Origin of the sequence: Bradyrhizobium sp. BWC-3-1, from assembly GCF_032917965.1 — a bacterium.
GTDB lineage: Bacteria > Pseudomonadota > Alphaproteobacteria > Rhizobiales > Xanthobacteraceae > Bradyrhizobium > Bradyrhizobium canariense_D.
The window spans coordinates 2679558-2734229 of record NZ_CP136625.1; the positions used below are offsets into that span (position 1 = coordinate 2679558).

Sequence of the window (54672 nt, forward strand, 5' to 3'; positions counted from 1 at the left end):
CGAGCTGCGCCTGAAGGGCGCGAGCTACGAAGAGATCGCGCGCGCCGGCGGCGGTATCGTCTCGACAGTGGCCGCGACGCGCAAGGCAAGCGAGGCCGAGCTCGTAGCACACGCGCTGCCGCGGCTCGATGCGCTGATTGCCGAGGGTGCCACCACGGTCGAGATCAAGTCCGGCTACGGCTTGGACACCGAGACCGAGATGCGGCAGCTGGCCGCCGCGCGAAGCCTGGGCCGTCAGCGGCCGGTCGCGATCCGCACGTCGTTTCTCGGCGCGCATGCGCTGCCGCCAGAGGCCGATGGCGACAAGGATCGCTACATCGATCTCGTCTGCAGGGAGATGTTGCCGGCGGTCGCGAAGGCGGGCCTCGCCGATGCCGTCGATGCCTTCATGGAGGGGATCGCATTTTCCGGCGAGCAGACGGGGCGGGTGTTCGAGACGGCGAGGCGGCTCGGACTTCCGGTTAAGCTGCATGCTGACCAGCTCTCGAATCTCGGCGGGGCTGCGCTCGCCGCAAAATTCTCGGCGCTCTCGGCCGATCACCTCGAGCACACCGACGAAGCCGGTGCAGCGGCGATAGCGAAGGCCGGAACGGTGGCCGTGCTTCTGCCCGGCGCCTTCTACTTCATCCGCGAGACGCAAAAACCGCCGGTCGAGGCGTTCCGCAAGCACGGCGTTGCCATGGCGCTCGCGACCGACTGCAATCCGGGCAGCTCGCCGCTGACCTCGCTGCTGCTCGCCATGAACATGGGCGCGACGCTGTTCCGGATGAATGTGGCCGAGTGCCTTGTGGGTGTCACCCGCGAAGGCGCGCGAGCGCTCGGCGTGCTCAATGATACCGGCACGTTAGAGGCCGGCAAATGGTGCGACCTTGCGATCTGGGACATCGATCGCCCCGCCGAGCTGGTGTACCGTATCGGCTTCAATCCGCTTCACCGCCGGGTGTGGAGGGGACAGTGATGGAGGAGAGCGCAGCGATCGTCGTCAAGCCGGGAACGGTTAGCCTCGACGATCTCGCGCGCGTGCTCGAAGGCGCATCTGTCGTTCTCGATCCCTCGTTCTGGCCGCGCGTCGACGCGGCCGCGGGGATCGTTGCAAGGGCTGCGCGAGCCGACGTCCCCGTGTACGGGATCAACACCGGCTTCGGGAAGCTGGCGTCGAAGCGGATTCCACCTGACCAGACCGCGCTGCTCCAGCGCAATCTCATCGTCTCGCATTGCTGCGGCGTCGGTGCGGCGACGCCCGAGCCGATTGTCCGGCTGATGATGGCGCTGAAGATCATCTCGCTCGGGCGCGGTGCTTCCGGCGTGCGCCGCGAGGTGATCGAGCAGCTGCAGGCCATGCTGGCGCGGCGCGTCTCACCGCTGGTGCCGCAGCAGGGTTCGGTCGGTGCTTCTGGCGATCTCGCGCCGCTCGCGCATATGACCGCTGTGATGATCGGCGAAGGACAGGCGTTCGTCGACGGCAAGAGCGTATCAGGCAGCGACGCGCTCGCCGCAGCCGGCCTACCGCCACTGACGCTCGGTCCCAAGGAAGGGCTCGCGCTGATCAACGGCACGCAATTCTCCACTGCCTACGCCGTCTCCGGCGTGCTGCGCGCATTTCGCCTGGCCCGCGCCGCGCTCGTCACCGGCGCGCTGTCGGTCGATGCCGCGATGGCTTCGACGGCGCCGTTCCGCCCCGAAATCCAGGCGCTGCGCGGCCATTCGGGACAGATCGCGGCCGCGGCAACCTTGATGGCGCTGCTCGACGGCAGCGACATCCGCCTGTCGCATCTCGAAGGCGACGAGCGCGTGCAGGATCCCTATTGCCTGCGCTGTCAGCCGCAGGTCGCAGGCGCGGCGCTCGACCTGATCGTGCAGGCGGCGCGGACGCTGATCATCGAGGCCAATGCCGTCACCGACAATCCGCTCGTCCTGGTCGAGACTGGCGAGATCGTCTCTGGCGGCAATTTCCATGCCGAACCGGTGGCCTTTGCCGCGGATACCATCGCGCTGGCGCTGTCGGAGATCGGCGCGATCAGCGAGCGGCGCATCGCGACGCTGGTCGATCCCGCGCTCAATTTCGGCCTGCCGCCGTTCCTCACTCCCGATCCCGGTATCAATTCCGGCTTCATGATCGCCGAGGTGACGGCGGCCGCACTCTATGCCGAGAACAAGCAGCGCGCGGCCGCGTGCTCGATCGATTCGACGCCGACCAGCGCCAATCAGGAAGACCATGTCTCGATGGCCGCGCATGCTGCACGGCGCCTGTCTGACATGGCGGACAATCTCGCCACCATCCTGGGCATTGAGCTGCTGGTCGCCGCCCAAGGCATCACGCTGCGCGCGCCGCATGCGACCAGCGCGCCGCTCGCCGCCGTCATCGCCGCACTGCGCGAGCAGGTGCCGCAGCTCGGCGCCGACCGCTACATGGCCGGCGATCTCGCCAGGGCTGCAGCGCTGGTCGAAGCCGACGCGCTGCCGGCTGCGGCGCTCGCCGAGCTTTCAACCGACCCGTTTCCGACACTTGCCTGACGAGGTGTTCCGCATGAACCGCCGACTGGACAATGAACGCACCATCCGCGCGCCCCGCGGCAGCGAAATCAGCGCCAAGAGCTGGTTGACGGAAGCTCCCTTGCGCATGCTCATGAACAATCTCGATCCCGACGTTGCAGAACGTCCGAGCGAGCTCGTCGTCTATGGCGGCATCGGCCGCGCCGCGCGCGACTGGGAGAGCTTTGACCGGATCGTTGCTTCGCTGCGCGAGCTCGAGGACGACCAGACGCTGCTGGTCCAGTCCGGCAAGCCGGTCGGCGTTTTCCGGACCCACGCCGATGCACCGCGTGTCCTGATCGCGAATTCGAACATCGTGCCGCACTGGGCGACGCTCGATCATTTCAACGAGCTCGATCGCAAGGGCCTGATGATGTACGGCCAGATGACGGCGGGTTCCTGGATCTATATCGGCAGCCAGGGCATCGTGCAGGGCACCTACGAAACCTTCGTTGAAGTTGGCCGCCGCCACTATGGCGGCAGCCTCGCCGGCAAATGGATTTTGACGGCCGGTCTCGGCGGCATGGGCGGCGCGCAGCCGCTGGCTGCGACCATGGCCGGGGCCTCGATGCTGGCGGTCGAATGCCAGCCGAGCCGCATCGAGATGCGTCTGCGCACCGGGTATCTCGATCGCCAGGCCGCAACGCTGGACGAGGCGCTTGCGATCATGGCCGACGCAGCGAAGACGAAGAAGGCGGTCTCGGTCGGCCTGCTCGGCAATGCCGCGGAGATTTTTCCCGAGCTGGTCCGCTGTGGCGTCAGGCCCGACATCGTCACCGATCAGACCAGCGCGCACGATCCGATCAACGGCTATTTGCCGAAGGGCTGGACGCTCGCCGAGTGGGAAGCCAAGCGCGCTGCCGACCCCAAGGCCGTGGAGCGCGCCTCGAAGACCTCGATGGTTGAGCACGTCCAGGCCATGCTGGATTTCCATGCACTGGGCATTCCGACCCTCGACTATGGCAACAATATTCGCCAGATGGCGCAGGACATGGGCCTGAAGAATGCCTTCGATTTTCCCGGCTTCGTTCCCGCCTATATCCGTCCCTTGTTCTGCCGCGGCGTCGGGCCGTTCCGCTGGGCCGCGCTGTCGGGCGATCCCGAGGACATCTTCAAGACCGACGCCAAGGTCAAGGAGCTGATGCCTGACGACAAGCATCTGCACAATTGGCTCGACATGGCCAGGGAGCGCATCAAGTTCCAGGGCCTGCCGGCGCGGATCTGCTGGGTCGGGCTCGGCGATCGCGATCGCCTGGGCCTTGCCTTCAATGAGATGGTGGCGCGCGGCGAATTGAAGGCACCCATCGTGATTGGCCGCGATCATCTCGACAGCGGTTCAGTGGCGAGCCCCAACCGCGAAACCGAAGCGATGAAGGACGGGTCGGACGCTGTGTCCGACTGGCCCTTGCTCAACGCCCTGCTCAATTGCGCCAGCGGCGCGACCTGGGTGTCGCTGCATCACGGTGGCGGCGTCGGCATCGGCTATTCCCAGCATGCCGGCATGGTGATCGTCGCCGACGGTACGCCGGAAGCGGCGAAGCGGATCGCGCGCGTGCTCTGGAACGACCCTGCCAGCGGCGTCATGCGCCACGCCGACGCGGGCTACGACACCGCGATCGGCTGCGCCCGCGACAAAGGGCTCGACCTGCCGAGCCTGCGCTAGGCGCGACTTAGGCCACGACCCTGGCTTCGGCGCTGCCGAGGCGCTGGCGTTCCTTTGCGAGATACTCGTCGATCGCGTCGCCGTGCATGGGCTTTGCGAAGTAGTAGCCCTGGATGAAGTCGCATCCCAGCCGGCCTGGAGTAACCGTGCCTGCCCGTTTTGAGCATGGCGGCCATAGCCGCAACGCGGCCGGCTGAGGTTTGACCGCGCACAGTCGGCTCGTCATACTTTGCGCCAAGGCGAGCCAGAAAGACTCGTCGGTATCGGGAGCTGAAATGACCAAATCATTCTCCGTCCTTGCGGGGACGCTGATTTCCGTCGTCTCCTTCACTTCGATTGCCTTCTCGCAGCCGGCCTGCGTCACCCAGAACATGGCCGTGCCGCCTGGGGCCAACACCACCGACAAGGCGGGCCCGTTCTTCATTGATACGACGGGTCTTGACTTCAAGACGGCGCCTCCGACGCGCGATCCATCCAATCCCAATTATCCACGCGCCACAGAGCTTCCTGACGGAACGCTGCCGCCACCGGGTGCCGAGGGCAATTTCATCATCGGTCCCACCCACAATCCTGCGCCGGAGACGATCGCGAAGGAGGGCGTGCCGCGTGGGACGACAAAGTCCTTCACGCTGTCGTCGAAGGAGAGCACCATCTACAATCCTGGCCTGATCCGCGATGACGCCGCCGGCTGCACCAATTCCTCGATCATGACGACCGTCACGGCGCCGGACGACAAGTCGCACATGATCGTCACCACCAGCCATCCCGGCGTCTGGTCGCGCACCATCGACGTCTATGTGCCGGCGCAATATGTGCGCGGCAGCGAGGCGCCGTTCATCGTGGTCGGCGACGGCGGCTCCAACGCCTACAAGGACCTCGCCGTCACGCTCGACAATCTGATTGCGCAGCGCCGCGTGCCGCCGATGATCGCGATTCAGATCGGCAATGGCGGGCAGGACGCACAGGGCAGTCAGCGTGGCCGCGAATATGACGCGGTGTCAGGTGCCTACGCGCAGTTCGTCGAGCGTGAAGTGCTGCCGCTGGTCGAAAAGAACGCCGATGTCAAGCTGACCAGAAATCCCGACGGGCGTGCGACCATGGGGCTGAGTTCGAGCGGTGTGGCAGCCTTCACCATGGCGTGGTTCTATCCGGATCTCTATCACCGCGTGCTGGCGTTCTCGCCGACCATGGTCAACCAGCAATGGCCGCATGACCCGTCGCTGCGCGGCGGTGCCTGGGAGTATCACAGCGCATGGACGGGGCCGGCCACACCCAATCTCATCTCCAAGGCGGGCGTGCTCACGCCGGCCGAGCCGCCCGGCCTGCCGCTGATCGTCGCTGCGCCGACCAAGCCGATCCGGTTCTGGTTCTTCGGCGGCGACCAGGACCTGTTCTATCCGAACCCCACTATTCCCGACGGCATGCACGACTGGACCCTCTCCAACGCGCTGATGGCCAAGGTGCTGGCGGAGAAGGGCTACCACTATCAGTTTCTGTTCGTACGCAACGCCAAGCACGTCGACCGTCCCACGATCGCGCAGACGCTGCCGTCGGCGCTGGAGTGGGTCTGGAAGGGCTATCCTATCCCCTGAGCGAAAGTGGCCTAGCGCCCGATTGTCACGCCGGCGGTCGAGCGCATGGCGTCCTTGAGGCTCGTGGCGTTCTTGTCGTCGAGGACCTCTCGCGTCAGCACGGTGGTCTGGCCGGGCGTGTTGAGGATCGTCTCTCCGCGCGAAGAGGAGAGGCGGTCGGCCTTGTAGGATGAGGCCTGATCGGTCGTGGGCGCATGGCGTTTACTGGATGCGGCGAAGGCTCCTTGCGAGACGCAGAGGGCGGCAATCACGACCAGTCGCAAAGATTTTGCGCGCATGCGATCTCCCAAATTCAGGGCGTTAGCCTAGCATGGGCTGGTCGTCGCTGGAATAAAGGGTCAGGCGAGAGCGGCTTGGCGTTTCCGCGTTAATTCGCGGACCGGATCGAGTTTCCCCGGCTCGGCGAGCGGCGTAAAACTGCGCTGGCTTGCATGTGCGGGGGCTTCGACAATCACGCCTTCGCAGACGATCTGTCCGCCGAGCATCCGGAATTCCAGCTTGTCGTAGCGCGGCATCGTCTCGCCGGGCGCGGGCGGCAGCAGCCCGACGCTGCCCTGGATGTTCAGCGTGGCATCACCGACGCCGTGGAGGCGCGGATTCCACATCCTGATCCCGGTCTCCGCCCAGCGCTGCCGGATCAGCGCGCCGCGGTCGGCGGGCTCTGCGGCTCTCGCGCGAGCTTTCCGTGCATACGGGATCTCCGGAGCCGGAGACACGAGGGCCGGAGCCGGCTCGATAGTTGTGACGACGCCGAGGGTCTCGGTGGAGTCTTCGGCGGCGCCGGGGGAGGGATCGCTCTCGATGCTATCCTCAGGGACATGCTCCCGCGAGATATCGCGATCGGCGAACGCGACACACATGTCGTCCAGAGTCGAGAAAGTATCCACGTCGACGACCAGAGCGATAGCGTCAACCGGAGCGACCTCGACATCGACAGAAGAGGCCTTCTCCGCGACGACGGGCTCAACGTCGTCCGCGAGTTCGGAAGTTGGATCGCTGTTGATGATGGGTTCGGGGACGTCAACCGGCTCGCGCTCGACGTCGATGGTCGCAACCGAAGCTTCCACGACGATCGGCTCGACTTCCGTCGGCGTCTCTTGGGATGAATCGTCGCTGCCGCTGACATCGGCTAGCGTTTCCGACGGGCTCTCCGCGATGACAGGGCTGGAGGCGTCGTCTTCGACGGCTGAAGCCGCGACGGCGGCGTCGCAGTGCGACGGATCCGCGCTGATGCTGGTGTCGAGAGCCGGAGCCGTGTCTGCAATTTCGGCAACAATGCCGGGTGAGGCGTCTGCCGTCTCAGGCGCGACGTCGATGCTGCCGCCATGCGGCGCGGGCCGAAGCCGCGCGAACGCCCATTTCACCGCGGGAATGCGGCGCAGCAACGATATCAGTCTCGAAAGCACTGGGAGTTGTCCAAGAGGTACTCGGCTTGAGGCCATCGCTGATTCGCCAGCAATGTAAAAATCCCCGGCTGTCACACTGATGTCAATGTAGGTGGGACCAATTGCAGAACATTCACGCTTTTCAGAGCGCACGGCTGCAATTTAGTCGGCGTGACTGTAATGCCGACGTAAGTGTAATCGACGTGACCGTAATCAAGGTGCAGTACCGTCAATACGCTTCGTTCGACACCAAGACCTTCGCGTATGACGTCGACAAGCTTTGATGCAACGAAGACTTCTGGAGAGGGGACGATCGCCCCCTCTCCAGAATTTCCGATCGATGCCAGGCTACTTTCCGGAGCCAGCGCCGCCGCCGGCCTGGCTGCCCATGTTATTGGTGTTGCTGCCGCCGGCCGACGGAGTCTGCTTGCCCTTGCTGTCGGCGGCCTCGTTCTGCATGTTCGACGACGCGCCGGTCGTCATGCCCTTGGTCGCGGGGCCCCGCGACGAGGGGCCCACGTCGCCCTGGCCGGATGCGCCTGGGGCGGGTTGTGTCTGAGCGAAGGCGCCGCCGGTCGCCAGCGCCATGATGCATGCGGATGCCAAAATGATCTTCTTCATCTGGTTTCCTCCTGGGTTGACTCGAGGACAACTTGCCCGCGGAGCGGACGTTCCTCACAGGGGGGCGTCGCGAGGATGATGACCAAGCGCGCTGAGGCGCTTGTCGAGGTTCCCTGTGCGGCTCTATCGACGGCAGAGTTTGGAACATCGGGCATCTGGTGTAAGGACGAGGCATGAAAAGGATTATGACTCTCGGAGCGGTTCTGCTCTGGTCCACGATCGCAATCGCGCAGGAGCGCGCCATCACCGTGGCCTCGACGACATCAACGGAACAGTCGGGCCTGTTCGGCTATTTGCTGCCGCTATTCTCGAAGGCCACGGGCATCGACGTGAAGGTCGTGGCCGTCGGCACGGGCCAGGCGCTCGACATCGGACGGCGCGGCGATGCAGACGTCGTGTTCGTCCATGACAAGCCCGCCGAAGACAAGTTCATGTCCGAAGGCGAGGGCGTGAAGCGCTTCGACGTCATGTACAACGACTTCGTCATTGTCGGGCCGAAGAGCGATCCCGCCAAGATCGCCGGCGGCAAGGACGTGGCCGAGGCGCTGCGCAAGATCGCGGCCGTGAAGGCGCCGTTCATCTCGCGCGGCGACAAGTCCGGCACGCACGCGGCCGAACTGCGGCTGTGGAAGGAGGCAGGCATCGACCTCGGTGCCGCCAAGGACAGCTGGTATCGCGAGATCGGGCAGGGCATGGGCCCGGCACTCAACATGGCGTCGTCGTTGAACGCCTATCTCCTGTCGGACCGCGGCACCTGGTTGTCATTCAAGAATCGCGGCGAGCTCGCCGTCCTCACCGAAGGCGACAAGCGGCTGTTCAACCAGTACGGCGTCATGCTGGTCAATCCGGCCAAGCATATGAACGTGAAGGCGCGGGACGGGCAGGCCTTCATCGACTGGCTGATCTCTCCTGGGGGGCAGGAGACCATCGCCGGCTACAAGATCGGGGGCGAGCAGCTATTTTTCCCCGACGCGTCCCACTAGCAGGAAGGCGATGGTCGACACTGCGACGCTGAGTGCGAGCAGGATCAACCCGAGCCCGAGCGCCAGCGGCAGGTCGCCCTTGCTGGTCTCCAGCGCGATCGCCGTCGTCATCGTGCGCGTGAAACCGCGGATGTTGCCGCCGACGATGAGGATGGCGCCGACCTCGGCGATCGCGCGCCCGAAGGCTGCGAGAAAGGCCGTCAGCAGCGAGGTCCGGCCCAGCGCGAACAGCAAGCCGATGCTGCGTAGCGTTGACAGCCCGTCGATCCGCGCCAGGTCGCCATACTCCGCCCACAGCAGGCTCGCCGGCCGGTGCACCAGTGCGACCACGATGGGTGTGGCGAGCAGCGTCTGCGCGACCACCATGGCCGCTGGCGTGAACAACAGGCCGGCGGCCCCGAGCGGGCCGGAGCGCGACAGCAGAAGATAGAGCGCGAGCCCGACCACGACCGGCGGAAGGCCAAGCAAGGCATTGGTCAGGACGATGATGACCTGCCGCCCACGGAACCGGGTGATCGCAAGCAGCGCCCCGAACGGCGCCCCGATCAGAAGGGCGAGGATACTGGCGGTCAGGCTGACGCGCACCGACAGCCCGACGATGCCCAAAAGCTCTGCGTCGGCCTCGCCGATCAGTGTGAAGGCGGCGCCGATGGATCGCGCGAAGTCGTTCATCCGTGCCCGAGCTTCGGCGCCCGCCACGATGCCTCGGGTGCGCGGATTTCGGGACTGCGGAGGTGATTCACGTATATTTCCCTGAGGGCATCGTCATGCAAGGCAGCGGCGGAGCGGTTTGGTACCCCGAATTTGACCGGAGATCAAAGCCTTGCGCGGCATGGCCCGAAGTGGCGTTCGGCCTCATCGTTTGACGTTGCCCGATGCGGGGACCGTTGGTGCTCAAATCAAGCCGCGCAGCACTTCAACAAGCCGGGCACACTCGGCCTCCGTCCCGACCGTGATGCGCAGAAAGTCCTCGATGCGCGGCTTTCCGAAATGCCGCACCAGAACGCCACGCTGGCGAAGCGCTGCCGCGAGATCTGCTCCGCTCCGGCTTCGATGGCGCGCGAAAACGAAGTTGGCGAGCGACGGCAGCACATCGAAGCCGAGTTGTCTGAGATCGCGGGCCAAGGTTTCGCGGCTTGCGATGATACGGGCACGGGTGTCTCGGAACCAGCCGTCGTCCTCGATCGCGGCGACGGCGCCGGCGATCGCGAGGCAATCGAGCGGATAGGAGTTGAAGCTGTCCTTCACCCGTTCCAGCGCTTCGATCAGCGGTCGTTGGCCGATTGCAAAACCAACCCGCAGGCCAGCGAGCGAGCGCGACTTCGAGAAAGTCTGGATAACCAGCAGATTGTCGTGGCGTGCAACCAGCGGCACGGCGCTCTCGGCGCCGAAATCGACATAGGCCTCGTCCACCACCACCAGCCGGTCCTGCTGTTCGGCCAGCAGCGATGCGATTGCGTCGCGCTGAAGGGCGATGCCGGTAGGAGCGTTCGGATTGCAGAGGAGGATGGCACTCGATGGTCGCCTGTAGTTGGAGATATCGATCCTCATCGCAGCATCGAGCGGCACCTCGTCATGCGTTATTCCATAGAGGCCGCAATAGACAGGGTAGAAGCTGTAGGTGACGTCGGGGAATAGAAGCGGTGGTTCGTGCTTCAGAAGTGCCTGGAAGGTGTGGGCCAGCACCTCGTCGGAGCCGTTGCCGACGAACACTTGCTCGGGCGCCACATCGCAATGGGCCGCGATGGCCTCGCGCAGGCGCGTTGCGCGCGGATCGGGATAAAGGCGCAGCCGCTCTGCGGCCGATGCGATCCCCGCCAGCACGCGCGGCGAGGGCGGGTAGGGATTCTCGTTGGTATTGAGCTTGACGATGCCGTCCTGCTTGGGCTGCTCGCCGGGGACATAGGGCGAAAGCGTGTGGACGACTGGACTCCAGAAACGGCTCATGAGCTCCAATCCGAATTTGATCGGGGCACAGTAGGGTATGCGGGAGCCCGGTGGAAGTGCGCCTGCGTTCAGCATTGCAGGCAAATCCGCACGAGGCTTACTGCCGGAGACGTTCCCGCAAGCGCAACCCCTATGCTAGGGTCATTGCACCACCGCCCAGAATGAAAAAGAACGAAGGCCGGCGCGCCCCAAGGCGCGCAACGGCCGAAAAGAGAGGAACACATGCCGGGTGCAGCCCTTCCCACCGCCCCCTCGATTCCGAGCGCGCCGGTGACGTCAGCCGTTCTCGACCGCTTGCGGGCCATCGTCGGCGACAAAGGCCTGATCGTGGACGAGCAGGACAAGCTGCCCTTCGTGACCGACTGGCGCGGCACGCTGGCGGGGCAGGCCGCGGCGATCGTGCGTCCGGCCATCACCGCGGAAGTCTCCGCTGTCGTCAAGCTCTGCTACGACAACGGCATTGCCATCGTTCCGCAAGGTGGCAACACCGGCCTGATGGGCGGTGCCAGGCCGTGGCCCATGCACCGCGGCATCGTGCTGTCGCTTGGTCGCATGAACCAGGTGCTGAATATCGATCCCGTCGGCTATGCCATGACTGTGGAGGCGGGCTGCATCCTCGAGACGCTTCAGGACACAGCCGCGCGCCACGGCCGCCTCTTTCCGCTCAGCCTCGGTGCTCAGGGCTCGTGCATGATCGGAGGCAATCTGTCCACCAATGCTGGCGGCGTGCAGGTGCTGCGTTATGGCAATGCGCGAAATCTGGTGTTGGGTCTCGAGGTCGTGCTGGCTAACGGCGATATCTGGGACGGCCTGCGCGCACTCAAGAAGGACAACACCGGCTATGACCTCAAGCATCTGTTCATGGGCGCCGAAGGGACGCTCGGCATCATCACCAAGGCGGTGCTGAAACTCTGGCCGGCGCCGAAAGACGTGTGCACGGCATGGCTCGCAATTCGCGATCCCAAGGCAGCCATCGACCTTCTGTCGGAGGCGCATGCCGCTTCCGATGACAATGTCGGCTCCTGTGAGCTCATCAGCCGCGCGTGCACCGACATGGTGCTGCGCCACATTCCCGGCACCCAGGATCCCCTCAAGGCCGAGACCGAATGGTATCTCCTTCTCGAATGGTCATCGGCCCGGCCACGACAGGACGGAGGCACGGGCATGTCGGACAGGATGGAGCAGTTCCTGGCCGACCAACTCGAGGCGGGCCGGGTGCTGGATGCGGTGATCGCGCAAACCGAAGCGCAGTCGCGCAACATGTGGCGGATTCGCGAGAGCGTGGCCGAGGCATCGCGCACCGAAGGTCCGGGCTTGAGCTACGACGTGTCGGTGGCGGTCTCCAGGATTCCCGAGTTTATCGCCAGCGGTTTCGAGGCCGTACTCGCAATCCTGCCGGCGATCCGCCCCTATCCGCTCGGCCACATCGGAGACGGCAATGTGCACTTCTCCTTCATGGGTCCGAAGGGCATGGATCTCGGTACACTGTCCCAATATTCCGCGGCCATCACACGGGCCGTCAACGACCTCGTCACCTCCATGGGCGGCTCGATCTCGGCGGAACATGGCATCGGCATTGAGAAGCTCGACGAGCTCCAGCACTATCGCTCTCGGACCGAGCTCGACATCATGCGCACGATCAAGCGGGCGCTCGATCCCAAGAACATCATGAATCCGGGCAAGGTGCTTCGTCTCGGTTGAGCTGTGCCCACCTCAAGTCCGGTGCTCCCGAACGCTCGGCGCTCACGGAGACGGATGCCGCGGATAGGCCGGGCCAAACAGCCGGGGGCGTCAAATCATGCCGTGTGGCGGCCGAAAGGCGGCTTTATTCCCGCCTTGGATGCTTTAAGGAAGGAACAGGATCAGGTCGCACCCGCCCGGGGGCGGTGCTAGACCCTGATGCAGGAACAAAGGGGCGGGCCGGCATGGCACGTCCGCAAGGATGAAGGATTTGAGGCAATGATCCAAAGCGTTGGCATCATCGGGGCAGGCACCATGGGGAACGGCATCGCGCAGATCTGTGCCGCGGCCGGGCTTTCGGTCGTGATGGTCGATATTTCCGATGCGGCAGTGAACCGCGGGATTTCGACGGTTGGCGGCAGCCTCGAGCGCCTGGTCAAGAAGGAGAAGATGTCGGCGGGCGATCGCGACGCCACGCTCAAGCGCATCACCGGCACCACCGACCGCGCCAAGCTCGTCGATTGCGATCTCGTCATCGAGGCCGCGACCGAGAACGAGGAACTCAAGGTCAAGATCCTGAAGGATCTCTGTGCGACGCTGTCGCCACGCACGCTGCTCGCCACGAACACCTCGTCGATCTCGATCACGAAGCTCGCCGCGGCGACCGACCGTCCCGACCGATTCATCGGCATGCACTTCTTCAATCCGGTTCCAGTCATGGCGCTGCTGGAACTCATCCGCGGCTTGCAGACCTCCGACGACACCCACGCCAAGGCGCTCGATTTTGCCAAGCGCGTCGGCAAGGTGGCGATCACGGCCAAGAACAGCCCGGGCTTTGCCGTCAACCGCATCCTTTGTCCGATGATCAACGAGGCGATCTTCGCGCTGCAGGAGGGGATTGCGACGGCGGAAGAGATCGATGCCGGCATGAAGCTCGGCTGCAACCATCCGATCGGCCCGTTGGCGCTCGCCGATCTCGTCGGGCTCGACACCATGTTGTCGGTGATGGAGGTCTTTTACAAAGGCTTCAACGACCCCAAATACCGTCCGGCCCCCTTGCTCAAGGAAATGGTCGATGCCGGCCATCTCGGCCGCAAGACGGGGCAGGGCTTTTATACCTACAGCGCCTGACAACGGCGCGGGCGGCGGGCGTTGAGTGTGCTCGCCGCCAGACACCGCGATTTGCGCTGCGACAAAGACGCCGCGCGCAATCGGCCCGACAATGTCGAACGGGCGGCCTGCGGGAACAACGGAACGGATAACAAGGGACATGTCGGATCGACTGAAGACCGAGCGCGAGGCTGCGACCGCGCGGCGGAATTTGCTGACCCAGGATGCAATCGAGCGCACGGGGATCACCGAAGAGATGATCGGGGAACTCGTCACCCGCTTCTACGGGCGCGTGCGCGAGGATGAGCTGCTGGGGCCGGTGTTCGCGATCGTGCAGAATTGGGACGAGCACCTGGCCAAGCTCCGGGATTTCTGGTCGTCGGTCGTGCTGATGAGCGGCCGCTACCATGGTTCACCGATGCGGGCGCATATTCCACTGAACCTGATCGGGGATCATTTCGACCGCTGGCTCGATTTGTTCGAACAGACGGCGCGCGAGGTCTGCCCGCCGCCGGCAGCCGCGCTCTTCATCGACAGGGCGCGCCGCATCGCCGACAGTTTTGAGATGGCGTCGGCAACGTTGGCCGGACGTATCGCTGCGCCGCGTCACGTGCTCCGCTCCTAGAACACAAAACGCCTGCCTGAGAAATGCGCAGCCGCGCTGATGGCGCTACGATGGCGCCGAGCGTCGGCGCATTGCACCAATACCGGCAGCATTGATCTGATCTGCAAAATCATCATGCCGGTCGCGTAGCGTGACGTTGCAATTAGAAAAATGCGCGTAAATGCGCGTGTTCGCGTTCAATCAGTGCGAGCATAACCATGTGATGCACTGCGGGAAAAAATCTTTGCCTTTTTTTCGGCAGAGTTCCAGCGCCTGCTTGCGGGCATGTCGCGTGCATCGTTCAACACATCCTCTTCATCCTCCGACAACACAGCGGAATCCGACGCTGACACCTGCACGGAGCAAACCCGGCGGGCGCTGTTGATGAATGCGCTGGCCACCACGGCGTGCCTCGCCTGTTCCACGCAGGTCCACGCGGGCGAGGATGCGCCCGGCTCCGACGAACGGCCTCAGAAGGGCGATCTGCTCGTGTTCTCCGAAGGCGATCAGGAGGGAAAGCCCGTCACCGCGGCCGCTCTGTCGGCCGGCGGACCGCCGGTGCATGCCTGGCCGAAAGATCCGAAGACATCGGTCGTGCGCAGCGCCTCGCGCCTCAATGAGATTCTGATCATCCGCCTTGACCCCACCGAGCTCGACGAGCAGACGAAAGCGCGCGCTGTCGACGGCATCCTCGCCTATTCGGCAATCTGCTCGCATGCCGGCTGTCCTGTCACGGCCTGGGTGAAGAGCGATGTCGGCGACAAGGAAGTGCTCAAATGCATGTGCCACAACTCCGAATACGATCCTCGCGCGGGCGCACAGGTCGTGTTCGGGCCGGCGCCGCGACGGCTCGCTGCGCTGCCGCTGGCGCTGGCTGACGGCTCGCTCAGCGTCGCCGGAAACTTCATCGGAAAGGTAGGTGGCGCGCAGCCGGGATGATGGGCGTGCGGGTTGTGCCCGCGTCACGAGAGGCCGCATCCGCCGATTGGCGGACGACGGGACGAACGACAAGAATTCAAAACAAGAATTCAAACGGATAAAAAAGGGGAACGTCCATGACCAGGAAGCAATGGTTACTGTCCGGCTTCGTCGCCTTCACGTGTCTTGCATCGACCGCCGCCATGTCAGGCCCGATCGAGAACTACGCGCCGGTTACCGCGCAGCGGTTGGAAAACCCGGAGCCCGCCAACTGGATGCTTTACCGGCGGACCTATGACGGGCAGGGCTACAGCCCGCTCGACCAGATCAACACCTCGAATGTGAAGAACCTCACCCCGGTCTGGACTTTCGCGACCGGTGTGGTCGAAGGTCACGAGGCGCCGCCGATCGTCAACAACGGCGTGATGTTCGTGGCGACCCCGATGGGCCAGGTGATCGCGCTGAACGCCAAGACCGGCGACGAATATTGGCGCTACAAGCGGCAGCTCCCCGACGACCTGTTCCAGTTGCATCCGACCAGTCGCGGCGTCGGCCTCTGGGAGGACAAGCTCTATCTGGCCACCACCGACGACCATGTCGTCGCGCTCGACGCCAAGACCGGCAAGGTGGTGTGGGACACCAAGGTTCAGGATTACAAGAAGGGCCAGTACATGACCCTGATGCCGCTGATCGTCGACGGCAAGGTCATCGTGGGCGGCTCCGGCGGCGAGTTCGGCGTGCGCGGCTATGTCGCCGCCTATGACGCCAAGGACGGCAAGGAGCTCTGGCGGACCTATACGATTCCGGGCGAAGGCGAACCCGGCCACGACACCTGGCAGGGCGAGGACTGGAAGAACGGCGGCGGCTCGGCCTGGATGACCGGCAATTACGACAAGGACACCAAGACGATCTATTGGGGCGTAGGCAACGCCGCGCCCTGGCCCGGCGAGATGCATCCGGGCGACAATCTCTATACCTCGTCGGTGCTCGCGCTCGATCCGAACACCGGCAAGATCAAGACCTATCATCAGTATCACCAGAACGATTCCTGGGATTGGGATGAGGTCGAAGCGCCGATGTTGATCGACCTGCAACGCGACGGTCGCAACATCAAGAGCCTGGTCCATCCGGGACGCGATGCGATCTTCTGGATACTCGAGCGCACGCCGACCAAGATCAACTACGTCGCCGGTTGGCCGTTCGTCTCCACCGACGTCTGGAAGGGCATCGACGCCGAGAGTGGCAGGCCGATCGTCGATCCCGCGCACAAGCCGATGGTCGGCAAGCGCGTGGAGTTCTGTCCGTCGCTGTGGGGCGGCAAGGATTGGCCCTCGGCGGCCTACAGCCAGAAGACCGGCCTCGTCTACGTGCCCGCCAACGAGAATTTCTGCGGCGGGTTCACCGGCGAGAAGGTTCCGCTCAAGCCCGGCGAACTCTGGCTCGGCACCAAGCCGGAGGACATCGGGCTGAAGACGAAGCCCGGGGCGGATCATTTCGGCGAGCTCCAGGCCTGGGACCCCGTTACGGGCAAGAAGATGTGGCAACACAACTTCCCGAAATCGCAGCTGTTCGGATCGGTGACGGCGACCGCGGGCGATCTCGTCTTCGTGGGCGGCACCAACGACCGCAACTTCCGCGCCTTCAACGCCAAGAGTGGCGAGCTGCTGTGGGAGCAGAAGACCAACTCCGGTATCATGGGCATGCCGGTGTCCTATGAGATCGACGGTACGCAATACATCGCGATCCAGTCGGGATGGGGCGTGGATGCGCAGCGCATCCAGGATGCCCTCGTGACCAACAATATCGGCATCGAAGCCAACGTGCCGCAGGGCGGCGTGATCTGGGTGTTCGCGCTGAAGAAATAGGCTCCGCTGGCGGATCGAAAGAAGCGGAGTGTCAGGGGGCAAATGCGGCGGACGGCAACGTCCGCCGCATTTTGCGTGGGCGTTGTCCCTTCTTCCCCTGCGGGAGAAGGTGGCGCGAAGCGCCGGATGAGGGGTTCTATCCGCGCGTCTCAATGTGCGGACCCGCGCAGGCATACCCCCCACCCACGCGTGATCGTGGCAACTGGCGTCGCTGCCCTCTCCCGCAAGGAAAGAGGGCACATCGATGCGCTTCGGCGAAGAAGTAGAGCCGATAATCGCGATGTCAAAACGCCGATGCTCAGATCGCTACTTCCCCTCGCGCTCGACCTTGTCCTTTTCCTTCTGGTTCATCTCGCGAACCTTGGGATCGGGATTGTGCTGCCCGGTAGTCTGGGTGGTCGAGGGCGGCGTGGCATTGGCGTTGGGCAGCGAGTTCTGGTCCGGCGTGCTGGGGCGCGTCGCCGTTGTCGGCGGCGTGGTGTTGCTCTGGGCGTATGCGCCAGTGGCCGTCAAAAGAAAGGCGCTCGACAGCAACGAGACTGCGAGCGCCTTTGGGATATGGGTCATCGATCTGCTCCTGTCAGATCGATGCAAACGGCGCGAGGCCGCCTTGTGTTCCCGCCTTTACGCTTCCAATTGCTTGCCGAGCGGAAGGCTGCGGATGCGCTTTCCGGTCGCGGCGAAGATGGCGTTCATCAGCGCCGGCGCGAATGGCGGGACGCCAGGCTCGCCCACGCCGCTCGGCGGCGTGTCGGGTCCTGGCGGCACGATGTAGACGTTGGTCACGGCAGGGGATTCGTCGATCCTGAGGACCTGGAAGTCGTCGAAGTTCTTCTGCTGCACCTTGCCGTCCTTGAAGGTGATCTCGCCGTATTTGGCGAGACTGAGCCCCATGATCGCCGCGCCCTCGATCTGGGAGGCGATGCGCTCGGGGTTGACATAGGTGCCGCAGTCGATGGCGGTGTCCACCCGCGGCACCGCCAGCTTGCCCTTGTCGTCGACGGCCACCTCGACGATGGTCGCGATATAGCTGACGAAGCTGCGGTGCACGGCGATGCCGAGGCCATGGCCCTTCGGCACTTGACGGCCCCATTCGCCCTTCTCGGCGACCAGCTCGACCACCTTGCGCAGGCGCGCGGTGTCGATCGGATAGCTGTCCAAGGGCTCGCCGTAGTTCCACATGTCCTTCACGGCGGGCTTGACGATGCGCGGGCTCCCGATCAGCGCGAGCAGCGTCTCCTTCTGGTCGCGGCCGGTCGCATGGGCGATCTCGCCCACCATCGACTGGACCGCGAAGGCGCGCGGGATGTTCGAGACCGAGCGGAACCAGCCGATGCGGGTGAACGCCGCGGCTTCCGGGTTCTCGCAGGAGATGTTAGCGATCTCGAACGGCATGTCGACGAGGCCCATGCCGAGCTCGAAGGGCGCCTCATGCTTTGCACCCGCCGCGAACGTCGAGGCGATGCTCGGGGCCACGCTGCGATGGCGCCAGGCGATCACCTTGCCGCTCTTGTCGAGCCCCGCCTCGATCCGTTCCACGGAGACCGTGTGCAGGAAATCGTGGCGGACGTCGTCCTCGCGCGTCCACTGCACCTTGACGGGTACGCCGAGCTCCTTCGACAGCAACGCGGCCTCGAGCGCAAAGTCGCATTTCGACTTGCGGCCGAAACCGCCGCCGAGCAGCGTGACGTTGACCGTGACATTGCCCTCGGGAATGCCGAGCGTCTTCGCGACGTCCTCGCGCGTACCGCCCGGGCTTTGCACCGGCGCCCAGATCTCCGCCTTGTCACCCTTGACGTCGGCGACCGCCACCGGCGGCTCCATGCTGACATGAGCAAGATGCGGCAGATAATATTCGCCGACGACGACCTTGTCGGCGCCCTTCAGAGCAGCCTCGGCATCGCCTTCCTGGCGCACCACAAGGCCCGGCTTGCGCGAGGCCTCCTCGAGCTCCTTGCGGTAGGCGACGGAATCGTATTTGCCGTTGGCGCCATCGTCCCAGGTCAGCTTCAGCGCGTCGCGACCCTTGATCGCCGCGCCGGTATTGCGCGCGATCACGGCAACGCCGCCGAGCGGCTGGAATTTCGACGGCCACGGCCAGCCGCGCACCTCCATCACCTTCTCCACGCCCGGGACCTTCAACGCCGCGTCCGGATCGAACGAGACCAACTTGCCGCCGGTCACCGGCGGGCGCGCGATCACGGCATACTTCATGCCAGGCAGCCGCACGTCGGCGCCGTAACGCGCTTTGCCGGTGGTGATGTCATGGAGATCGACGATGCCGATCTGGCCCTTGCCGAGATAGCGGAAGTCCTTGGGGTCCTTCAGCTTGAGCCCTTCGATGCTCGGGACCGACTCCTTGGCAGCGTCGGCTGCGAGCTCGCCGAACCCGAGCTTGCGGCTCGTCGCGCTGTGGACGACTTCGTGATTGACGGCCTTGACCTCGGTTGCCGGCACACCCCAGCGTTTCGCGGCGGCCTGCTCAAGCATGGTACGGGCGGAGGCACCGATCTGGCGCATCGGCATCAGATAATGCCGCGTGCTGCGCGAGCCGTCGGTGTCCTGGTTGCCGAACTTGACCTCGTCGCCATGGGCCTGTTCCACCTTGACCCGTGACCAGTCGGCTTCCATCTCCTCGGCCACGATCAGCGGCAGGCTGGTGCGCACGCCCGTTCCCATCTCGGCGCGGTGGGCGAGGATGGTGACGGTGCCGTCGGGCGCGACCGCGACGAATACGCGCGGATCGACCACGACGCCGTGCGGCATCTTGCCGGCGCCGGTCTCGTAGGCGAACGCCTGGCGCGACATCACGGGCGCCGCGAGCACAAAGCCGCCGGTGATGCCGAGCCCCTTCAGGATGCTGCGGCGCGAAACCTTCTCGACCTTGATGTTCTTCTCGAAGCCACGAAGCTTCTTCGGGTTGTCGATGAAATTCATGTCACACTCCCGTCGATGCGAGATGGACCGCATTCTCGATGCGCTGGTAGCAGCCGCAGCGGCAGATGTTGCCGGACATCGCCTCGCGGATCTGGTCGTGCGACGGCTTCGGGTTGTCCATCAGCAGCGCAGCCGCCTGCATGATCTGGCCCGCCTGGCAGAAGCCGCACTGGGGTACGTTGACCTGACGCCAGGCCTTCTGCACCGGGTGATCGCCGTTCGGATGCAGTCCCTCGATCGTCGTGATCTCGCGGCCGGCGACGTCGTTGATCGACGTGATGCAGGCGCGCACGGCTTCCTTGTCGACGATAACGGTGCAGGCGCCGCACAGGGCCTGGCCACAGCCGAACTTGGTGCCGGTCAGCCCGGCCTCGTCGCGCAGGAACCAGAGTAGCGGGAGATCCGGGTCGCCGTCCCAGCTCTGTTCCTGGCCATTGATCTTCACCTTGATCATGATCGTCCCTCGCTCTTCATAAGCTTGCCGATTTCAGATTTTCCAGATGCCGGTCGGTGCAATGCCCGCTGCGCGGCGTCGCGTTCCAGCCGTCCTCCCGCGCGGGCAGATCCCGGCAGGACTCAGAGGAATGCCAATGTCATGTCCGGATGTGCTCGATACCTCCCGTCGTGTTCTTGATTATTGAATTTCGCGCGGCATCGTCACGACGCGATCGTAGCAGGATCGCTTCGGTCTGGCGTTCACAGCCAAGTGTTTTCCAATCAGCTGTTCTCGACGGGAAAAGATTGCAACGAAGGTTTGTCAAAAGCAGGGCGCCCCATCGCGCCGCGCGCCTCTCGAGATGGGCGCAGTAAAAAAAGAGCTTCGTCCGCCAGAAGACCTGTGCGGACGAAGCAGGATGCCTCAGTCGAGGGAGGGAGAAACGCAGGCCGCGGACTTCAAGCCGGAAGCCGGCGGCCCTGCGCAGTCATTCAGAGACCAGGACTGAGGGAGCTGACGGTCCCCACACAAGTGCAATTGAGAAGCGGCGGCATCGCCGCGATTGTCCCGGGCCGGCTCCGTCCGCTCGCTGGGGGTGGTGGAACGCGAGCGGACGGGCGCGGCAAACGTCAGGCGACCTTTGCTCAGGCGGCCTTTGCTTAAGCGGCCTTGGCTTTCGCCACGTGGGTCGCGATCGCGTCCATCAGCGCCGGCGACAGGCAATCATAGGGCTCAAGTCCAAGCTCCTTGAACCGAGCCCGTATTCCGCCCATCTGCTCCGGCTTCACGCCCGATTCGATCACGGACGAGACGAAGGCGGCGAATTGCGGCGCCTGCGAACCCTGCTCCTGGAACAGTTCGGGGTGGATGAAGTCGAGGCCGTAGAACGGGTGATCCTTGTTCTCGATGCGGCCGTACATGTGCGTGCCGCAGGCCTTGCAGGCGTAGCGTTGGATCGTCGCCGATGGATCGACGATCTGGAGCTTGTCGCCGTTCTCGAGCACGGTGACGTTCTGGCGGGGTACCACGGCGACGACGGAGAAATTCGCCCCCTGCGGTTTCCAGCACTTGGTGCAGCCACAGGCGTGATTATGCGCGACGTCGCCCTTGACGGCGACCTTGACCTGATGGTCCTTGCATTTGCATGCGAGCGTGCCGCCGGCGAAGCTGCCGCTGCCCTGTTTGATGCCGTTATCGATCGAGGGATGGAGTGCAACAGTCATGGGTCGATCCTCCTTGGGGTGACGCTTTTCGAACTAGAACACGACGACTGAACGGATGGACTTGCCCTCATGCATCAGGTCGAAGCCTTTGTTGATGTCTTCGAGCTTGAGCGTGTGGGTAATCATCGGGTCGATCTGGATCTTTCCGTTCATGTACCAGTCGACAATCTTCGGCACGTCGGTGCGGCCCCGCGCGCCGCCGAAGGCGGTGCCGCGCCAGTTTCGCCCGGTGACGAGCTGGAACGGGCGGGTCGCGATCTCCTTGCCGGATTCGGCAACGCCGATGATGATCGAGGTGCCCCAGCCGCGATGGCAGGCTTCCAGCGCCTGGCGCATCACTGTGGTGTTGCCGGTGCAGTCGAAGGTATAGTCGGCGCCGCCGTCGGTCAGGGTCACGAGATGCGGGACGATGTCGCCGGTGATCTTCTTGGGATTGACGAAATCGGTCATGCCGAACCGGCGCCCCCATTCCTCCTTGGAGTCGTTGATGTCGACGCCGATGATCTTGTCCGCGCCAGCCATCTTGGCGCCCTGGATCACGTTCAGGCCGATGCCGCCGAGGCCGAACACGACCACGTTGGAGCCCGGCTCGACCTTGGCGGTGTTGACGACGGCGCCGACGCCCGTGGTGACGCCGCAGCCGATGTAGCAGCTCTTGTCGAACGGCGCGTCCTCGCGGATCTTGGCGACCGCGATCTCCGGCAGCACGGTGAAGTTCGAGAAGGTCGAGCAGCCCATGTAGTGGTAGATCGGCTTGCCTTTGTAGGAGAAGCGGCTGGTACCATCGGGCATGACGCCTTTGCCCTGCGTCGCGCGAATCGCGGTGCAGAGATTGGTCTTCTGGCTGAGGCAGCTTTTGCATTGCCGGCATTCCGGCGTGTAGAGCGGGATGACATGGTCGCCCGGCTTCACCGAGGTCACGCCAGCACCGATCTCGCGGATGATGCCCGCGCCCTCATGGCCCAGGATCGACGGGAAAATTCCCTCGCTGTCGAAGCCGTCGAGCGTGTAGGCGTCGGTATGGCAGATGCCCGTCGCCTTGATCTCGACCAGGACTTCGCCGACCTTTGGTCCTTCCAGATCGACTTCGACGATCTCGAGCGGCTTCTTGGCTTCGAAAGCGACGGCGGCACGTGTCTTCATCTTAAGCTCCTCAATTCCAGCAGGGCGCCCAGATCCAGGTCTGGTCGGGCTCCGCACGTTCATTTCTTGCCCATGCACGAATCTTCGTTCTTGGTATAGGCGTCGTTCTTGTCCTCGTGCTTGCCGGGTCTTGTGCGGCCCCAGGCCTCGTTGGAGCGGGCGCGCAGGTAGACGTAGAGATCGTCCATGTAGCAGGCGACGTTCGGGTTATCGCCGAAGGCCGGCATCACGTTCTCTGCGGCAGTCGAGATGTTCTTGCGGCCGGAGGCGACGACGCCGAGAAAATCGGCATAGCTCATCGTCTTCAGCGAATCCTTCAACGCCGGGGCGTAGGTCGAGCCCATGCCATCTGGGCCGTGACACACATGGCAGTCCGAGTGATAGCGGCGGTATCCGGAATAGGTGTACCAATCGACGGATCCGTCGGTGATCTTGTAGGTTGGGTTGCCTTCCTTGTCGGACCATTCGCCGGTTTCGTTCTGCTTGACGGCGGTCGGGTCACCTGAGCCGTCCGCGACGGCAATTCCCCCGGACGCGACCAAGAACATCGCAGCAATGGCAGAGCAGATTTTACGCAAGAGATTTTCCTCGGAAGGCATTCGGTGAGACGAGCCGGCGCGTGGAGTTGATCCACGCGCCGGAGCGATGCTGAGAGGCCTAGTTGGGCAGCGAGAACACGGTCAGCGTACCGCCGAGTGCCGTGTAGTTGCTGAGCGCCGCGTAGCCGCCGACTGCGCCGAGACCGGCGGTCGGATCGGTCAGGCCTGCCGCCAGACCGATGCCGGCCCAGCCGCCCACGCCGGAGAGCACTGCGACATACTGCTTGCCGCCGTTCTCATAGGTGGTGACGTTGCCGATGATGCCGGAGGGAGTCTTGAACTTGTAGAGCTCCTTGCCGGTCTTGGCGTCGACTGCCTTCAGGTAGCCTTCGAGCGTTCCGTAGAACACCACATTGCCCGCGGTTGCGAGCGCACCCGACCAGACCGAGAACTGCTCCTTGTTCGACCAGACGATCTTGCCGGTCTTGCCGTCCCAGGCGATGAAGTTGCCCATGTGGGTTTCACCCTGCGGCGGATACATCGAGAGCGTTGCGCCCACGTAGGGCTGACCCGCGGTGTAGCTCACCTTGAACGGTTCGTAGTCCATGCAGACGTGGTTGGTCGGAACGTAGAACAGCTGCGTGTCCGGCGAGTAGGCTGCCGGCTGCTCGTCCTTGGTGCCGAGCGCGGCCGGGCAGATGCCCTTCACGTTGTGGTCCTCGCCCGCCTTGTCGGTCGAAGCTGCATCGAGCACCTTCGGGCGGCCGTAGGTCGGCGAGTTCTTGTCCATGTCGACGCCGGAGGTCCAGTTCACCTTCGGATCGTACTTTTCGGCGACCAGGAGCTCACCGGTGGCGCGATCGAGCGTGTAGCCGAGGCCGTTACGATCGAAATGCGTCAGCAGCTTGCGCGGCTGGCCGTTGATGGCCTGGTCCGAGAGGATCATCTCGTTGACGCCGTCATAGTCCCACTCGTCGTGGGGCGTCATCTGATAAACCCACTTGGCCTGGCCGGTGTCAGGGTTGCGAGCCCAGATCGTCATCGACCATTTGTTGTCGCCGGGACGCTGCTTCGGATTCCAGGTCGAGGGATTGCCCGACCCGTAATAGACGAGGTTCAGCTCGGGGTCGTAGGAGATCCAGCCCCAGGTGGCGCCGCCGCCGATCTTCCACTGATCGCCTTGCCAGGTCTTCAGGCTCGAGTCCTTGCCGACCGGCTTGCCGAGTGCGGTGGTCTTCTCTGCGTCGACCAGGATCTGATCGTCCGGTCCTTCAGAGTAGCCGCGCCAAGCCAGCTTGCCCGTCTTGATGTCGTAGGCGGTCATATGGGCTTGAACACCGAACTCGCCGCCGGAGATGCCGATCAGCACCTTGTCCTTGACGACCATGGGGGCCGAAGTACCGGTCTCGCCCTTGCTGGCGTCGCCGTTCTTCGCGGTCCATGCCACCTGACCGCTCTTGGCATCGAGCGCGACAAGCGTGGTGTCGGCTTGATGCAGGAAGATCTTGCCGTCGCCATAGGCCAGGCCGCGGTTGACCGTGTCGCAGCACATCACTGGAATGACGTTCGGATCCTGCTTCGGCTCGTACTTCCAGACGATCTTGTTCTCGTTGGAAAGGTCAATAGCGTAGACCTTGTTCGGGAACGGCGTGTGGACGTACATCATGTTGCCGATGATCAGCGGGCCGCCTTCGTGGCCGCGCAGCACGCCGGTCGAGAAGGTCCAGGCGACCTGGAGCTTGCCTACGTTTTGTGCGTTGATCTGGTTCAGCTTGGAATAGCGGGTGTTGGCGTAGTCGCCGGTCGGCATCACCCAGTCTTTCGGGTTCTGCGACATCTTGAGCACTTCGTCGTTGGCCGACGCGCTGCCGACGGCGAGAGCCGCCGCGGAGCCAAGATAGGCCGCGAGTAGTACCTTGCGCATAGTCATTCCTCCATTGGTCTCGTTTATTGTTTCCGAAGCATTGCTTAATCGCCGGGCTTTTCGTCCGGCGTCTGCTCGTGCAGGGCGGTCACGATTGGGACCAGAAACGATGCTGTGGTGTTTCCTCCTCCTGATGAGAGCCACGGGTCCACGTGCGGAGCGGCCCGTTCTTGTTGTTCCTGATACAATCCCTAACGACTTCGTCATCGGGAAACTTGCCCAAGAGAGAAGCTGGTTTGCTTGACAGCGCACGGGTCGGAAGTTTTTGATTTTGCAGTAGCGAATTCAGCGGCTTCCGCAACGCTTTGGCAGCGCCTTCACCGCTCAGGTTCCCCTTGACGGCGCTGCAACTAAGGCGGAGGATTAACTTACAAGGGTGGCAATGGAACGATGGCGCTCGTTCTAGAAGATCGCTCAAAATCGAGGTAAACGTCACGCAATCACGGTTCAGGGCTCCGGCAGCGCGGCTCGCGATTCGCGTCAAATCTCCGGATCAAACCAGTGGCTGGATTAATGTCCGACACGATTCACACGCTCTCGACGACGGGCATGACGCCGAAACGTCAGATCCAAAGCTGGATCGACGGGCTGACCAGCCTGTGTGGGCATTTCGACGTCGATCCGCTGGAAGCGTCTTCGCTCGAAGGCCGCATCGACTACACCAGCGTCTCGCGTCTGAAGCTCTGCCAGATCGAGGTCAGCCAACATCGCATCGCGCACACGCTGGCGCGCGCCAAGGCCAATGAACACCCGTATATCAAGATCCACTTCCAGACTTACGGCGTGTCCTATTTCGAGCAGGAAGGCCGCCACATCGAGCTGAACCCGGGCGACATCATCGCCTATGACGTCTCCTGTCCGCATTCGATCATCAGTCCCGCTTTCACGCGCCATGACGTGGTGATCGTGCCGAAGGCGCTGCTGCGCGACCGTGGATTCCCGTCGCAGCGAATGCCCGCCTGCAAATTGACCTCACGCACGGGGACGGGGCGCATCGCCCATGATTTCGTCCATGCGACCTTCGACGAGGCGGCCAAGCTGTCGGCGAACAGTGCGGTCGGCGTCGCCGATTCGCTGATCGACCTCTTGCTGCTGCCGCTGCGCGAGGCCGACACGATGCTCGATCGCGTCGGACCCGAAGCGACCTATGTGCGCGCGCAATTCTTCATCCGCGAGCATTTGCGCGATCCGGATCTGTGCATCGACCAGATCTCCGGCGAACTGGGCTGCTCCAAGCGTTATCTGCACATGCTGTTCTCGGAGCGCGGCACCACGGTGAGCGACTACATCTGGCAGGCGCGTCTTCAGAATTGCCGCCAGGAGCTCGAGGCCCACGCCGGCAAGACCATTACCGACGTCGCGTTCTCCTGGGGCTTCTCCAGCTCATCGCATTTCAGCCGGGTGTTCCGGAAATATTTCGGCGTAGTGCCGTCCTCGATCCACAAGGCGCAACAGGGCGCGGTTGCGGCGGACGAGCACTAGGCAAACGCCAGGTTCGGAGTCGACGCGACGGTTGACCGTCACGCGCCCGCGATGTCTCTCATGCCGATATGGCGATGTAGGGAATGCTGGTCAGGAGAGCGACGAGCAACACCGCGTTGCCCAGCATTCCACTCCAATGCAGTCGGCGTAGCCGGCGCGGGGCCTCGGCATCGCCGGCGTCCCTGGCGCTGAGCTGTTCGTCCATCTGTTGCATGAACCAGCGGCGCCCATAGATCGCCAAGGCTGCAAGGAGGCCAACGCCCATCGCTGCGACCAGACGACCGTCGAGCAGGAAAGCGACCGCTCCGATGATTCCGGCAACGCGCATCACCAGAAAATGCGCATTGAACATTCCGCGCAAAAGCTGGGCGACGGGCTGGATATCCAGCTTCACCAGCAGGAAGGCCGGAGACGCCAGGGTGAAATAGCCCATCGGAAAGAGTAGGATGATCATGACGGCTACGGCAACGCCATCCGGTGTCATGGGATCGGCCTTTCTCGTCCGCGCCGGCGAGACCTTCCCGCCAGCGTCGCACAATCATAGCGGGAAAATGCGCTTCCGGCACTAGGCTTTGGTCGGATGCCGCGCTGCGAAGGGCGTCATGCCTCGCGGTTCAGGCGGGTTCGAGGCCGAGCGATCGCGCGCTCTCGATCCAGATCGGCAGCTCGCGCTGATACAGGGCGTTGGTTTCCTTGAAGCCGATCGCGGGTTCGAGCACGAACGTGTTGAGAACCTCCTTCACCTTCGGATCGCTGTTGGCAGCGACGCAAAGCTCCGCCAGGCGATCGACGACCGGCTGCGGTGTCGCTTTCGGCACGGCCCAACCGGAGAAGCCGCTGACGGTGAAGAATTTCGACGTCGCGCCCTGCTCGGGGAGGGTTTTGATATCAGGGATGGCGTCGACCTTCTTCGAATGCACCGCGAACACGGTGCCGCGATCGCTTTGCAAGACCGATTGCGCTGCGGTGTAGCTGCCCATGGCCACATCGAGCGTACCTTCCAGCATGCCCGTCCACATCGGGGCTTCGCCGCGATAGTGGATCGGCTCGATGGCAAGGCCATACTGCTTGTTGAGCTCGTGGACCGTCATATGCGGGGCCGAGCCCGCGCTATAGGTGCCGAAGTTGACCTTGCCGCTCTTGCGCGCAAAGGCGACGAAATCCTCCAGCGTCTTGACGCCGGTTTTTGGGTTCGCCACCAGCAACAGGCCGGCGCCCGGAATGACGCTGACCAGCGTCAAATCCTTGTCCATGTCGTAGCCGGGAGTCTTCATCACCACCCGGTTCATGATGTAGGTGGTCGAGATCGAGCACAGGATTGTGTGGCCGTCGGGCTCTGCGCGGGCGACCTCCGCCGTCCCGATCGCGCCGGCGGCACCGGGCTTGTTCTCGACGACGACGGTCTTTCCGACCTGCTTGGCAATGAATTCACCATAGGCGCGCGCGAGCAGATCGGTCTGTCCGCCGGCGGGATAGCTGCAAATCATGCGGATCTGCCGCGATGGCCACGCAGCCTGCGCCGAGGCGCCACGCGAGACGAAAGGCATCGCGAGTGTGGTGGTGCCGGCGGCGATGAAGCGGCGGCGATCGAGTTTTGCGGACATGATTCTCTCCCGGGTTGTCGCCGACGGTACTGCATCGGGTCGCCTCTGCCATGGGTGGCTGGCGAGACAGATTGGCGCATTCGAAGGGCCGCGCTGGGTGCGCCAGCTGTCCACTAGCGCTGAATGATCTTCAACCAGACGTCGCCAAGGATCGCAGGCTCCCGCGGCGGCAGATAGCTCAGCCCCGCCTGTGTGCCGAATTCGGCGATCTTGCCCTCGGCAGCAAGCCCGGTCAGCGCCTTGTTGACGGCGTCGAGCAGTGCGGGATCGCTGGCCAGCCCGACATAGCCGCGATTGGCCCCGATCGGATAGTAATAGCCGGACGCGGTGATCGCCGTGTCGGGGTGCGCGGCGCGATGGGCGTCGAAGCGGCCGAGGTCGATCAGCGTCGCGTCATAATCGCCACGGGCAAGTGCGCCGAGGAGATCATCGCGGCCGGGGACGAGATGCGTGATGTCGTCGATCAGGCGCCCCTTGTCGAAGGTCATGAGGATCGCATCGCCGAGCGAGCCGCTCTCGATGACGAGGCGCAGGCCGGCGAGATCTCCGATATCGCCGATGTTGCGACCCCGCGCCTTCGGCCCGAGCACGACCGTCATCGGCGAGTAGACATAGGGCTGGCTCGGCGCGAGCACGCCGAGCGCGACGCGGCGGCGCCGGTCGTCGCGCGTGGCGCCGGCAAAATCCGGCAAGCGCGCCGTTTTCATGCCGGGCTTGACGAGGGAGTCCGTCGTCAGCGCGTAGCCGCCGACGAGCGAGCAACGCCCATCGGACAGCAGCGCATTGGCCTCGAGCTGCGGGCTCGAATCCTCGTCCAGCTTGCTCTCGAACCACTGGATCGTCAGCGGCCGTCCGAGCCGGTCGGCGATCGCCTGCGCCAGCAGCACGTCGAAACCCGAGCCGGGCTTGCCCTTGTGATGCACGGAGAGCGGCGGCCTGTCCTCGTCGAGACAAATCTTGAGCGGATCGTCGGCCGCGCGTGCAGCTGCGGCCGCCGCCGCGAGAATCGCGGCAATGCTCCAAACGGCCAGCCAGCGCCTCATGGTTTTCTCCGGCTCGAGATGAAGGCCCAGAGATTCCCGATCTCCTCGTCGCTGAGAATGTCAGCCCAGGGCGGCATCTTGTTGTTCTTGCCGTTCTTCACGGTGGTGACGAAGCGCGTCTTGTCGTCGGGGAAGGCGCGCAGGTCCGGCGTGATGGTGCCGGGGTTCATCATGTTGGGGCCGTGGCAGTGCGAGCATTTCTCGGCATAGGTCGACTTGCCGTGGTCGATCTGTGCCTGCACGGGATTGCCGGTTGAATCATCCGCGGCACGAACGGTCGCCGCAAGCGCGACCGTCAGCACCGCGACGGCGGCGAGGATCGCCACCGTCTTGTGAGATAGCTTTCTCAGCATCGTGCCGTGGTTATTGCTTGACCGCAAAAACCCAAAGTGAGCCGCCGGGCGGGACTTTGGCCAGCCGTTCGTCGCCGGAGAACAGCGAGTAGACGCCGCCATAGCCGCTCGTCACGGCGACATACTGCACGCCGTCCTGCTGCCAGGTCACCGGTTGTCCCTCGATGCCCGAGCCGGTCTGGAACTGCCAGAGCTTCTTGCCGGTATCGGCATCGAAGGCCTCGAACTCGCCGGTCAGCGCGCCCGAGAACACGACACCGCCCGCGGTCGACAGCACGCCGGAGAAGCGCGGGATGTCGCTGGGTGCTTCCCACTTCGCCTTGCCGGTCATGGGATCGATCGCCTTCAGATGACCGCGCGGGCCGTCACCCCATTCCCAGAGATCGGTGAGGTCCATGCCGAGATACCATTCACCCTGCTTGAAGGTGGCGGGTTCGGTCTTGTACCTGCCGCCGAAGGCGAGCGTGTTGGCGTAGGCGAGGCCGGTCTGCGGATTGAACGACATCGGCTCCCAGTTCTTGCCGCCGAGGATCGACGGATAGACGGTCACCTTCTTGCCCTCACGCGCATCCTTCGAGACGTCGGTCTCGATGGGACGTCCGGTCTTCATGTCGATTCCCGTCGCCCAGTTGACCTTCACGTAAGGATTGGCCGCGAGCAGCTTTCCGTTGGTGCGGTCGAGCACGTAGAAGAAGCCGTTGCGGTTGGCGTCCATCAACACCTTGGTCGGCTTGCCCTCGACGTTCATATCGGCGAGGACCATCTCGGCCACGCTGTCATAGTCGAACGGATTGTTGGGCGAGAACTGGTAGTGCCACTTGATCTTGCCGGTCTTGGGATCCATCGCCAGCACGGAGCAGGTGTAGAGGTTGTCGCCCGGGCGTACCGCCGAGTTGAACGGTCCGGGATTGCCGATACCCCAGTAAACCGTGTTCAGCTCGGGATCATAGGAGCCCGTAATCCAGGTCGAGCCACCGCCGAGCTTCCAGGTATCGCCCTTCCAGGTGTCGCCGCCGGGCTCATCCGGAGAGGGGATCGAATGGGTGCGCCACAGGTGCTTGCCCGTTGCGGGATCCCAGCCGTCGATGAAGCCGCGGGTGCCGAACTCGGCGCCGGAGATGCCGGTGATCACGACGCCGTCGGCGACCAGCGGCGCCACCGTCATCGAATAGCCTTCCTTGATATCGGCCGCCTTCTGCCGCCACAGCTCTTTGCCGTCCTTGGCGTCGAGCGCGATCACGTTGGCGTCCAGCGTGGTGCGGAACACCTTGCCCTCATAGAGTGCTGCGCCGCGATTGATGATGCCGCAGCAGACGATGCGCGGCGTTTCGGCAGGATACTCGACCTTGGATTTCCAGATCTGCTTGCCGGTCTTGGCGTCGACCGCCATGGTCGCGTTGTGCGACGTCACGTAGATCACGCCCTGGTACACCAGCGGCTGCGATTCCTCGCTGCGATCGTCGTTGAAAGAGTAGTTCCAGACCGGGACAAGGTTCTTGACGCTGTCCTTGTTGATCTGGTTCAGCGTCGAGAAACGCTGAAGATTGTAGCCCATCCCGTAGTTGAGAACGTTCGATGTATCGGTCGCGCCTTTGACCAGCTGCTCGCTGGTTTGTGCACTTGCACAAGTCGATGCAAGCATGACGAGGCTCGCGGCCATCGCAAAGCGTTTCATCCGTCCCTCCCAATATGCGCGCCTATTGACGCTGCGACAGCAACACTCCGCCCGAATGCAAAACGCGTCAATACGAAAGTCGTAATTGCGATGCCGATATGGTAGGCGGCGCGGGATGCCGTCACCTGACGGAGACCTGACAAAGCAACTCTCACTTGTGCGCAGGCGCTGAAGAAATTCCGCGGCATGGAGCAGAGCGCGTGCGCCACGGCAGCGGTCGCGCCGACGGGTTCTGCAAGTTGTGCGGTGCGCAGGCTGCAATTCGGGACTTGAACCGAGGCTCGCTTGTGGACTTATGTCGTTTCGATCCGGTTCGAATCGGAGCTCTTGGTGAGGGAGGTTTTCATGATATCGCGTCGCTCTGTTGCACTTGCGCTCACGATTGCACTGCTGTCCGGTCCGGCATGGTCGGCCTCCGGCAACGCGGTCAAGACGTTCGATACCGACAATGACGGCACCCTCGATCTTGCCGAGGTGAAGAAGGCGGCGGCGGCGTTGTTCGCCAAGCTCGATCCCGATCACGACGGCACGCTCGACGCCCGCGAATTGCGCGGACGGTTAACAGCGAAAGAACTCGCCGCCGCCGATCCCGATCGCGACGGGACTCTCACGCTCGACGAATATCTCTCGGTGGTGGAGCAGCGCTTCAACGCGGCGAATCCCGACAAGGATGGAACGCTGGATGCGAAGGAGCTGAACTCGCGCGCCGGTCGCGCGCTGCTGCGCTTGTTGCGGTGAGAACCGCGCCGCTTGACTGGGAGCGAAGGCGAGTTGCCCGAGAGAGAAATTTGCAAGCGCGATGCGACAGTTCGCTGTGTCAACGGTGCGATTCCAGACTTGCGCTGTGGCTGACGCAGCCCTAGGTTTTCGCCGGCGCGATGTCGCGCTCAATCCCTTGGGAGTCCCCGAATGGCCTGGAAAGCTCCGAAGATCGTGGAAGTGCCGGTCGGCATGGAAATCAACATGTACGCCTGCGCTTTGCGCAAGTAAGACCACAAGTAAGACTGACGACCTGCCGCGGCTTCGATGGCAACCACCGTCGAAGCCGTGGTAGTGTCGGGGATGCGCGCGAGAGCCCTTACATTCTGGACCATAGCCGCCTGCACCGTCGCGCTCGCGCCGGCATGCGTCCGCGCCGAAGAGGGCTTCGATACCGAACACATCTTCGGCTTCATGATCGGTACCGATGTCGGCAATCCCGGCGAGCGCGAATTCCAGACTCAGACGACAGGCCGATTCGGCAAAGGAGGCGGGACCTATCGCGCCCTCTCGCAGGAGGTCGAGATCGAGATCGTGCCGCTGCCGAACTTTCGCATCGAGGTCGGCGGCACTGCCACGCTGCACGACATCACCGGCGTTCCCGATCTCGGCGACCGCCGCCAGTTCAATTTCCAGGGCGCCTCGCTCGACCTGCGCTATCGCCTGCTCGATCGCGAGCGCGCGCCATTCGGGTTGACCGTCGCCGCCGAACTCCATGGCGACCGCATCGACGAGACTTCTGGAGCAAAAGGGCGGATGTACGGTACCGATTTCACGCTCGCCTTCGATCGCGAGCTGATCCCGAACTTCGCCATCGGGGCGCTCAACCTGATCTATCAACCCGAATGGGCGCGTTTCGAGATGGCGGGACTCTCCGAAAAGAGTTCGACCATCGGCGCGGCCTTCGCCGGCCTGGTGCGCGTGCGGCCCGATGTGCTGCTCGGCGGCGAGGTGCGCTACTTCCGGCAGTACGAAGGCATCGGCCTCGGCGAGTTCGCAGGACAGGCGCTTTTCGTCGGTCCGACCGCTTATTTCCAGCTTTCCGAGCGCTCGCGCCTGACCATGAGCTGGAGCATGCAGGCATGGGGCCGGCCGGCCGGATCGGGCGGCAATCTCGACCTCGTCAATTTCGAGCGCCACCAGGCAAGGCTGGTCTTTGGAGTTAATTTCTAGCGCTCGGGGAGAGTTGACAGGCAATTCCCGCTTTATTTCGGGCGGCCGGATTGAAACTTCCCGCTCATCGGAACGTAATCTTTTGTGCTAACTTCATCGCCTCTGCGAGGATCCCGGCATGAACCCGATCGACCTGGTGGTGACTGTGTGTGCGTTGCTCTCGCCTGCGACCTGCGAGGAGCAGCATCTGGTGTTCAACTATGCGGGGTCGCCGACGCAATGCGCGATGGCTGCCCCGCCCTATATCGCGCAATGGGTTGGCGACCATCCGAAGTGGCAGGCAGTGCGGTGGCGCTGCGAATATCCTCACCCGAACGACAAAGCGTGAGTCGCCGGCGTTATTTCGTGCAGTCCTTCAGATCCTTGTCGGCGATCGAGAACACCGCATCCGCCTTGATCTCGATGTCGCGCACGATGCATTGCCGCGCATTGGGATAGCTGACCCTGGCGTCGTAGCGGCCGGGCTCGACGCCGGTGATGCGCAGCCGCTCGTCGTGGTCGACCTCCTTGTCTTTGTCGTTCAGGCACTGGTTCGGCCCCCACTCGGTCTTCCCGGCCGGGGAGAGCTGGAAGCCGGAGATCGTCTCCGTCGTCAGATTCCAGAGCCGGATACCCTTGCCCTTGGCCTGGGCGAGCGCCGCGCCCGGCATCGCAACCAACAGGATGCCGATCGCAATCAGCGTACGCCGCATGATGACCCTCCCGCGAAGACGTCGTTGGTCCAATTGACCATGAGTTCTCATTGCGATTCAAGCTGCAACGCCGCGAGCTCGGCCCTGATCTTGCCGAGTTCGGCCTCGCTGCGCTCCGCGCGCGGGACGGCAATCGGCACCTCGCGCACGATGCGCGCCGGTCGCGGCGACAGCAAGAACAGGCGGTCGCCGAGCCGGATCGCGTCATCCAGGCTGTGGGTGACGAGCAACGTCATCACCGGACGGCGCGCCACCAGCGTCGCGATCTCGTCGCGCAAACGGCCGGCGAGTGCGTCGTCGAGCGAGGCGAGGGGCTCGTCGAGCACGAGCAGGTCAGGCTCGACGGCAAAGGCGCGAGCGAGCGCGACGCGCCGGGCGAGGCCAAGCGACAGCTCGCCTGGAAAATGACTGCGATGCGCGTCCAGCTCCAGGATCCTGAACAGCTCGGCGAGCTTGGCGTCGGTGACATCGGGTGCCGCAAGCCGCACATTCTGCTCGACCGAGCGCCATGGCAGCAGCCGCGGCTCCTGGAAAACCATGCCGATCCGCGCTTCCGGCGGGCGCGAGACGCGTCCCTCGAAATCGCGGTCGAGGCCGAGGATAATGCGCAGCATCGTGCTCTTGCCGCAGCCGGACGGTCCGATCAGCACGCCGACCTCGCCGGATTGAAGCGCGAAGCTGACCGGCGCGAGCACCTCCTGCGTCCCGCCCGCGGCACTCTTGAACCTCTTGCCTGTGATATCGACCTCAAGCCGCACGGGGGCGCCATCGTGTTGCGCGGGCTTCGAACGGTTGCACCAGCGCGGTCTCGATCACGAGCACGACGGCGGCGAAGGTTAGCGAATAGGCCAGCAGCCGCGGCGTGTCGAACAGCTGGAAGGCGACGCCGATCTCGAAGCCGACGCCGTTCGGTCGCCCCAGGAGTTCGGCGACCAGCACGATCTTCCACACCAGCGACAATCCGGAGCGGGCTGAGGCTGCGATATAGGGCGCCAGTTGCGGCAGCAGGACGTGGCGGAAGGCGCGCCAGCGCGGCATCGCGAACACGCTCGCCATCTCGTCGAGCGAGCGGTCGAGCGCGCGCGCGCCCTCGCGCAGGGTGACGATGGCGGTCGGCAGCTTGTTGATGGCGATCGCCGCGATCGCTGCGGCTTCGGTGAGCCCGGCCCAAATATAGGCCAGCACGATCACGACCAGCGCGGGCAGGTTCAGGAGCAGGATCAGCCAGGGATCGCCGAGCCGGTCGGCAAGCTTCACCCGTCCCATCAGATAGCCGATGGCGCTGCCGAGTGACATCGCCAGCACGAAGGCGAGGCTTACGCGGGCGAGCGTGGCGCCGAGATGCAGGAACAGGGCGCCGCTCGATGCTTCCGCGATGACGACGTCGAGCACGGCGGGCGGGGAGGGCAGCTTTGCGGCGCCGACGAAGAGGGCGGCAATCCACCAGATCGCGAGCAACAGGGCAAACGACAGAAGACGCAGCACCTCAGTCTCCGGCAACTGCGTGATAGAACGTGCCGGGATCGAGCTCGGCGGCCGGGCCCACGAGGTCGCGGCCGCCGGTTTCGGCCAGCACGCGGTAGAGCACGCGCGCGTCCTTTTCTTCGTCATCGATGCTCCGGCGCGGAATGCCGTCGCGATAGCGCTCGCGATAAGTCTTGAGCAGGGTGGCATCGCTCGTGCCGGTGAGCGGTGCGATCTTGTCCCAGGCGGCATCGGAGGTCACCAGCAGCTGCTTGGCCTTGCGGGTCATCGCGATGAAGCGCGCCACCGCATCGCGATGACTTGCCGCCCAGGTTTCGTCGAAGACATAGCCGACTGCGGAGACCGCGCCCTTGGCGCCGAGTTTCGGCAATATGTCCTCGATACCGGCAAGGCGTCTAAAACCCTTGGCCTCCAGCTGTGCGCAGAAATTCCAGAAATTGAGGCTCGCATCCATCTCGCCGTCGAGCGCCTTGGCGGCGAGCAGAGGCGGAGCACCATAGACGATGGTCGCCTCCGATTTCAGGTCGATGCCGTCCTGCTTCATGCGCGCCTGGAGCAGCAGCCAGCTCTTGTCGATGGGACCGCCGCCGACGGCGAGCTTGCGGCCCTTCAAATCGGCGAGCGACTTGATCGGCGAGGAGGCCGGCACCATCACCGCGCCGAGCGCGCTGGAATAGGGATAGAAGGTGAGCTTGGCGCCAAGCGTGCGCTCGCGAGACACCCACAGCCAGTCGGACAGGATGATGTCGGCATTGCCGGCGCGCAGCGCGATCTTGCCGGCCTCGGGGCTCGCAAGCTCGGCGACGTCGAGCGACAGGTCGGCCTCCTTGTCGAGGCCGTTGGCGCGGATCGCGGCCAGCTCCCAGGAGAATGTTCCGGTCTTCTGCACCGCAAGGCGAATCGTATCCGCGGCGCGGCCGGGCCCGGTTAGCGTCAGCGCCAGCGCCACCGCGAGCGCCAATGATCCACCAAATGTTCTCATCACCTTGTGAGCCGTTTCCTCTGACAGAAGTGCTTTTCAGGACAATACGCATAGCATAGCTTCCGTCGCAACCAGCGGGAGGACGCTCATGAATCTGGCCGGACAGCTACGACCGATTGTCGCCGCATTGGCGGTGTGGGCTGCGACCGCGCTCGCCGCGCAGGCTGAACAGGCCAATGATTATCCGACGTCGGCGCGTGCCGAGTATGTCTATGGCTGCATGAAGGCGAATGGCGAGAGCCGGCAGGCGATCGAACAATGTTCCTGCTCGATCGACGTGGTGGCCTCGATCGTGTCCTATGAGCGCTACGTTACCGCAGAAACCGCGCTCAGCATGTCCCAGGTCCGCGGCAATCTCGGCGTCCAGTTCCGGACCTCGGAGCAGGCGAACTCGGCCGTGAATGATTTGAGGCGTGCCCAGGCGGAAGCCGAGGTGAGGTGTTTCTGACCGCTTGGTTGTACGACCACCGTATTCGTCATGCCCGGGCTTGTCCCCGGGCATCCACGTCTTGGCGGCACCTAAGATCGTGGATGGCCGGGACAAGCCCGGCCATGACGACCGGGAGCCTCACGTCCCCGGCTTCTCCACGTCCCACTCGTTCCGGAACACGTGTCCGTCCGTGTCCTTGGCTTCCGCGCGAAAACGCTTGGCGCCGTTGGATACATAGGTGAAGCGCAGATTTGGATCTTCCGAGATCGAGATGCCGCCTTCCATCGACAGCACGGGGCTGTCGTCCTGCGTCAGCTTGAGCTGGTTGATGAAGAAGGCGGGAATGTAGAGCTGTGTGACCTGGTCCATCTGCAGGCCGGAATTGTTGGGATGGCCGATCATGATCTGCGCTTCCCGCATGCGGCTCGCCGGGGCCTCCTGGCGCGCGAATTGGCGGTAGCGCATCTGGCCGAGCCGGTTCTGGGCCTCCTCGGCATTCTTCCCTGCTGGTGCCGAGCAGCCGCCGGAGGCCTTCACATAGACTTTCGAGACATAGAGCTGGCCATCGCTGAGCTCGGCCACCGCATGAACGTCGGTGTAATTGTTGACGCGCACGCGGGTCGAGATTTCAGTGATGTTGGCATCCGGTCCGAGCTCGAACTTCGCCGCCATCGGCGCGGGATTACGATCGATCACCAGCGTGATCGAACGGATGCGGCGGGCATCGCCGGGCGAGAGCTTGCTGCGCAGGGTCACCGGCACGATGGCCGCGTCTTCGGCACGATACGGCATCTCGATTCCAATGACATTGCCGCCGTCATTCATCGGACGGTTGCTGAAGATGTCCTGCACCAGGCCCGGCCAGGGATCGTAAGCCTCTTCCGCCTGCGCCGGCACGGCGAATGCAATGCCGAGGAGCAGGGCGATCAGAGGCAGTCGGCGCGTGCATCCCGTCATGGTCATGGTCCCGCGGACGAAGCAACGTTTCACGCATCGTAGCGCGTCCGCTACTCCCATTCAATTTCCGAAAATGCTGCGGTTGCGTTGCGGGCGTTGTAGTCGTCGAACAGCTCCCAGTGCGGCCGTTCCGAGGCGGCGGCCTTGTCTGCAGCGGTTCGGATCCGTTCGCCCTTCTTGTTCGACGCCCGGATGTCCGCCAGCAGTGCCGTCAGATAGCGCCGTTCATCGGTCAGCGCGGCAGGCCATTCACTCACAGGTCCGTGACCGGGAACGACGCGCTGCGCCGGAATGCTCTCGAGTTCCGCGAGGATGCGAAGCCAGCCGCGAATGCTGCCGTCCATCACCGGAATATGGCGGAGGAAGATGAGGTCGCCAGTGAACAGCGTCTTCGTCATCTCATCGAACACGGTCAGGTCATTGTCGCTGTGCCCGGCCGGCCAGGCCCGCAGGGTCAGGCGGCGCGCACCGAGATCGAGCATCAGGGTGTCCGTGACGAGCATTGTGGGCGGCACGATTTTCACGGGAGATATCAATTCGTCGCCCATGATGCGCCTAAAATTGTCGAGATAGTACGGCCCACGGGCAGCGAGCGCCCGCGGCAGTCGGCTGTGACCGACGAAAATGGTGTCCCCGGCGACGAAAGCCGCATTGCCGAAAACATGGTCGGGATGGCCGTGGGTATTGATGACGTAGCGGATCGGCTTGCTGGTGCGGGCCCGCACCGCCGCCAGCAGCGCCTCGCCCTCGCGAACGCTACCGCCGGTATCAATCACGGCCACCGCATCTTCGCCCACGATGAAGCCGACATTGGCGATGTCGCCCTCGTTCTCGCGGGTCATCAGGGCGATGGTCCCGGAGTGTACGAAGATTCCCGGCGCGACTTCGCTCACAGGCAATTCGGCCGCTGCGGCGCATGCTAGCGTCGCTGTTACCAGGGACAAGGCTGCGATCACGAGAGCGATGCGAGACACTTTTCAGCCTCAGTTCAAAGGTTGCGCGCATTGCACTGCAACAAAGAAAGCCAGCACAAAGTCTGGCAAAACATGGCGCGTCATGCGTTGCATGGCTAGCATTCAAACAAGCCTAGGAGGAAGCGCGATGACGGAGGCCGGACGACATCGTCGCTGGTTGCTTTCACTGAGTATCCTGGTTGCGTCTTGCGCGTTCGGCGACGTCGCCATAGCGCAGACCAACGAGACGGGTGACCTCTCGTTCGAGTTGGTCGACCCCAAGGTGCTGCGCGTCTGTTCCGACCCGCGCAATCTGCCGTTCTCGAATGAGAAGGGCGAGGGGTTCGAGAACAAGCTTGCCGAGCTGTTTGCGGACAAGCTCCAGAAGAAGCTCGACTATGTCTTTTTTCCGCAAGCCACCGGCTTCGTGCGCATGACGCTCGGCTCGCATCGCTGCGACGTCATCATGGGTTTTCCCCAAGGCGACGACCTCGTGCAAGGCACCAATCCCTATTACCGCACGAGCTATGCCTTGGTCGCGAAAACAGGCAGCGGGCTGGAGGAGGTCGACACGCTCGAGGATGCCAGGCTGAAGGGCAAGCATGTCGGCATCGTCGCCGGCACGCCGCCTGCGACCAACATGGCCATGGCGGGACTGATGGGTGATGCAAAGCCCTATCCGCTGATGATCGACACGCGCTACGACAATTCGGCGCAGGCAATGATCGATGATCTCACGGCGGGCAAGATCGACGCCGGCGTGCTGTGGGGACCGATGGCAGGGTTCTACGCGAAGAAGGCGGGCTCGCTTCATGTCACGCCGCTGGTGAAGGAAACCACCGGGCCAAAACTGGTCTATCGCATCGGCATGGGCGTGCGTGGCGCCGACCAGAACTGGAAGCGGCAGCTCAACAAGTTGATCCAGGAGAACCAGGGCGAGATCAACAAGATCCTGCTCGACTTCGGCGTGCCGCTGCTGGACGAGAACGATCGGCCGCTCGGCGCGGAGACGGCCAAGAAGGCACCATGAGGCAGACGCCATGAGGCGGCACCTTGCCGCCGGGCTGGTCGCCGCCGTGCTGGTGGCGCAGGTCGTTGCGCAGCAGCAGGAGCCGTTCGAGCCCGAGGGCTATCGCACCGACAACTACCGCGCGCCCGTGCCGGCGACGCTCGGCGGCGCGCGCGTGCTGTCGACGTCAGAAGCCGAGGCGATCTGGCACGCGAAGAGCGGCGCCTTCATCGACGTGCTGCCGCGCGCGCCGAAGCCGAAGAACCTTCCCGCGGTTACCGTTTGGCGCGAGGCGCCGCGCAAAAATATTCCGGGCAGCATCTGGCTGCCGGATACCGGCTACGGCACGCTGCCGCCCGCCATGGACGACTATTTCCAGCGCGGCCTGGCGCGTGCATCACACGGCGATAAGACCGCGCTGCTCGTGATCTATTGCCTGGCCGATTGCTGGATGTCCTGGAACGCCGCCAAGCGCGCGCACGCGTATGGCTACTCCAACATCGCCTGGTATCCCGATGGCACCGACGGCTGGGAGCGTGCAAAGCTTCCGACCGCGGAGGCGCAGCCCGAGCCGCGGCCGGAGCAGTAGGCAAGAGATCGTCATGCCTGGGCTTGTCCCGGGCATCCACGATCTTGGTGCCTCGTGGCTGTGCGTGGATGGCCGGGACAAGCCCGGCCATGACGCCCTGTCGCACGTGGGAAGAGGCGAGGAAAAGCTTACTGCTTCTGCAACTTCGTCAGCGTGCCCGTCCCGTTATTGTCGGTCGCAGAGTAGCTCACCCTGTCGCCGGCGTGGACGGCGTCGAGCATCGCGGCATCCTTGGCCTTATACTCCTGGAGCGCGCCGGCGCCACCTGCGCTGCCGCCGACTGTGCCCTTCTGCGTCTGCTGGATCAAAATCGTGCTGTTGAGCCGATCTATCCGGGTGACCATTCCGGTCAGATCGTCAGCGAATGCGCTGCTTGCGAGCATGCTGATGGCTGCAGCGCCTGCGAGGATGAATTTCGTGGTTCCCATCGAGGCCTCCCGATGCCTTGGATTACCCGTCGACAAGACATCCTAGACCGATTTGGTTCCGGCATATAGCACGGCGGCAGGTTAATGATCGCCATGGAGGCGCGGGAACCGGCCGCAAGCGGTCAATGAGGCTGACTCTATTCCATTTCCTGCTGGATCACGCGTCCAAGCGCAAACAGCCGCTGGTCGATGGTGGTGGGAACCTCGCAGACGAATCGCACCACCTTGTGGCGGTCCTCGAAAATGCGAGTCTTCCAGATCAGCTCGTTGCTGAGCGCATCGACCTTAGCCTCGTCGCGCGGCGTGGCGCCTTGGAGCGCCTGAAGCTGGACGCTCTCCTCGCGGATCTTGTCGGCGGCTTCGCGCTGCTTGCGGCTGACGCGTTCCAGCCCGCTCATGACCTGCGAGCGCTGAGCGTTGAGCGTGTCGAACAGGCCTGCGAACAGCAGTTTTGCGTTCGTGGTCTTGTCGGCCGCGGAGCCCGCCAAAAACTCCTTCACCAACTTCTCGCCCTCGTCCAGCGGCGTCTTGCGTGCCGACAGTTTGGCGACCAGCGCGCTGACCTTGGCGTCGTCCTTCCATTTGTTCTGCACGTCGTCGAGCGGAGGACCAGCCCATACGGCGGCGAGCGAAATTTCCGGCACTTTGGCCTGAGTGCAGGGCCAATCCGGATAGCGCGGATCGGCCGCGCGTGCCGCCGTGCTCGCGGCTGCGAGCATCAGAGCGGCCATGGCCAGAACCCGAACCGTCATCCTTCGCCTCCCGCAGGCCCCCGTCGCGCCAGCCCGCGCGAGGGATCATAGGCCAGAATCGCGCCGATCATGAAGACGATTGTGCAGGTCGCGACCACCGCCAGCGAGATCCAGTTGATCTGTCCGTACAGCGCGAAGCGGATCAGCTCGACCGCATGGGTGAACGGATTGGCCTCGCAAACATAGTAGAGATATGGGCTGCCCTCCTGCACCCGCCAGAGCGGGTAGAGTGCCGATGAAGCGAAGAACATCGGGAAAATGACAAAATTCATCACGCCGGCAAAGTTCTCCAGCTGCTTGATGCCGGAGGAGATCAGCATGCCGAGCGAGCCCAGCATCAGTCCGGACAGGATCAGTGCCGGCAGCACGGTGAGATAGCCTGACAGAGGAGGGGTGATGTCCCAGAACCAGGCGATCAGCAGGAACGCATAGACCTGGAGCAGCGACACCGCGGTGCCCGCGAGCAGCTTGCAGAACAACAGGTAGCCGCGCGGCAGTGGGCTCACCAGCAGCGTGCGCATGTTCCCCATCTCACGGTCATAGACCATCGAGAGCGAGGACTGCATGCCGTTGAAGAGCTGGATCATGGCCATCAGCCCCGGCGCGATGAACACCTCGTAGAGGATGTAGGTCTCGTAGGGCGGGATGATGGAGATGCCGAGCACTTGGCGGAAACCGGCGGCGAAGATGAACAGCCAGACCAGCGGCCGCACCAGCGCCGAGACGAACCGCTCGCGCTGGTGCAGGAAGCGCAGTCCCTCGCGCCAGACAATGCCCGTGAGGCAGGTCATGTATTCGGCGGCCGAGAAGCCGCGCTGCGCCTCGCGCGTGGTGATGCTGCTCATGCGCCGCCGCCCGGCAGGGTCTGCGCGCCGGTCAGGCGCATGAAGGCGGTGTTGACGTCCTGCGCGCCGGCTTCCGCGACGACGCGGCTCATCGGTCCCTGCGCCAGCACCTTGCCCTGATGCAGCACCACGAGATCGTCACCGGCCATGATTTCGTCGAACAGATGCGTGGCCCAGAGTACGCCGATGCCTTGCTCGCTCACGAGCTGGCGCACATGGCTGATGATGTCGGCGCGCGCCTTGACGTCGAGGCCGACGGTCGGCTCGTCCAGCAAGAGCAGGCGCGGCCGGTGCAGCAGCGCCCGGGCGATCTCCAGCCGCCGCATCTGCCCGCCCGAGAGATCGCGCACCTTGCTGCCGGCGCGCTCGGTAAGCCCGATGCGATCGAGCAGCTCGGCGGCTCGAGCGCCGGCTTCGCGGCGGCTGATGCCGTGGAGTGCGGCGTGATAGAGCAGGTTTTGCGTCAGCGACAGGTCGAGATCGAGCGTGCGCGGCTGGAACACGACGCCGAGCAACCGCAGCGCTTCGCCGGGACTCTTGCTGATGTCATGGCCGAAAATGCCGACGCGGCCGGACTGGATGCCGAACAGGCGCGTGATCAGCGAGAACAGCGTGCTCTTGCCCGCCCCGTTGAGGCCAAGCAGGGCCGTGAAGCTCGCGGGCTGCACGTTGAAGGACACGTCCATCAGCGCGCGGCGCGGTCCATAGGCGTGGCTGACGTCGTCGATCGATAGCGCGGGCACGGTCGCCGGATCGGGCCTTGGTGTTTCGCGTTGTTCGGCGATGGGAACAGGGATGGTCATGGCGCGATCGTGATACCCCAGGGCAGTTCGCCCACTTGAATGGTCTTGATCACCTTTTGCGCGGCGACGTCGATGACGGAGACGTCGTTCGAGACGCCATTGGTGGTGAGCAGAAATTTTTCGTCCGGCGTGAATGCCATGTGCCAGACCCGCTGTCCCACCAGCAGATATTTCGTCACCTTGCGCGAGGCGGTATCGACCACGGCGACGCGATTGGCGGGACCGAGCGCGATGAAGGCGGTCTTGTCGTCCCGGGTCATGCCGATGCCAACGGGCTGGATCGCCTCTTTCCTCAACCCCGGAATCTCGAAATTGATCTTGCCGGTCACCTCGTGCTTTCCGGGGTCGATGATCGAGACGGTGCCGCCGATCTCCGAGGACACCCACAATTCGGAAGCGTCGTGCTTGAATTCGGCAAAGCGCGGCCGCGCGTCGACCAGCACGTTGGCGACGATCTGGCGCGACGACGTGTCGATGAAATGCGCCATGTTGGTGGTCTCGGACGTGTTGATCAGCGTCTTGCCGTCCGGGCTGATGGTCATGCCCTCGGGCTCGACACCGACCTGGATGTCGCCAAGGCGGGCGCGCTTCTCGAGGTCGATCACGGTCACTGTGTTGTCGTTCTCGTTGGCGACATAGAGGACCTTGCCGGCGGCATCCTGGGCGAACAATTCAGGGTCGGGCCCGGAGGGCAGGCTGTCCACCACGGTTTGCGTCTTCGCGTCGATCATCTGGATGGTGTCGTCGTCGCCGACCGCGACCATCACGAACTTGCCGTCGCGCGTGAAGTCGATGCCGCGCGGGCGCTGGCCGACCTTGATGGTTTTGGTCACCGTCCAGCTATCGGTATCGATCACCGACACCGTGTTGCTCTTCTCGTTCGAGACATAGGCGATGAACGCATGCGCCGGCGCCGCCGCCAGCGCTAGTCCGGACAGCAATCCAACGCGCCACAAGCGCAACATCTTCTTCCTCACTTCAGCTTGCATTTGCTCTCCGGGCGGTCATAGCCGAGCGTGTCGAGCTCGGAGACCTGGTGCAGGAAACCTTCTTGCGGCGACACCGACACCACCATGCGGCCATCGACCAGCAGGATCGGCTGGCGCAGCTGCAGGTTCCAGTCGCGCAAGGTCAGCTTCGTGCCCTTGAAGGCGGCGACCGAGAACTCCGGGCCCTTGATGAAATCGGTGACCTTCTTGACGTCGCCGGAATTGGTGCGCGACGTGGCCTCTCCGATCATGCGCACGGCGGTCCACGCCTGCATGTCGAGCGCAGTCATCCGCCGCGCGTTGAGCTTGACGAAGCGGTTCTGCATCTGGATCGCGCCCCACTGGTCCTGCGCAGCGTCCCAGCTCCGCGGCACGAGGCCGGCCGAGCCCGCGACAGGCCGTGGATCCCAGGTGCGATAGGGCAGGTAGGCGCCGAACACCTCGCTCTCGTCAGCGGCGACCAGTACATCATAGGCCGGAGCTTGTTGCGTGAACACCGGCATCTGCCGCTGGATCAGCGTCACGCCGGAGTCCGTGCGGCGCGCGCCGCCTTTGTCTTCGAAGCTGCGCTCCTGCACGATCTTGGCGCCGAACCGCGTCGCGGTGCGCCGGAGCGCATCGGCGAACAGTCTGTCCTCGTCATGCGAGCCAACCACGAGCAGCCAGCGCTTCCATTGCTTCCACATTAGATACTGACCGAGCGCATCGGCCAGCATTGCGCGCGTCGGCGCGGTGTGGATGACGTTGGCACGGCAATCGGCCTCGCGCAGCCGCTCGTCGATCGCGCCGGCGTTGAACAGCAACGTGCCGCGCTCGCGCAGGGCGTCGGCGACCTTCAGCAGCGTGTCGGCCGGCAGGTCGGCGATGATGAAGCCGTTGCGTGCGGCGAGCTCTGTCGCGGCCTGCACGGCATCTTCGCCCTCCTTGATACGACGCTCCTCCAGCGCAAATCGCTGGTTGAGGAATTTGCCGGTGGTGTTGTTGTCCTCGATGGCCAGGCGTGCGCCGGCGACGCCGTCATTCTCCACGGGCTGCTCGACCAGCGACAGCGTTGATCTGGTGCCGGCGATTCCGAGATAGCCGACGCCGATCATGACAGGGTCGGCTGCGAGCGCACTCGTCGCAGCAAAACCCAGGCCGATCAGGCCGACCAACCATCGGATCATGTTTCCTCCAGATGTTCTCCCCGGCTTGACCGCCGATGGAGAATTGTCTCTGCTAAAGCATGACCGATTTGTCAGGGCATGCAACCCCGCATTTCGTCCTCACGCCGCCACGCCGGGAATCACGATCATGCGAGCGCTGATATGTTTCGCCGCTTTGCTGTTGACGGGCTCGGCCGCATTCGCCGACCCGCCGAAACTCGCGGTGTTCGATTTCGAACTGATCGACACCAGCCTGCCTGGCGAGTTCTACGGCTCCAAGCCCGAGGAAGCGCGGCTCGACCTCATCAGCGAGCAGTTGCGCAAGGCACTGGTTGAGTCAGGCAGGTTCCAGCTGCTCGATATCGCGCCGGTCCGGGACGCGGCCCGTCACGCCAATCTGCAGGCCTGCGGCGGCTGCGACCTCAAGCTTGCCGGGCAGCTGGGTGCCGATTTGGAAATCACCGGCATGGTGCAGAAGGTCTCGAACCTGATCATCAATCTGAACATCTACCTGCGCGACGTGAAGACCGGAAACATGATCACGGCCGCGAGCGCCGACATGCGCGGCAACACGGATGAATCCTGGACGCGCACGATGAGCTATCTGATCCGCAACCGCTTGCTGGCGCCGAACTACGGCAAGCCGTGAGGGAGATATTTACCCCTTCAATCGCTCCGCATGCCAGTGCAGGTGATCGCCCATGAAGGTCGAGATGAAATAATAGCTGTGGTCGTATCCCGCCTGCCGCCGCAGCGTCAGCGGAATGTTGGCCTTGGCACAGGCCGCCTGCAGCAATTCAGGACGAAGCTGCTCTTTCAAAAAGTTATCGGCCTCGCCGACGTCGACGAGGAAGCCTGAAAACTTCGCGCCGTCCTCGATCAGCGCCACCGTGTCGTGGCTGCGCCAAATGTCCTTGTTCGGCCCGAGATAGCCGGTCAACGCCTTGATGCCCCAGGGCACGAGCGACGGCGCCACGATCGGCGCAAAGGCGCTGGCCGCGCGAAAACGGTGCGGGTTGCGCAGCGCGACCGTCAGCGCGCCATGGCCGCCCATCGAATGGCCCATCACCGATTGGCGCTTCGCATCGACCGGAAAATTTTCCGCCACGAGTTTCGGCAGTTCGTCGGTGACGTAGCTCCACATGCGATAATTGCGTGAAAACGGCGCTTCCGTCGCGTCGACATAGAAGCCGGCGCCAAGACCGAAATCATAGGCATTATTGGCATCGCCGGGCACGTCGGGGCCTCGCGGGCTGGTGTCGGGCGCGACGAAGATCAAGCCGAGCTCGGCGCAGGCTTTGCGGAATTCGCCCTTCTCGGTGACGTTGGCGTGCGTGCAGGTGAGGCCGGAGAGATACCAGACCACAGCCAGCTGGGCGCCCTGTGCGTGCGGGGGAACATAGACCGAGAACGTCATGTCGGTTCCGGTCGCCTGGCTGGCATGGCGATACACGCCCTGCACGCCGCCATAGGATGTATTGGTCGAGACAGTCTGGATCGTCATGCCGTTATGCTCCGTGGCATCAAACCACATCAGGATTGCAACGCTTGTGTGACCGAATTCGCGGCGGCCGTCAGGCCACGCCGCTGTCGATCGCCAGCCGCACCAGCTCGACAGAGGTTTTCACCCCGAGCTTCTGGCGCATGATGGACGAGGTGTTGGCGACAGTCTTGTAGGACGACTGCACCAGCCAGGCGATCTCGGATAGGCTCTTTCCGGCGCTGAGCAGCCGCAAAATCTCCATCTCGCGCGCGTTCAGCTTCGACAGCGGGCTTTGCGCCAGCGCGGGTCCCGCAAAGGCGATGCTGCGCGCGATCGCGCTCGGCAGATAGGTGCCGCCGCCGCCGACGGTGCGAATCGCCTCGACGAGATCGTCGGGGTCACCGGTCTTGGAGACATAGCCCTTGGCGCCGCACTCGATCGCCCGCGCGGCAAAAGCAGGGTCGTCGTTCATGCTGAACATGATGATCCGGGCCTCGGGCGCGCGCTCGAGGATGCGGCGCGCGAGCTCGAAGCCGGACACGGTCGGCAGGTTGATGTCGATGATCGAGAGGTCGGGGCGCTCGACGATGAAGACGCACTCGCCGTCTTCGGCGTCGGCGGCCTCCAAAATCTCGATCTCGCCCTCGTCCGCCAGCACGGCACGGCAGCCGGAGGCGACGATGGGATGATCGTCGACGATCAAAATGCGCATAGGCGTTCCTCGCGACAGCGTCTTGGCCTGTTTCGCGCCCGGCCGGGATTGCTGTACGCTTTCGATTAGATATCGGGCGCTTCGCCTCTGTCAACGTTATCGGACAAGGGGCAGGCCAATCCTTCGCGGGGGCACGGGCGATACCAATGTGGCAAAATCTATCCTTGCGCGGGCGCATCAACCTGCTGCTGGCGCTGCTGCTGGCGCTGGGACTCGCCGTGAATATCGGCCGCCAGGTCGCGGAAGCCGGGCCGCGCGTGCAGGCCGAGGACCAGAGCGTGATCCGGCTCGCGCGCGAATTCATCGAGATGATCGTTGCGGATCTCAACGAGGCGCCCGATCCGGATGCCAGGCTGAACCAGATCGCACGCGACCTCAGCCGCCTGCGCCATGTCAGCATCGCGCTTCGGGACGAAGCCGGCCGTCCGCTGACGCAGCCCCGGACCGACGCCGATGACGACACCCGCGCGCCGCCGGCCTGGTTCGTCAGCCTGGTTCATCCCGAGCAGACCGCGGTGAGCGTGCCCGTCTCGATCCATGGCAAGCCGGGTTCGCTGCTGATCACCTCCCATCCCGATGACGAGATCGCCGAGATCTGGGACGCCATCGTGACCCAGCTCGAGGTCGGCTCGGTGATCGCGCTGGCGCTATTCCTGGTGATGATGAATGTGATCGGCCGGGCATTGGCGCCGCTCCAATCCCTTGCGGACGTGATGGCCGAGCTCGAAGACGGGCGTTATCAGGCGCGCGTCGCGCCGGGCGGCGCGCCGGAACTCGCCGCGATCTGCACCAAGCTCAACCATCTTGCGGCAACGCTCAGTGACGCCATCGAGGACAAGCGGCGCCTCGCCGAGCGAACGGTGTCGCTCCAGGACGTCGAGCGCAAGGAGATCGCGCGCGAGCTCCATGACGAGTTCGGGCCATACTTGTTCTCGCTACGCGCGCATGCCAGCGCGCTGGCGAAGCAGGCGGACGGACGCGCCCCGAATGCGGAGGCCGTGCGAAAACACGGCAGTGCCATGCTGGAGCAGATCAACGCGCTTCAGCAGTTCAATCGCCGCGTGCTGGAGCGCCTCCGGCCAGTCGGCCTGGCCGAGTTCGGCCTGCGCCAGGCGCTGGAATCGCTGTCGCGGCTGTGGCGGGAGTCGCATCCCGATGTCACCATCGAGACCGTGATCTCGCCGGCGCTTGGCGTCACCGGGGAGACCGCCGACCTCACCATCTACCGCATCGTGCAGGAGGCGCTCACCAACGTGTTCCGCCACGCCGGCGCGACCTCGGTTAACGTCGTCATCGAGCCGGTGGCGGAGGCGGCAAGCGACGGCCGCAGCTGTGCCCGGGTGCGGGTCAGCGACAATGGCCGCGGCATGGAGCCCGGCCAAAAGCTCGGCTTCGGGCTCGTCGGCATGCGCGAGCGGATTCTCGCGCTGGGCGGCACGCTCAACGTCGTCTCGGGTGACGGTGGTCTGACCGTAGAGGCCCTGGTCCCGACAGCAGCGGCCTGATCGCGTCGGGAAAAATTCCCGATTTGGTCGGGAAAATTGGTGCGATACGGCCCGACCTTTTGTGGCTGGCGCACGCATTCCTGCCGATTACACTCGTCTCGACCAACCGGGGGAAGATCAAAACAGTCGGTGGTCACGGATGGGAAGGCTGGGATGGGCGATCGTGTTTGGTTCAAGCGTTTTCGGTTCAAGCCTATTGGGTTCAAGCCTCTTGGGTTCAATCGTCGTTTGTTGATCGCCTTGGTTTCGACCGGGCTGCTCTCCGTCTTCGCGATCCCCGCGGGGGCCGCGCAGGACGAGGAAACCAACGTCCAGAACCTGCCGCCGGTCGAGGTGACGGCGCCGCCGCGGTCAACGGCGCGGCGCACCGCGTCATCGCGTCCGGTCGCGCACATCGGAGCGCCGTCATCCGCCAGCCCCAAGACGCGCCTCTACGTCTATCCGACCGCGCCGGGTACCGGCGGAGGTCTTGACGTCGACAAGGTCCCCTCGGCGATCAACGCCGTCGACGCCAGCCAGATCAAGCGCACCGGCTCGCTGAACATCACCGACGCGCTTCGCGACAACATCGCCGGCGTCAACATCAGCGAGGTTACCGGCAATCCATTTCAGCCGGATGTCGAATTCCGCGGCTTCGTTGCCTCGCCGGTGACGGGCACGCCGCAAGGCCTCGCTGTGTATCAGAACGGGGTTCGCATCAACGAGGCCTTCTCCGACGCCGTCAACTGGGACCTGATCCCGACCGCGGCGATCCGGTCGGTGACGCTCGTGACCAACAATCCCGCCTTCGGCCTCAACGCGCTGGGCGGCGCGATCAATTTGCAAATGAAGGACGGTTTTACCTATCAGGGCTCGGAGCTTGATCTCATGGGCGGCTCGTTCGGCCGCATTCAGGGCTCGGCGCAATGGGGTAAGACGGTCGACAAGAACTACGGCGTCTATGCCGCGCTCGAAGGCCTGCACGACAACGGCTTCCGCAATTTCTCCCAATCGGACGTGCGGCGCTTCTACGGCGACGTCGGTTACAAGGCGGGCGACAGCGAATTCCACGCCAACATGGGCGTCGCCAAGAACGATTTCGGCGCCAACGCCACCGTTCCCGCCGAGCTGCTCGACAAATATTGGGGCGCGACCTACACGACCCCGCAGACCACTTCCAACCGCGTCGGCTATCTCAACCTGACGGGCAAGGTCGATGCGACGCCGACCTGGACGCTCGAAGGCACCGCGCATGTGCGCAGGTACGAGCAGAAGCTCGTCGACGGCAATCCGACCGACGCGCAGGAATGCACTGACCCGGGGCTCGCTGGGCTTCTTTGCTTCGGCGACGGCGCCACACCGGCAAACGGCGTGAACGGCCTGCCGCTTGCCAATCCTTTCGCGTCCGGGACCATCCTCGGCGAGATCGACCGGAGCTCGATACGTTCGACCACCTTCGGCGTGTCGGGGCAGGCCACCAACACCGACCAGCTGTTCGGCCACGACAACCGCTTCGTGATGGGCGCGACCTATGACGCCAGTGTCACGCGCTATAACGCCACCGCCGAAATCGGCACGATCGGAGAAAGCTACGTCGTCAGCGGCGGCGGCCTCTTCCTGGGGCCGACTGGCGTACCTGATACCGTTGCCGGCCCTGTCTCGCTGCGGACCGTCAATCAATATAACGGCCTCTACGCAATGGACACGTTCAATATCACGGACGCCTTCGCCGTCACCGGCGGCGGCCGGTTCAACGTCGCGCGCATCACGCTGGAGGATCAGCTCGGGACCGATCTCAACGGCGATCACACCTTCACCCGCTTCAATCCGGTAATCGGCGGCACCTACAAGATCACGCCGGAGCTGACGGCCTACGCCGGCTATTCCGAGGCCAACCGCGTTCCGACGCCGCTCGAGCTCGGCTGCTCGGATCCAGCCCGTCCCTGTCTGATTGCCGCGTTTCTCGTCTCCGATCCGCCATTGAAGCAGGTCGTGTCCAAGACCGTGGAAGCGGGCCTGCGCGGCAGCAGGGAGCTGAACATCGGCACGCTCGGCTGGAAAATCGGCGGCTTCCGCGCCACCAATTACGACGACATCGTCGCCGTTCCCGCAGTCGGCCGCACCGGCTTCGGCTATTTCTCCAACGTCGGCCGTACCAGGCGTCAGGGGCTCGAAGCTGAGGTCAACATCAAGTCGCCCACGCTTCAGTTTCAGGCGAGCTACGCTTTCGTCGACGCACGCTATCTCGACGCTTTCGCGCTCGGTTCCGAAAGCCCGTTCAGGGATACTGTCACCGAGACCATTCAGGTGCTACCCGGCAACCAGCTCCCCGCGATCCCGCGCCATCGCGTCAAGGTCGGCATCGACTATGCCGTCACCGACGTGTGGAAGGTTGGCGGCAACGCGCTGTTCGTCTCCAGCCAATATCTGGTCGGCGACGAGTCCAACCAATATACGAAGCTGCCGTCCTACACCGTGTTCAACTTGCACACGTCCTACCAGGTAACCAAGAACGTCCAGCTCTACGGCAAGATCGACAATATCTTCGACAGGCGCTACGCGACCTACGGACAGTTCTTCGACCGCGAAGCCGTGCCCAACTTCACCAATGGCGGTGCCGAGTTCACCGACCCGCGCTCGCTCAGTCCGGCAAGGCCGCGTGCGTTCTATGCGGGGATGCGGGTGACGTTCTGATCTTGGCTCGGTAAGCCCGGGTTGGCGCCGCCCGGCATGGCGTGTCACGCCGGCTCTGCTCTACCTGAAGCCGATTGACTCATTGTTCATGTTTTGTTCTTATGCTGCTCGTCCAGCCAAGGGAGCGAGCCATGGACAACCGCATCAACGAAATCCGCAGGATCATCAGGGCGTTACGCGTCAGCATGCGTGAGGCCGAGGCGATCATGCATGAGCAGATCAACAGGGACGAGGACTGCAGCTTCGTCGCAGGCGAAGTCATGAAGATGCGCACGGTAATGAGCGGGCTCGTTCAGGAGCGGGCCGCGCTCGGAGACACCGACCCGATCGTCGTCGCCAGCCTGTTCGTTCCCCGCCGTCGGCCGATGCCATCGCGCGTCGGGGTTGAGAAGCGCAGCCTTGTTCCGCCGCGAAAGATGGCACGAGCATGAAGGGGGAGAGGCCGACCTACTTCTCCGACATGCAGGAGCCGCCGGAATTTCTGAAGGCGCTTCATCATGCGCGGCGCCTGTCCTGCCTCGAGGGTTGGTGCCGCATGCACATCGAGGCCATCCAGGTTGCGATTGATCAGTACGCGGAGGCGGCTCTCGGTAACCGGGAGTTCTTCCTCAATAAGCCGCACAGCATCGGTGGAAGTCGCAGCGGCGGCGACGTGCCGTGACAGCGGTGCGTGTCAGCGTATCGACCTTTTGACATCTCCGATGATCCCGCCCGCCGGCGAAGCTTGGCGTCGCGTTGTTTTTACCGATCGGAAACCATAGCGAATGATCCTAAAATTGTAACGAAACTGTTCGGCTGTCTCTGCGTCGGTTCGTCGGAGGGCCCGTCCGATGACAGAGCACCAGTTGAGAGAGCAGGAATTCCAGATCGCGCGGTACCGGCATTTGGAGCGCGAAGTGACCGATCCACTTGCCGCCTGTCTGCTTCACAGCATCATTGAAGACCTGGAGGCCGAGCTGCGCAGGAATAGCCCGGATTGGCACGGGCCGCGCGATTAACGCTTTGTTAGCGCTGATCGTGTCGATATGCGCGAGGAAATACCAGGGGAGACTGCTCCCATGTTGAAGGACGGCACCTACGCCGCCTGGTACAAGACGCCGCTCGATCAGGGGACCGGGATCGTCCATATCGCAGACGGACAGATCTGGGGCTGCGACAGCCTGATGACCTATCACGGCTCTTGCAAGGTCGACGGCGATCGCTTCACCGCCACCGTGTCGACGAAGCGCCATACCGACGGACGCGCAACCGTGTTCGGCGTCGACGATGAGCTCACGCTGGACATCGAGGGAAACTGCCCGGGCAAGGTGGCGACCTACACGGCGACGGCAGCGCAAGCGCCGGGAATGATCCTCCAGGGTACGCTGATTCTGACGGAACAGCAGGCGCCCGCACCTGAACGAACCGGGCAGATGCCGCCGTTCAATCCCGACAAGCTGCCAAAGTTGCCGAAGCGCTCGCGCTGATCGCGGAAGCCCGCGCGCCACCGCGGCGGAAGGACCTCATGTCTGCTCCCGACCCAGGCAGACATTCCGCAATCCAGGCTCGCCAAGCAACGAGAACGGTCCCGTCGTTGGTCATGGCAACACCGAGCCAATTCATCCGCGCTGGATTCCCGCCGTCATCAAGCGATCACTGCGAATACGAAAGCTGATCTTCCGTGACGACTCGCTCGATTTTCTCCGACTTGCACTTGATGCGGTATCGGAGACGTCCATCGGACTCGATGGGCATATGCTGGACGATGGTGTAAATCATCGGTGGCTCAGTTGCGGCACGTCCTTGTGGGCCTTGGGGCTGGTGGCGAACGTCTTCATTCAGCTTGTAGGCATACGACATATATCTACCTCGAATTCACGGTGGCTCTGACGCGGGTCAGTCATTGTATCCCTGGCAGGACAGGCGCTTGGTCAAGCGGAAGAGGTTACCACAGTCTGATGCGGTCAAACCGCGTCATAAGTCAGTCGTTCTCTTGCTTGACCGGTGCAGACAGACAATCGCCCAGAGCGGAGCGGCGATGGCTGCAGCATACGCCATATTTGCGAAGTTTGGTCGTAATTTCCGAGCGGTATATGGCATTCTGTGAGCCTACGGGCCCTCGTATCGAGGGAACTGACAACTTCCTTGCCGGATTGGGCTGGAATTCGAATGACGGTGGGGCTGGTATTTCGGCTTTGGGGTAGCTCTGCCGACGATCGCCCTAGCCCCTTTCGGACAACTTTGTCGCATTCCGCAATCCTGCATCCTCGGCCCTCGGCTCGCCCGCTTCTCAAACGACCCGCGATTCGCCATGGTGCCACCGAAAGAGCATCACCCCGGAGCACGATCAATGTCGGACAAGGTCTCGCGTCGCCAGTTCGCCACGCTGGCGGGATTGTCCGCAGCCGGAATCGCCAATCCTCTCGAGGTCGCGGACGCCAAGCCCGCATCGCCGCCGCGAAACGTGGACGGTTTCCCCGCGGGCTTCGTCTGGGGCACGGCGACCTCGTCCTATCAGGTCGAGGGCGCGGTCAACGAGGACGGGCGAGGGGCCTCGATCTGGGACAAGTTCGTCCGCATCCCCGGCAAGATCGAGGATGGCTCGACCGGCGACCGCGCCAACGAGCACTATCACCGCTACAAGGAGGACATCGCGCTCATCAGGGAGCTCGGCTGCAAGGCCTATCGCTTCTCGGTGGCCTGGCCGCGGCTGTTTCCGGACGGCGACGGCAAGCCCAACCCGAAGGGACTCGATTTCTACAACCGCCTGGTCGACGAACTCCTCAAGAACGGCATCGAGCCGTGGCTGACGCTCTATCATTGGGACCTGCCGCAATCGCTCCAGGACCGGTTTGGCGGCTGGCGGTCGACGGAGACCTGCAAGATCTTCGGTGATTACGCGGCCTATGTCGCCGAGCACCTGACCGATCGCGTCAAGAACGTATTCACACTGAACGAGAGCGGTCGCTTCGTCTATTTCGGCTACGGCATCGGCATCGACGCGCCCGGCGTGACGCTGCCACAAGCCGAGGTCAACCAGATCAGGCACAACAGCGCGCTCGCGCACGGG

The 54672-nt window shown here is 63.8% G+C and carries 58 protein-coding genes (2 of these 58 running past the window's edge); 26 read left to right on the forward strand and 32 right to left on the reverse strand.

Annotation, left to right across the window (positions count from 1 at the left end; translation table 11 throughout):
* The 3 genes in view from hutI to hutU are tightly spaced (at most 13 nt apart) and all read left to right on the forward strand, a layout consistent with a single transcriptional unit that may run on beyond the window.
* Positions 1–958, forward strand: partial view of an imidazolonepropionase gene (gene hutI, locus RX329_RS12890; RefSeq protein ID WP_018460326.1) — the 3' portion only. Its footprint begins 257 nt before the window's first position; 958 of the gene's 1215 nt are visible here — the last part of the coding sequence; its start codon lies off the left edge, out of view; the stop codon is at positions 956–958.
* A complete protein-coding gene (gene hutH, locus RX329_RS12895) occupies positions 958–2514 on the forward strand; it encodes a histidine ammonia-lyase (protein ID WP_377791677.1) in 1557 nt (518 codons plus the stop codon). Before hutI ends, hutH begins: the two co-directional genes overlap by 1 nt.
* A gap of 13 nt (positions 2515–2527) precedes the next feature.
* Positions 2528–4195, forward strand: coding sequence for a urocanate hydratase (hutU, locus tag RX329_RS12900; protein ID WP_085350669.1), 1668 nt, complete (start codon positions 2528–2530; stop codon positions 4193–4195).
* A gap of 7 nt (positions 4196–4202) precedes the next feature.
* Here hutU and RX329_RS12905 read toward each other — a convergent pair whose 3' ends face one another.
* Positions 4203–4478 (reverse strand): hypothetical protein, encoded by a 276-nt coding sequence (locus tag RX329_RS12905; RefSeq protein ID WP_083926599.1) that lies wholly within the window; start codon positions 4476–4478, stop codon positions 4203–4205.
* On the opposite strand from RX329_RS12905, the gene RX329_RS12910 reads away from it, so the two are divergent.
* Positions 4471–5787 (forward strand): alpha/beta hydrolase, encoded by a 1317-nt coding sequence (locus tag RX329_RS12910; protein ID WP_085384854.1) that lies wholly within the window; start codon positions 4471–4473, stop codon positions 5785–5787. The two genes, RX329_RS12905 and RX329_RS12910, sit on opposite strands and share 8 nt — an antisense overlap.
* 11 nt (positions 5788–5798) lie before the next feature.
* Here RX329_RS12910 and RX329_RS12915 read toward each other — a convergent pair whose 3' ends face one another.
* The 3 genes from RX329_RS12915 to RX329_RS12925 form a co-directional block, all read right to left on the reverse strand.
* A complete protein-coding gene (locus tag RX329_RS12915) occupies positions 5799–6065 on the reverse strand; it encodes a TonB-dependent receptor plug domain-containing protein (protein ID WP_198957639.1) in 267 nt (88 codons plus the stop codon).
* Between the two features lie 60 nt (positions 6066–6125).
* On the reverse strand, positions 6126–7193 hold the full coding sequence (locus tag RX329_RS12920; RefSeq protein ID WP_377791848.1) for a hypothetical protein: 1068 nt from the start codon (positions 7191–7193) through the stop codon (positions 6126–6128).
* Positions 7194–7520: 327 nt separating this feature from the next.
* Complete coding sequence (locus RX329_RS12925; RefSeq protein ID WP_085384851.1) at positions 7521–7793, reverse strand: hypothetical protein; 273 nt, start codon at positions 7791–7793, stop codon at positions 7521–7523.
* Positions 7794–7966: 173 nt separating this feature from the next.
* Between RX329_RS12925 and RX329_RS12930 the strand changes: the two genes are divergently transcribed.
* Positions 7967–8776, forward strand: coding sequence for a substrate-binding domain-containing protein (locus tag RX329_RS12930; RefSeq protein WP_085384850.1), 810 nt, complete (start codon positions 7967–7969; stop codon positions 8774–8776).
* On the opposite strand, the gene RX329_RS12935 is transcribed toward RX329_RS12930, so the two are convergent.
* Both RX329_RS12935 and hisC read right to left on the reverse strand, forming a co-directional pair.
* On the reverse strand, positions 8750–9448 hold the full coding sequence (locus RX329_RS12935; RefSeq protein WP_085384849.1) for an ABC transporter permease: 699 nt from the start codon (positions 9446–9448) through the stop codon (positions 8750–8752). The genes RX329_RS12930 and RX329_RS12935 overlap by 27 nt on opposite strands.
* A gap of 222 nt (positions 9449–9670) precedes the next feature.
* Positions 9671–10723 (reverse strand): histidinol-phosphate transaminase, encoded by a 1053-nt coding sequence (hisC, locus tag RX329_RS12940; RefSeq protein ID WP_085384862.1) that lies wholly within the window; start codon positions 10721–10723, stop codon positions 9671–9673.
* Positions 10724–10945: 222 nt separating this feature from the next.
* Between hisC and RX329_RS12945 the strand changes: the two genes are divergently transcribed.
* The 5 genes from RX329_RS12945 (at position 10946) to RX329_RS12965 (ending at position 16900) form a co-directional block, all read left to right on the forward strand.
* Positions 10946–12424: an FAD-binding oxidoreductase gene (locus tag RX329_RS12945; protein WP_317245905.1), complete on the forward strand. Its 1479-nt coding sequence runs from the start codon at positions 10946–10948 to the stop codon at positions 12422–12424.
* Positions 12425–12682: 258 nt separating this feature from the next.
* On the forward strand, positions 12683–13534 hold the full coding sequence (locus RX329_RS12950; RefSeq protein ID WP_085350558.1) for a 3-hydroxybutyryl-CoA dehydrogenase: 852 nt from the start codon (positions 12683–12685) through the stop codon (positions 13532–13534).
* A gap of 139 nt (positions 13535–13673) precedes the next feature.
* On the forward strand, positions 13674–14138 hold the full coding sequence (locus RX329_RS12955; protein ID WP_085350559.1) for a group III truncated hemoglobin: 465 nt from the start codon (positions 13674–13676) through the stop codon (positions 14136–14138).
* Positions 14139–14402: 264 nt separating this feature from the next.
* Positions 14403–15056, forward strand: coding sequence for a ubiquinol-cytochrome c reductase iron-sulfur subunit (locus tag RX329_RS12960; protein WP_085384847.1), 654 nt, complete (start codon positions 14403–14405; stop codon positions 15054–15056).
* A 116-nt stretch (positions 15057–15172) separates the two neighbouring features.
* The gene (locus RX329_RS12965; protein WP_018460311.1) at positions 15173–16900 is read left to right on the forward strand and encodes a methanol/ethanol family PQQ-dependent dehydrogenase; all 1728 of its coding nucleotides are present in this window, start codon (positions 15173–15175) and stop codon (positions 16898–16900) included.
* A gap of 306 nt (positions 16901–17206) precedes the next feature.
* Here RX329_RS12965 and RX329_RS12970 read toward each other — a convergent pair whose 3' ends face one another.
* From RX329_RS12970 to xoxF5, 7 genes are all read right to left on the reverse strand, one after another.
* Positions 17207–17467: a hypothetical protein gene (locus RX329_RS12970; protein ID WP_018460310.1), complete on the reverse strand. Its 261-nt coding sequence runs from the start codon at positions 17465–17467 to the stop codon at positions 17207–17209.
* Between the two features lie 57 nt (positions 17468–17524).
* A complete protein-coding gene (locus RX329_RS12975) occupies positions 17525–19837 on the reverse strand; it encodes a xanthine dehydrogenase family protein molybdopterin-binding subunit (protein WP_085384846.1) in 2313 nt (770 codons plus the stop codon).
* Position 19838: 1 nt separating this feature from the next.
* On the reverse strand, positions 19839–20291 hold the full coding sequence (locus tag RX329_RS12980) for a (2Fe-2S)-binding protein (RefSeq protein WP_007601363.1): 453 nt from the start codon (positions 20289–20291) through the stop codon (positions 19839–19841).
* A 641-nt stretch (positions 20292–20932) separates the two neighbouring features.
* The gene (gfa, locus tag RX329_RS12985; RefSeq protein WP_018460308.1) at positions 20933–21496 is read right to left on the reverse strand and encodes an S-(hydroxymethyl)glutathione synthase; all 564 of its coding nucleotides are present in this window, start codon (positions 21494–21496) and stop codon (positions 20933–20935) included.
* Between the two features lie 33 nt (positions 21497–21529).
* Positions 21530–22639: an S-(hydroxymethyl)glutathione dehydrogenase/class III alcohol dehydrogenase gene (locus tag RX329_RS12990; RefSeq protein WP_018460307.1), complete on the reverse strand. Its 1110-nt coding sequence runs from the start codon at positions 22637–22639 to the stop codon at positions 21530–21532.
* A 59-nt stretch (positions 22640–22698) separates the two neighbouring features.
* A complete protein-coding gene (locus RX329_RS12995; RefSeq protein WP_007601366.1) occupies positions 22699–23187 on the reverse strand; it encodes a c-type cytochrome, methanol metabolism-related in 489 nt (162 codons plus the stop codon).
* A gap of 109 nt (positions 23188–23296) precedes the next feature.
* Positions 23297–25102 (reverse strand): lanthanide-dependent methanol dehydrogenase XoxF5, encoded by a 1806-nt coding sequence (gene xoxF5 / locus RX329_RS13000; RefSeq protein ID WP_018460306.1) that lies wholly within the window; start codon positions 25100–25102, stop codon positions 23297–23299.
* Positions 25103–25615: 513 nt separating this feature from the next.
* On the opposite strand from xoxF5, the gene RX329_RS13005 reads away from it, so the two are divergent.
* On the forward strand, positions 25616–26584 hold the full coding sequence (locus tag RX329_RS13005; RefSeq protein ID WP_007601369.1) for a helix-turn-helix domain-containing protein: 969 nt from the start codon (positions 25616–25618) through the stop codon (positions 26582–26584).
* A gap of 58 nt (positions 26585–26642) precedes the next feature.
* On the opposite strand, the gene RX329_RS13010 is transcribed toward RX329_RS13005, so the two are convergent.
* From RX329_RS13010 to RX329_RS13030, 5 genes are all read right to left on the reverse strand, one after another.
* Positions 26643–27068, reverse strand: coding sequence for a hypothetical protein (locus RX329_RS13010; RefSeq protein ID WP_085350671.1), 426 nt, complete (start codon positions 27066–27068; stop codon positions 26643–26645).
* A gap of 130 nt (positions 27069–27198) precedes the next feature.
* Entirely contained in the window at positions 27199–28188 is a 990-nt protein-coding gene (locus RX329_RS13015) for a Bug family tripartite tricarboxylate transporter substrate binding protein (RefSeq protein ID WP_085384845.1), read from the reverse strand.
* Between the two features lie 113 nt (positions 28189–28301).
* Positions 28302–29231 (reverse strand): substrate-binding periplasmic protein, encoded by a 930-nt coding sequence (locus RX329_RS13020; RefSeq protein ID WP_085350563.1) that lies wholly within the window; start codon positions 29229–29231, stop codon positions 28302–28304.
* Complete coding sequence (locus RX329_RS13025; RefSeq protein WP_018460302.1) at positions 29228–29584, reverse strand: c-type cytochrome; 357 nt, start codon at positions 29582–29584, stop codon at positions 29228–29230. Before RX329_RS13025 ends, RX329_RS13020 begins: the two co-directional genes overlap by 4 nt.
* Before the next feature lie 10 nt (positions 29585–29594).
* Positions 29595–31259: a methanol/ethanol family PQQ-dependent dehydrogenase gene (locus tag RX329_RS13030; protein WP_085350564.1), complete on the reverse strand. Its 1665-nt coding sequence runs from the start codon at positions 31257–31259 to the stop codon at positions 29595–29597.
* A 345-nt stretch (positions 31260–31604) separates the two neighbouring features.
* On the opposite strand from RX329_RS13030, the gene RX329_RS13035 reads away from it, so the two are divergent.
* From RX329_RS13035 to RX329_RS13050, 4 genes are all read left to right on the forward strand, one after another.
* The gene (locus tag RX329_RS13035) at positions 31605–31997 is read left to right on the forward strand and encodes an EF-hand domain-containing protein (protein WP_026233996.1); all 393 of its coding nucleotides are present in this window, start codon (positions 31605–31607) and stop codon (positions 31995–31997) included.
* Between the two features lie 171 nt (positions 31998–32168).
* Positions 32169–32249: a pyrroloquinoline quinone precursor peptide PqqA gene (pqqA, locus tag RX329_RS13040; RefSeq protein ID WP_018460299.1), complete on the forward strand. Its 81-nt coding sequence runs from the start codon at positions 32169–32171 to the stop codon at positions 32247–32249.
* 36 nt (positions 32250–32285) lie between these two features.
* On the forward strand, positions 32286–33191 hold the full coding sequence (locus tag RX329_RS13045; protein WP_085350565.1) for a hypothetical protein: 906 nt from the start codon (positions 32286–32288) through the stop codon (positions 33189–33191).
* Positions 33192–33309: 118 nt separating this feature from the next.
* Positions 33310–33519: a hypothetical protein gene (locus RX329_RS13050; RefSeq protein WP_007601386.1), complete on the forward strand. Its 210-nt coding sequence runs from the start codon at positions 33310–33312 to the stop codon at positions 33517–33519.
* A 10-nt stretch (positions 33520–33529) separates the two neighbouring features.
* On the opposite strand, the gene RX329_RS13055 is transcribed toward RX329_RS13050, so the two are convergent.
* Genes RX329_RS13055 through RX329_RS13070 form a run of 4 tightly spaced genes read right to left on the reverse strand, consistent with a single transcriptional unit; the run spans position 33530 to position 36350 of the window.
* Positions 33530–33883, reverse strand: a complete 354-nt coding sequence (locus RX329_RS13055) for a hypothetical protein (RefSeq protein WP_085350566.1) — start codon at positions 33881–33883, stop codon at positions 33530–33532.
* 47 nt (positions 33884–33930) lie between these two features.
* Entirely contained in the window at positions 33931–34641 is a 711-nt protein-coding gene (locus RX329_RS13060; RefSeq protein WP_085350567.1) for an ABC transporter ATP-binding protein, read from the reverse strand.
* The gene (locus RX329_RS13065; RefSeq protein WP_085350568.1) at positions 34631–35368 is read right to left on the reverse strand and encodes an ABC transporter permease; all 738 of its coding nucleotides are present in this window, start codon (positions 35366–35368) and stop codon (positions 34631–34633) included. Before RX329_RS13065 ends, RX329_RS13060 begins: the two co-directional genes overlap by 11 nt.
* Before the next feature lies 1 nt (position 35369).
* On the reverse strand, positions 35370–36350 hold the full coding sequence (locus RX329_RS13070; RefSeq protein ID WP_166517627.1) for an ABC transporter substrate-binding protein: 981 nt from the start codon (positions 36348–36350) through the stop codon (positions 35370–35372).
* A gap of 88 nt (positions 36351–36438) precedes the next feature.
* On the opposite strand from RX329_RS13070, the gene RX329_RS13075 reads away from it, so the two are divergent.
* Positions 36439–36798, forward strand: coding sequence for a hypothetical protein (locus tag RX329_RS13075; RefSeq protein WP_018460292.1), 360 nt, complete (start codon positions 36439–36441; stop codon positions 36796–36798).
* Between the two features lie 120 nt (positions 36799–36918).
* Here RX329_RS13075 and RX329_RS13080 read toward each other — a convergent pair whose 3' ends face one another.
* Together RX329_RS13080 and RX329_RS13085 are read right to left on the reverse strand one after the other, a co-directional pair.
* Complete coding sequence (locus tag RX329_RS13080; protein WP_085384861.1) at positions 36919–37737, reverse strand: quinoprotein dehydrogenase-associated SoxYZ-like carrier; 819 nt, start codon at positions 37735–37737, stop codon at positions 36919–36921.
* 50 nt (positions 37738–37787) lie between these two features.
* Complete coding sequence (locus tag RX329_RS13085; RefSeq protein WP_085350571.1) at positions 37788–38711, reverse strand: quinoprotein relay system zinc metallohydrolase 2; 924 nt, start codon at positions 38709–38711, stop codon at positions 37788–37790.
* A gap of 127 nt (positions 38712–38838) precedes the next feature.
* On the opposite strand from RX329_RS13085, the gene RX329_RS13090 reads away from it, so the two are divergent.
* Both RX329_RS13090 and RX329_RS13095 read left to right on the forward strand, forming a co-directional pair.
* Entirely contained in the window at positions 38839–39720 is an 882-nt protein-coding gene (locus tag RX329_RS13090) for a substrate-binding domain-containing protein (RefSeq protein ID WP_085384841.1), read from the forward strand.
* A 10-nt stretch (positions 39721–39730) separates the two neighbouring features.
* The gene (locus tag RX329_RS13095; protein ID WP_085384840.1) at positions 39731–40288 is read left to right on the forward strand and encodes a PQQ-dependent catabolism-associated CXXCW motif protein; all 558 of its coding nucleotides are present in this window, start codon (positions 39731–39733) and stop codon (positions 40286–40288) included.
* 128 nt (positions 40289–40416) lie between these two features.
* Here the strand turns inward: RX329_RS13095 and RX329_RS13100 are convergent, their stop codons facing one another.
* From RX329_RS13100 to RX329_RS13125, 6 genes are all read right to left on the reverse strand, one after another.
* Complete coding sequence (locus RX329_RS13100) at positions 40417–40716, reverse strand: copper-binding protein (protein WP_085384839.1); 300 nt, start codon at positions 40714–40716, stop codon at positions 40417–40419.
* 137 nt (positions 40717–40853) lie between these two features.
* The gene (locus tag RX329_RS13105; RefSeq protein WP_026233992.1) at positions 40854–41468 is read right to left on the reverse strand and encodes a hypothetical protein; all 615 of its coding nucleotides are present in this window, start codon (positions 41466–41468) and stop codon (positions 40854–40856) included.
* Positions 41465–42313, reverse strand: coding sequence for an ABC transporter permease (locus tag RX329_RS13110; protein ID WP_018460286.1), 849 nt, complete (start codon positions 42311–42313; stop codon positions 41465–41467). Before RX329_RS13110 ends, RX329_RS13105 begins: the two co-directional genes overlap by 4 nt.
* Entirely contained in the window at positions 42310–43116 is an 807-nt protein-coding gene (locus tag RX329_RS13115) for an ABC transporter ATP-binding protein (protein WP_085384838.1), read from the reverse strand. The genes RX329_RS13110 and RX329_RS13115 overlap by 4 nt, the downstream gene beginning before the upstream one ends.
* The gene (locus RX329_RS13120; protein WP_094183726.1) at positions 43113–44105 is read right to left on the reverse strand and encodes a YVTN family beta-propeller repeat protein; all 993 of its coding nucleotides are present in this window, start codon (positions 44103–44105) and stop codon (positions 43113–43115) included. The genes RX329_RS13115 and RX329_RS13120 overlap by 4 nt, the downstream gene beginning before the upstream one ends.
* Complete coding sequence (locus RX329_RS13125; protein ID WP_085361041.1) at positions 44090–45271, reverse strand: ABC transporter substrate-binding protein; 1182 nt, start codon at positions 45269–45271, stop codon at positions 44090–44092. Before RX329_RS13125 ends, RX329_RS13120 begins: the two co-directional genes overlap by 16 nt.
* A gap of 127 nt (positions 45272–45398) precedes the next feature.
* Here RX329_RS13125 and RX329_RS13130 point away from each other — a divergent pair, with 127 nt between their 5' ends.
* The gene (locus RX329_RS13130) at positions 45399–45899 is read left to right on the forward strand and encodes a DUF3280 domain-containing protein (RefSeq protein WP_085350576.1); all 501 of its coding nucleotides are present in this window, start codon (positions 45399–45401) and stop codon (positions 45897–45899) included.
* A 9-nt stretch (positions 45900–45908) separates the two neighbouring features.
* On the opposite strand, the gene fghA is transcribed toward RX329_RS13130, so the two are convergent.
* Positions 45909–46754, reverse strand: a complete 846-nt coding sequence (gene fghA / locus RX329_RS13135; protein WP_317245906.1) for an S-formylglutathione hydrolase — start codon at positions 46752–46754, stop codon at positions 45909–45911.
* 70 nt (positions 46755–46824) lie between these two features.
* Positions 46825–47445: a response regulator transcription factor gene (locus tag RX329_RS13140; protein ID WP_018460280.1), complete on the reverse strand. Its 621-nt coding sequence runs from the start codon at positions 47443–47445 to the stop codon at positions 46825–46827.
* Positions 47446–47591: 146 nt separating this feature from the next.
* Between RX329_RS13140 and RX329_RS13145 the strand changes: the two genes are divergently transcribed.
* From RX329_RS13145 to RX329_RS13175, 7 genes are all read left to right on the forward strand, one after another.
* Positions 47592–48950 carry a histidine kinase gene (locus tag RX329_RS13145; RefSeq protein WP_026233990.1) on the forward strand — a complete coding sequence of 453 codons (1359 nt, stop codon included), beginning with the start codon at positions 47592–47594 and terminating at the stop codon, positions 48948–48950.
* Positions 48951–49103: 153 nt separating this feature from the next.
* Positions 49104–51623 (forward strand): TonB-dependent receptor, encoded by a 2520-nt coding sequence (locus tag RX329_RS13150; RefSeq protein WP_244561271.1) that lies wholly within the window; start codon positions 49104–49106, stop codon positions 51621–51623.
* A 131-nt stretch (positions 51624–51754) separates the two neighbouring features.
* Positions 51755–52054 (forward strand): hypothetical protein, encoded by a 300-nt coding sequence (locus RX329_RS13155; protein WP_085384859.1) that lies wholly within the window; start codon positions 51755–51757, stop codon positions 52052–52054.
* Positions 52051–52284 carry a hypothetical protein gene (locus RX329_RS13160; RefSeq protein WP_018460276.1) on the forward strand — a complete coding sequence of 78 codons (234 nt, stop codon included), beginning with the start codon at positions 52051–52053 and terminating at the stop codon, positions 52282–52284. The genes RX329_RS13155 and RX329_RS13160 overlap by 4 nt, the downstream gene beginning before the upstream one ends.
* Positions 52285–52453: 169 nt before the next feature.
* Positions 52454–52621, forward strand: coding sequence for a hypothetical protein (locus RX329_RS13165; RefSeq protein ID WP_007601419.1), 168 nt, complete (start codon positions 52454–52456; stop codon positions 52619–52621).
* 60 nt (positions 52622–52681) lie between these two features.
* Positions 52682–53089 (forward strand): hypothetical protein, encoded by a 408-nt coding sequence (locus RX329_RS13170; protein ID WP_018460275.1) that lies wholly within the window; start codon positions 52682–52684, stop codon positions 53087–53089.
* A gap of 863 nt (positions 53090–53952) precedes the next feature.
* A protein-coding gene (locus tag RX329_RS13175; RefSeq protein WP_085361044.1) for a GH1 family beta-glucosidase crosses the window boundary here: on the forward strand, positions 53953–54672 show its 5' end (the start). Its footprint extends 744 nt past the window's final position; only the first 720 of its 1464 coding nucleotides appear in the window; it begins with the start codon at positions 53953–53955; its stop codon lies beyond the right edge, outside the window.

What these genes read in the sequence shown, in the direction of transcription:
- hutH (WP_377791677.1), top strand. Translation starts at nt 958, where the DNA reads ATGGAGGAGAGCGCAGCGATCGTCGTCAAGCCGGGAACGGTTAGCCTC.
- hutU (WP_085350669.1), top strand. Translation starts at nt 2,528, where the DNA reads ATGAACCGCCGACTGGACAATGAACGCACCATCCGCGCGCCCCGCGGC.
- RX329_RS12910 (WP_085384854.1), top strand. Translation starts at nt 4,471, where the DNA reads ATGACCAAATCATTCTCCGTCCTTGCGGGGACGCTGATTTCCGTCGTC.
- RX329_RS12915 (WP_198957639.1), bottom strand. Translation starts at nt 6,065, where the DNA reads ATGCGCGCAAAATCTTTGCGACTGGTCGTGATTGCCGCCCTCTGCGTC.
- RX329_RS12925 (WP_085384851.1), bottom strand. Translation starts at nt 7,793, where the DNA reads ATGAAGAAGATCATTTTGGCATCCGCATGCATCATGGCGCTGGCGACC.
- RX329_RS12930 (WP_085384850.1), top strand. Translation starts at nt 7,967, where the DNA reads ATGAAAAGGATTATGACTCTCGGAGCGGTTCTGCTCTGGTCCACGATC.
- RX329_RS12935 (WP_085384849.1), bottom strand. Translation starts at nt 9,448, where the DNA reads ATGAACGACTTCGCGCGATCCATCGGCGCCGCCTTCACACTGATCGGC.
- hisC (WP_085384862.1), bottom strand. Translation starts at nt 10,723, where the DNA reads ATGAGCCGTTTCTGGAGTCCAGTCGTCCACACGCTTTCGCCCTATGTC.
- RX329_RS12945 (WP_317245905.1), top strand. Translation starts at nt 10,946, where the DNA reads ATGCCGGGTGCAGCCCTTCCCACCGCCCCCTCGATTCCGAGCGCGCCG.
- RX329_RS12950 (WP_085350558.1), top strand. Translation starts at nt 12,683, where the DNA reads ATGATCCAAAGCGTTGGCATCATCGGGGCAGGCACCATGGGGAACGGC.
- RX329_RS12955 (WP_085350559.1), top strand. Translation starts at nt 13,674, where the DNA reads ATGTCGGATCGACTGAAGACCGAGCGCGAGGCTGCGACCGCGCGGCGG.
- RX329_RS12960 (WP_085384847.1), top strand. Translation starts at nt 14,403, where the DNA reads ATGTCGCGTGCATCGTTCAACACATCCTCTTCATCCTCCGACAACACA.
- RX329_RS12965 (WP_018460311.1), top strand. Translation starts at nt 15,173, where the DNA reads ATGACCAGGAAGCAATGGTTACTGTCCGGCTTCGTCGCCTTCACGTGT.
- RX329_RS12970 (WP_018460310.1), bottom strand. Translation starts at nt 17,467, where the DNA reads ATGACCCATATCCCAAAGGCGCTCGCAGTCTCGTTGCTGTCGAGCGCC.
- RX329_RS12975 (WP_085384846.1), bottom strand. Translation starts at nt 19,837, where the DNA reads ATGAATTTCATCGACAACCCGAAGAAGCTTCGTGGCTTCGAGAAGAAC.
- RX329_RS12980 (WP_007601363.1), bottom strand. Translation starts at nt 20,291, where the DNA reads ATGATCAAGGTGAAGATCAATGGCCAGGAACAGAGCTGGGACGGCGAC.
- gfa (WP_018460308.1), bottom strand. Translation starts at nt 21,496, where the DNA reads ATGACTGTTGCACTCCATCCCTCGATCGATAACGGCATCAAACAGGGC.
- RX329_RS12990 (WP_018460307.1), bottom strand. Translation starts at nt 22,639, where the DNA reads ATGAAGACACGTGCCGCCGTCGCTTTCGAAGCCAAGAAGCCGCTCGAG.
- RX329_RS12995 (WP_007601366.1), bottom strand. Translation starts at nt 23,187, where the DNA reads ATGTTCTTGGTCGCGTCCGGGGGAATTGCCGTCGCGGACGGCTCAGGT.
- xoxF5 (WP_018460306.1), bottom strand. Translation starts at nt 25,102, where the DNA reads ATGCGCAAGGTACTACTCGCGGCCTATCTTGGCTCCGCGGCGGCTCTC.
- RX329_RS13005 (WP_007601369.1), top strand. Translation starts at nt 25,616, where the DNA reads ATGTCCGACACGATTCACACGCTCTCGACGACGGGCATGACGCCGAAA.
- RX329_RS13010 (WP_085350671.1), bottom strand. Translation starts at nt 27,068, where the DNA reads ATGACACCGGATGGCGTTGCCGTAGCCGTCATGATCATCCTACTCTTT.
- RX329_RS13015 (WP_085384845.1), bottom strand. Translation starts at nt 28,188, where the DNA reads ATGTCCGCAAAACTCGATCGCCGCCGCTTCATCGCCGCCGGCACCACC.
- RX329_RS13020 (WP_085350563.1), bottom strand. Translation starts at nt 29,231, where the DNA reads ATGAGGCGCTGGCTGGCCGTTTGGAGCATTGCCGCGATTCTCGCGGCG.
- RX329_RS13025 (WP_018460302.1), bottom strand. Translation starts at nt 29,584, where the DNA reads ATGCTGAGAAAGCTATCTCACAAGACGGTGGCGATCCTCGCCGCCGTC.
- RX329_RS13030 (WP_085350564.1), bottom strand. Translation starts at nt 31,259, where the DNA reads ATGAAACGCTTTGCGATGGCCGCGAGCCTCGTCATGCTTGCATCGACT.
- RX329_RS13035 (WP_026233996.1), top strand. Translation starts at nt 31,605, where the DNA reads ATGATATCGCGTCGCTCTGTTGCACTTGCGCTCACGATTGCACTGCTG.
- pqqA (WP_018460299.1), top strand. Translation starts at nt 32,169, where the DNA reads ATGGCCTGGAAAGCTCCGAAGATCGTGGAAGTGCCGGTCGGCATGGAA.
- RX329_RS13045 (WP_085350565.1), top strand. Translation starts at nt 32,286, where the DNA reads ATGGCAACCACCGTCGAAGCCGTGGTAGTGTCGGGGATGCGCGCGAGA.
- RX329_RS13050 (WP_007601386.1), top strand. Translation starts at nt 33,310, where the DNA reads ATGAACCCGATCGACCTGGTGGTGACTGTGTGTGCGTTGCTCTCGCCT.
- RX329_RS13055 (WP_085350566.1), bottom strand. Translation starts at nt 33,883, where the DNA reads ATGCGGCGTACGCTGATTGCGATCGGCATCCTGTTGGTTGCGATGCCG.
- RX329_RS13070 (WP_166517627.1), bottom strand. Translation starts at nt 36,350, where the DNA reads ATGAGAACATTTGGTGGATCATTGGCGCTCGCGGTGGCGCTGGCGCTG.
- RX329_RS13075 (WP_018460292.1), top strand. Translation starts at nt 36,439, where the DNA reads ATGAATCTGGCCGGACAGCTACGACCGATTGTCGCCGCATTGGCGGTG.
- RX329_RS13080 (WP_085384861.1), bottom strand. Translation starts at nt 37,737, where the DNA reads ATGACGGGATGCACGCGCCGACTGCCTCTGATCGCCCTGCTCCTCGGC.
- RX329_RS13090 (WP_085384841.1), top strand. Translation starts at nt 38,839, where the DNA reads ATGACGGAGGCCGGACGACATCGTCGCTGGTTGCTTTCACTGAGTATC.
- RX329_RS13095 (WP_085384840.1), top strand. Translation starts at nt 39,731, where the DNA reads ATGAGGCGGCACCTTGCCGCCGGGCTGGTCGCCGCCGTGCTGGTGGCG.
- RX329_RS13100 (WP_085384839.1), bottom strand. Translation starts at nt 40,716, where the DNA reads ATGGGAACCACGAAATTCATCCTCGCAGGCGCTGCAGCCATCAGCATG.
- RX329_RS13105 (WP_026233992.1), bottom strand. Translation starts at nt 41,468, where the DNA reads ATGACGGTTCGGGTTCTGGCCATGGCCGCTCTGATGCTCGCAGCCGCG.
- RX329_RS13110 (WP_018460286.1), bottom strand. Translation starts at nt 42,313, where the DNA reads ATGAGCAGCATCACCACGCGCGAGGCGCAGCGCGGCTTCTCGGCCGCC.
- RX329_RS13115 (WP_085384838.1), bottom strand. Translation starts at nt 43,116, where the DNA reads ATGACCATCCCTGTTCCCATCGCCGAACAACGCGAAACACCAAGGCCC.
- RX329_RS13120 (WP_094183726.1), bottom strand. Translation starts at nt 44,105, where the DNA reads ATGCAAGCTGAAGTGAGGAAGAAGATGTTGCGCTTGTGGCGCGTTGGA.
- RX329_RS13125 (WP_085361041.1), bottom strand. Translation starts at nt 45,271, where the DNA reads ATGATCCGATGGTTGGTCGGCCTGATCGGCCTGGGTTTTGCTGCGACG.
- RX329_RS13130 (WP_085350576.1), top strand. Translation starts at nt 45,399, where the DNA reads ATGCGAGCGCTGATATGTTTCGCCGCTTTGCTGTTGACGGGCTCGGCC.
- fghA (WP_317245906.1), bottom strand. Translation starts at nt 46,754, where the DNA reads ATGACGATCCAGACTGTCTCGACCAATACATCCTATGGCGGCGTGCAG.
- RX329_RS13140 (WP_018460280.1), bottom strand. Translation starts at nt 47,445, where the DNA reads ATGCGCATTTTGATCGTCGACGATCATCCCATCGTCGCCTCCGGCTGC.
- RX329_RS13145 (WP_026233990.1), top strand. Translation starts at nt 47,592, where the DNA reads ATGTGGCAAAATCTATCCTTGCGCGGGCGCATCAACCTGCTGCTGGCG.
- RX329_RS13150 (WP_244561271.1), top strand. Translation starts at nt 49,104, where the DNA reads ATGGGCGATCGTGTTTGGTTCAAGCGTTTTCGGTTCAAGCCTATTGGG.
- RX329_RS13155 (WP_085384859.1), top strand. Translation starts at nt 51,755, where the DNA reads ATGGACAACCGCATCAACGAAATCCGCAGGATCATCAGGGCGTTACGC.
- RX329_RS13160 (WP_018460276.1), top strand. Translation starts at nt 52,051, where the DNA reads ATGAAGGGGGAGAGGCCGACCTACTTCTCCGACATGCAGGAGCCGCCG.
- RX329_RS13165 (WP_007601419.1), top strand. Translation starts at nt 52,454, where the DNA reads ATGACAGAGCACCAGTTGAGAGAGCAGGAATTCCAGATCGCGCGGTAC.
- RX329_RS13170 (WP_018460275.1), top strand. Translation starts at nt 52,682, where the DNA reads ATGTTGAAGGACGGCACCTACGCCGCCTGGTACAAGACGCCGCTCGAT.